Consider the following 57,285-nt stretch of genomic DNA (forward strand, 5'->3'; position numbering starts at 1 on the left):
CGTTTCGGTGAGGCGGTATCTAGGCCCCGCAGACAGAACCCGCAAGGGAAAAAATGAACTTCATGACGTTTTTTTGTCAGACGCCAATAAAATAAGGCCGCCACGCAAACACATGCTCAATCCAAAACCAGACTTATCCCCAGGGCAGAACCCAAAATGGGGATAACCACCCAGAATCAAGCACCACAAATCCAGAATCAAACAGCCGATTCCCAGAGATTCGTCCCCAAAGCGCCAGGAGAAGCGCCCAGGCTCAAGCAACTAGGGACAGAATCGCGGCACATCCCCTCTTCTTCCCTGTGCTCTGCCAGGCGCGATGACACGCGAAGCGCATGGACATTGCCGAAGCAAAAGGCCCGGACGATGTCAGGCATAATCCGACAGGAGCAGAACCTCCCCGCAAACGCCTCATTATATATACAGGGACAACCCGCTGCGTGGCCCGGCTTCGCTGAAGATCCGGGCACAACACAGCGTCGGCCTGTCGTCTGGGCATGGTACCGTGCTTTCCCTGGAAGCCGGACAGGGGCGATCGCTTTGGGCGGACGCTGCGCAACACTCACATCTCTGCTCCAGCGCCCGTTGTCCAAACTGCCTCAGAAAGCAAAACTCAAAAAGGGGAGCTTGTTCAGCCAGGATTGAGCGTGGGGGGTACGCGACACACTGCCCATTGAGGGGCCCGCAAGCCATAGACTGCTTAGACAGCATCGCAACCGATCAGAAGGCGCAGCTCTCAGCTTAGATCAGTCGGAGATCTGCCTAGCGAAACGGAAGCGAAAATGCGGTCCACTGCTGAATGCGACTGTGTTGCAAGCTCTTTGCAGCCCCGGCGCCACGTCGCGGCGACACCACTGCAACGCTGCGGCCTGTCATCAGAGCCGTAGGGGAGCCTCTGTTGACCCTGCTGATTGGCTTCTTCTCTGTCACATCTGCGCTCAGGTTTTCTATTCGAAGCGCCGACTGCAGCTCACCTTCTGCAGCAACAACGCCACTGACTGACAGCTATTGGTTGTCCTGCCTGACAATCTCAGTGATCAGGACATCGCTGGCCACATCATCCAGGACCTGCCTGGCCTGCTCAACCAGGGCCCGGCGTAGCGGTAGCAAGTTCGTAGAGTCGGTAAAGGACCCACGGAACCCACCCGAGTTCGCGTGGTCGAACAGGACGCGCAGGAATGCATCCTGCAGCCTTGGCTCGCGCGCCCTTACAATGTCTGATTTGCCTGTCGGGACCTCGATACTGAGCGAGGTGGCCACAACAGATACAATTCTGCCGCCCTCCAGTACTGGAATCACGAACTGATTGCTCAGGGCTACGTACTCAACCTGTGTCAGGTCCGGCTCAGCGGCTTTCGGCCTGGCTTCTTCTTCCATCGCGTCGGATGTCTGAGGTCGCAGGTAGAAGCCCGCCCCACCGCCCGCGGCGAGCCCGGCGATCATTAACAGAATAGGGATCAGAAGTTTTTTCATCGTCAGAACGGCAATACTATATCGGTGATCTGTTGGCCGTAACGTGGCTGCTGCACATCCGAGATCTGCCCTCTGCCGCCGTAGGAAATTCGTGCTCCTGCGATTTTGTCATATGTAATCTCATTTTGCCGCGAGATGTCTGTCGGCCTGACATATCCGGTGACGATCAACTCACGCAGTTCATTATTAACCCGCACCTCTTACTGCCCTTCGATGCGCAGCACGCCGTTTGCCAGTTGCTCGACCACGGTGGCAGCGATGCGCAGGGTCAATTGCTCGGATCGCGTGACGTCTCCACTGCCCGAGAAGGTAGAGGATGAGCTGGTATCGACCGCGCTTGCCATGTCTGCGCCATCAGGAAGATTTCGATCGATACGTTGTGGGATCCCGAAAAACTGGGGAATTCCCATGCTTTGTGATCCGCTGCGAGAGCGCCCGCTGGAATTTGTGATCTGTGCGCTGTCGTCTATTTCGATAACGACGGTTAAAATGTCACCCCGCTGCGCGGCGCGACGGTCGCCCAGAAGCGATTCCGAACCTGCATTCCAGAGCGATGAATCGTAGGGCAACCCGGAAGGATCTGCATTTCTGGGCATCGGTGTCGAATAGATCGCGTGATGCTGATAGCTGCCCTCCAAAGGGCTGAAGTCCGGCGCCTTTCCAACCTGTGACAGACCGCTGCAGGCAGACAGTGCAAATCCCGATAATATACAGACGCTGCGCTTCATGGCATTCCTCCGACCTGGATCAGCCCATCGCCCCCGATGCGGCCGGTAACCGTTGTTTTCGAGCCCAGATTCATCACGCGGATCATCTCTCCAGCGCTGCCCCGGGCCAGTGCCCTGCCCTCGGCCCGGATCACCAGGCCACCCGCGCGATATTCCAGGGCAACGATAGCGTTTCGCTCGACCAATGCTGGCGGGCCGATATCGACAGGCCGAACCGGACGGCCTGCATAAATTGCAACCCGGGTCTCAAGGCCAACTGCCTGGCTGGCATCGGCAAGGGCATCGGGGATCCTTCCATCAATCACCGTCAGATCCCCAGGCGCGATCAGCGTTTGTGCGGGCAGGTGCCGGGCTGCTACAACACTGTCAGCAAATGCAGCATCGGCAGAGAGCAACAGGAAAAGAAGCTTCCACATCAGCGCAGCTGCGTCGTTGCGCCGAGCATCTGATCGGCGGCAGTGATGACTTTCGCATTCAGTTCATACCCGCGCTGCGCTTTGATGAGTTCGGTGATTTCACGCACGGCGTCTACAGAACTTTCCTCAAGATAGCCCTGCCTAAGCGTGCCCAGCCCGTCGGTGCCAGGATCGTTGACAATCGGCGGCCCGGACGCGGCAGTTTCAAGAAAGAGGTTCGAGCCAATCGCCTCGAGGCCCTTTTCGTTGGTGAAGTCAGTCAGGGTAAACTGGCCCAGAAGTTCCGGCTGAACGCGATCCGAAAAATAGGCCCAGACCTCGCCCTCAGGATTGATCGCAATCGAGCGCGCCTCGGGCGGTATGGTGACGCCAGGCACCACCGGGTAGCCATCAGATGTGACAATCAGACCATCGGCCGAACGCTTCAGGGCACCGTCCCGCGTATAGGCAGACATGCCGGCGGGAAGTTCGACCTCAAGATAGCCATTGCCGTCGATGGCAACGTCGAGATCGCCATTGGTCATCGAAAGCGATCCTTGCTGCAGCACCACCGATACCGATGATGGCCGCACGCCCAGACCTACCTGAACGCCGGTGGGCAACATCGTTCCGTCGCTGGCGGAAACCGTGCCTGGCCGACTATATTGCTGATAGTGAAGGTCGGCAAAATCGGCCCTCCTGGCGTTGTAGCCATTTGTCGACATATTCGCGAGGTTGTTCGAGACGACATCGACCTTTATCTGCTGCGCAGTCATGCCAGTAGCCGCGATGTGAAGTGCTTTCATGCTATGACCTATTGACCAAGGGTCTGAATGACGTTGCGGACGCGGTTGTCCTCTGCGTCGAGAAATTTCTGACCGAGTTCATAGGTGCGCTGCACCTCTATCATCCGGGCGATCTCGACAACCGGGTTAACGTTGCTCTCTTCAAGAAATCCCTGCATGATCCGGCCGGTCTCAGCCGGCTCGACCATGCCCCCGTCAAACAGGGTGCCCGAGCGGTGGCGCAGTGACAGCGGGTCAACCGGCTGCCACAGACCGACCTGACCGACCGCCGCACCATCGGCGGAAATCGTGCCATCCTCACCGATTGCGACCGCAGCCCCGGGGGGCACAAAGACCGGCGCCCCGCCTGCATCAAGAAGCTGATAGCCCTCTGGCGTAACCAGCTCTCCCTCGGCTGATGGGGTGAAATTGCCGGCCCGGGTCAGCCTTTCACCCTCTGGCGTCATGACCAAGAAGAAGCCATCGCCCTGAATGGCCAGGTCAAACGCCCCCCCGGTCATGGAGATTCCCGCCTGTGTGAGATCGGCGATCCTGGCATTGCCATGACTGAGCGAGAGCGACGGCTCCTGGTTCAGCCGGGTCACATGTTCCGCGAATACCAGCCCTTCACGCCGGAATCCGGTCGTTGAGATATTGGCCACATTGTTCGCAACGATCTGCATTTCGCGCATCAGGCCAGATTGACGGCTGAGTGCGACATAACCTGCTGAATCCATGTCAGCCCCCCTCGATCAGAGGAATGATGTAATCCCCGTAAAGCGATGTAAGGGCACCTGTCATGAAGCCCATCGAAAGCCAGAAGGCACAAAGCATTGCCGCCAGTTTTGGCACAAAGGTCAGCGTCATTTCCTGAACGGATGTCAGGGCCTGAAAGAGACCGATCACCACCCCCGTCACCAGAGCAACGATCAGGATTGGCGCCGAGATCTTCACCCCGACCCAAAGGGCATGCCGCAATGCATCAAAAAAGGCGGCATCGGTCATACAGGCATCCTCAGGATCTCCTGATAGGCCTCGACAACCTTGTCGCGCACGGTGGCAACCGTTTCGACCGCCAGCTGCGACGATGAAAGCGCCTCGACAAGTGCGTGCGGACTTGCCTCTCCCGCCATGGCCTGACGCGAGGTGATTTCGTGGCGCATCAGCGTATCGGTGAATTCACCCACAACGCTGGAAAAATTCAGACCGCTGCCGGCGCCCGGCGCTGCGGCCGTTCTGGCCTGCGCGTAATTGGCTGCGGCAAAGGATGTATTCAAATCCATTCTGGAATCTCCTAGCGGCGTAGAACTTCAAACAGGCTTTGCATCATCTGCCGTGCCTGATCGAAGAGTCTGACATTTGCGTCATAGCTGCGTTGCGCCTCACGGGCGTCTGCAATTTCGATCATCAGATCGACGTTCGAACCTTTGTAATAACCAGCCTCATTGGCCATCGGGTGGCCCGGACTGTATATTTCCGGCAATTCCTGCTGATCGAGCCGGACCTTGCCAGAGCGCACGGTGGCACCATCCATGACCTGCTCAAAGCTGATCAGTTTGCGCCGGTATCCAGGCGTATCCGCATTTGCGATATTCTCGGACACATAGCGGATCCGGTTGGCCTGCGCCTCCATCCCCGAGGCAGAGGCCGCAAGCGAGTTGCCAAGATCATTCATATAACCTGGCCTCAGCTGTTTCTGCCGAGTGATGCGCGGATCACCCCGGATGTCGCCCGATAGATCGCCAGCGCCATCTCATGATCCTGCCGGGCAGAGGCGGATTTGACCATTTCCATCTCAATCGAGACATCATTGCCGTTCGGCGCCTCTGCCCCGCCAGACATACGCATCTCTGGCAGCGCGGCCCCGGGGGCTGCGCCCAGATGCTTTGCCCTGGTGGCGCGCATAGTGCTGTCGCTGCCATAGCTTTCAGAAAAGGATTCCAAATCCCTGGCGCGATAGCCCGGCGTATCGGCATTGGCGACATTGCGGGCAATCACATCCATACGTGCCCCAGAATAAGCCGCCAAATTCTGCGACATCCTGGTCAATTCCAGTTTTGCGAACATTGGGATTCTCCCTTGTGGTTCGGCATTCCGTCATCTGCTTCACCAAGGTTTAAGGGTGATTCCTTTAGAAACCGTAATTGGGTGACAAAGGATCGGCAGATGACATTAGAATTTGAATCACTTCTCGCAGAACTGGCGACGATCGGGGCGGTGCGCGAAATGGGCCGGATCGCCGAAATCTCGTCAGGGTCCATGGTTGTCAAAGGGTTGCATGGCGCGACACCGGGGGATCGTGTGCTGATCGACGACGAAACCATGGGCGGCGAGATTGTCAGCATATCAGAGACCGGGGCCACAATCCTGCCAGAGGGCGACACGGATGGAATCGCCGTCGGAACGCGGGTTTCGCTGCTGGGCAAGATCAACCTTGCACCGGATGTGTCCTGGCTGGGCCGCATCGTTGATCCGCTTGGGCGGCCGCTGGATGCCCGGCCGCTGCTTTGCGGGCCAAAGCGGCGGCCTTTGACCGCAAGCCCGCCTGACCCGGCGCATCGGCGCGGCTTTGGGGCACGGCTTTCAACCGGGGTGGCGGTATTTGACACGCTGCTGCCGCTGGTTCGGGGGCAGCGGGTCGGGCTGTTTGCGGGCTCTGGCGTGGGGAAATCCTCGCTGCTGGCGCGGCTGGCGCGGGGCGTGCAGGCGGATGTCGTCGTGATCGCCCTGGTGGGCGAACGCGGGCGCGAATTGCGCGAATTCACCGATAAAGTGCTGGGGCCCGAGGGGATGGCGCGCTCTGTCGTTGTCACCGCGACCTCGGATCAGTCGCCGCTGATGCGGCGGCGGTGCCTGCTGTCGGCGATGACCGTGGCCGAGCATTTCCGGGATCAGGGCAAGCATGTGCTGCTTCTGATCGACTCGGTCACCCGCTTTGCCGAGGCGCATCGTGAGGTTGCACTGGCCGCAGGTGAGGCCGCATCGCTGCGCGGCTACCCGCCCTCAACCTCACATGCGCTGATGTCGCTTTGCGAGCGGGCGGGGCCTGGCGCAGACGGGGTTGGCGATATTACCGCGATCTTTTCGGTGCTGGTCGCGGGCTCGGATATGGAAGAGCCCATCGCCGACATCATTCGCGGCACCATCGACGGCCACGTCGTCCTTAGCCGCACCATCGCCGAGCGGGGGCGCTATCCGGCGGTTGATCTTTTGCGCTCGGTCTCGCGCAGCCTGCCCGGTGCCGCGACCGAGGACGAGAATGAGGTCATCACCGATGCCCGCAAGCTGCTTTCAACCTACGACCAGACCGAGATGATGATCCATGCCGGGCTATATGTCTCTGGCAGCGACCCGCTGATCGACCGCGCCATCCGCATCTGGCCAAAACTGGATGCGTTCCTCGCCGAGATGTCCCCATCCGGCGAGGTGCGCGGCAGTTTTGAGCGGCTTCGCCTGATCCTGCGCGGGTGATTTCAGCGGCCCAAATGAAAAGGGCGGGGACCATGCCCCGCCCTTTCCGATCAGTGTATTGCGGCCTCACTGGGGCGCGGCCGGTTTGAGGCGACCAGGCGATCCTCAATCTGCAGCCCCTCATCGGTTGCCGAGACATGAACCACAGCCCCATCCAGGATCTCGCCACCCAGAAGCATCTCTGCCAGCGGATCCTGCAGCTGACGCTGGATCACCCGTTTCAGCGGACGGGCCCCGAAAACCGGATCATAGCCCTCTTCGGCAAGCCATTCCTTCGCCTTGTCATCCAGTTCCAGCGTGATCTTGCGATCTGCCAGACGTTTTTCCAGCCGCTTCAGCTGGATGCCGACAATGCCAGACATATCGGCGCGGCCCAGGCGGTCAAAGATGATCATCTCATCCAGACGGTTCAGGAATTCGGGGCGGAAATGGGCCCGCACCGCCTCCATCACTTCGGCTTTTGCACCCGAGGTATCCGCGCCATCCGGCAGCTCTGACAAAGCCCGCGCGCCGAGGTTCGAGGTCAGGATGATCAGCGTCTGCTTGAAATCAACCACACGCCCCTGGCCATCGGTCAGCCGCCCGTCATCAAGCACCTGCAACAGCACGTTGAACACATCCGGATGGGCCTTTTCGACCTCATCGAACAGCACAACCTGATAGGGCCTGCGCCGGACAGCCTCGGTCAGAACGCCGCCCTCATCATAACCGACATAGCCCGGAGGGGCACCGATCAGCCGCGCCACGGAATGTTTCTCCATGAATTCCGACATATCGATGCGCACCATCGCCGAGTCGTCATCAAAGAGGTATTCCGCCAGCGCCTTGGTCAGCTCGGTTTTGCCAACCCCGGTCGGGCCAAGGAAGAGGAACGAGCCCAGCGGCTTATTCTCATCCGACAGCCCGGCCCGCGCCCGGCGCACGGCCTTCGAGACAGCTTCCACCGCCTGACGCTGGCCGATGACCCGCTTGCCCAGCTCATCCTCCATCTTCAGCAGCTTTTCCTTCTCGCCCTCAAGCATTTTCGTGGTCGGGATGCCCGTCCAGCGCTCAACCACCTCGGCGATCTGCTCGGGCCGCACCGATTCAGAGACCAAAGCCTCCCCCTCACGGCCCTCGGCCTCACCCAGCTGCTTTTCCAGCTCTGGGATGGTGCCATATTGCAGCTCACCGGCGCGGCCGAAATTGCTTTCGCGCTTGGCCTGGTCCAGTTCGGCACGGGCGCGGTCAAGCTGTTCCTTGAGGTCACGCGCCTTGTTCAGATTGTCGCGCTCTGCCTGCCATTTCGCAGTCAGCTCGGCCGAGTGGTCTTTCAGATTGGCCAGCTCCAGTTCCAGCTTTTCCAGCCGGTCTTTCGAGGCCGCATCATCCTCTTTCTTCAGCGCCTCGGATTCGATGGTCAGCTGCAGGATCTGGCGATCCAGCGCGTCGAGCTCCTCGGGTTTGCTGTCCACCTCCATCCGCAGACGGCTGGCGGCCTCATCGACGAGGTCAATCGCCTTATCGGGCAGGAAACGGTCGGTGATATAGCGTTGTGACAGCTGCGCAGCCGCAACCAGGGCCGAATCCGAGATCTTCACCCCGTGATGCAGCTCATATTTCTCTTTGATACCGCGCAGGATCGAGATTGTGTCCTCGACCGTCGGCTCAGAGACCATCACCGGCTGGAAACGCCGCGCCAAGGCTGCGTCTTTCTCGATATATTTGCGATATTCGTCCAGCGTGGTCGCGCCGACGCAATGCAGCTCGCCCCGGGCAAGCGCGGGCTTGATCAGGTTTGCAGCGTCCATCGCGCCATCGGTTTTCCCGGCGCCAACCAGCACATGCAGCTCGTCGATGAAGAGGATGATCTCTCCGGCGGCAGATTCGATCTCTTTCAGGATGGCTTTCAGCCGTTCCTCAAATTCACCGCGATATTTCGCACCCGCAATCAGCGCACCCATATCCAGCGACATCAGCTTTTTGTTGCGCAGCGATTCGGGCACATCGCCATCGACGATGCGCAGGGCCAGCCCTTCGGCAATGGCGGTTTTACCGACGCCAGGCTCGCCGATCAGCACGGGGTTGTTTTTGGTGCGGCGCGACAGAACCTGCATGGCGCGGCGAATTTCTTCATCGCGGCCGATGATAGGGTCGATCTTGCCATCCCGCGCAGCCTCGGTCAGGTCGCGGGCATATTTGCTTAACGCTTCCATCGTATCCTCGGCCGAGGCGCTGTCAGCCGTGCGGCCCTTACGGATGTCATTGATCGCAGCGTTCAGCCCCTGGGCCGTCACCGCGCCTGCGGTCAGCGCATCTTTGGCCCGGGTATTGACCAGGGCAAGCGCGGTCAGCATCCGCTCGACCGGAACAAAGCTGTCGCCTGCCTTTTTGGCAACCGCTTCGGCCTCATCCAGGACGCGGACAAGCTGGGGGTCGATATAGGTCTGGCCGTCCCCGCCCGAGACTTTGGGCAGTTTCTCAATCGCGGCATTCACCGCCTCATTGACACGCTCAGGGCTGCCCCCGGCACGGCGGATCAGGTTCGCGGCAAGCCCCTGGTCATCATCCATCAGGGCTTTCAGCAGATGGTCGGGCAGCACGCGCTGGTGCTCTTCGCGCATGGCAATGGTCTGGGCCGACTGGATAAAACCGCGCGACCGCTCCGTGAACTTTTCAATGTTCATCGGTCTCTCCTTTTCATAAGCGCCATTCCCTGCGGTCGCCCTGAAAAGGCACGCCCGCCTATGGCCTTCGCCAGATAATCTGGGGCGGCACGGGGCTGGGTTCAAGCCATTCGCCGGGGCGATCTGCGAAATTTTTCCGATCAATCGGCCCCGAGAGAGATCCCGCGAGAAATCCCACCAGGGGGCCGATTTCCGCCGACATGAACAGGCCTCTTCGGCGGGTTTCTCCCCTCATGCGTGCAGGGGCGGCCACGGCGCTTGTTCCTGGGGCTTTGGCATGGGCACAGTCGCCCGCAAAAAGGACAAGAACATGAGCGAGCGACTCGAAGCGATTTTACCACAGGTGCCTGTTGAGGGGATCGTCATCCATATCGGCAAGGCCGGAATCGGCATGGGCGATCTGGCCGAGGCACGCCTGTTGCCCGATGGGCGGGTGGGAATCTTCGCCGTAATCCGCCAGCGGGTGCTGGGCATTTTTCCGACCCGTCGCATGGGTTATATTGGCCATCTGGGCCCTGTGGCCGAGCGGATCCTTTCGCCCGCGCTGATCGAGGGGCTTTTGTTGCGGCTGCGCATCGTCGTCCTGACGCCCGAGCATCTGGCAACCAATGGCCCGCCAGAGATCCACGTCTCGGTCTGGGCTGATCCGCAGCGCCTGGCCCCCTGGCTGGATCTGGGGGCGCTTTATGTGCCGCCGCTGGCCGATGACCAGGATCGGGACCAGGTCAGCCTGACCACCGCCTGAACGGGGTTACAACTCATAGCGGATATAGGCGAAAGCATGTCCATCCGGGGCCCAGGACGGCACGTTGATCGTGCCCTGACCGCCGATAAATTCGCGTAAAATGCGCCGCTCCTGCCCCTCAGGGTCGGAAATCATCAGCCGCACCGGCAGATCGGCCGGGTGCCCCTGGGTTCCCGGCGGATAGGACAGCCAGCACAGCCAGCGCCCGCAAGGCGAGGGGTGCGGGAACCAGTTCACCCTGTCATCGCAGAACAGCTGGCGCTGATTGCCGCCATCGGCATCCATCACCCAGATCTGCGCATGGCCTGATCGGTCACTGTTCCAATAAATTCGCCCGCCATCATGGCTGAAATCCGGGCCATCATTATGGCCTGCGGCTTCGGTCAGGCGATGCTCTGCGCCACCAGACAAGGCACGGCAAAATATATCAACCTGGCGATCTGAGCCCCGCACCGCCGGATACACCATGGTCAGACCATCAGGCGACAGCCCGTGCCACCAGCTCGGCGCGGCTGACGATATTTCCTCAGGATGCGCATCGGGCGCGATCCCGGCCTCGGGGATTGCATAGATCCGGGCGCCCTGCCCCTGATAATGGCTGCCAAACAAAATGCGACCGTCGCCTGTCAGACCATGATCATTGTTGCAGCGCCCCGCCAGCCCGGTGCTGACCCTGGTCAGCCCGCGCCCATCCTGTGGCACCCGCCACAGATGCCCGCCGGAATTAACCAGAAACCCGACGCCCGGCCACCAGTTTGGCGCCTCGATCCGCTCTTGCCCGACACGCCCCTGATGGCGCAGCACCGTGGTCACCGCACCATCCGGCGTGATGGTCTCAAGGATCGAGATCACTCACGCGCTTTCGGGGTCAGCAGTTTTTTCGGGCGCAGCGCCTCGGCCGCTTTGAAGAGGCCAAAGGTCTGGTTGACGTAATTCACCGCACCGCCGATCTGGTCGATATAGGTGTCCAGCTCTGCCGTGCGCTCGGCCGCCAGCACCTGAACCGTGCGCGAAGGATCCATTCCCTCAAATTGCACATAAAAAAGCGGCTCGCCCCGGCGCAGAATGATATCTTTCTGCGGCTCATGCCATTCAAAGGCCCACATCAGCGGGCGCGGCCAGACCGAAATCGGGAACCGCCCGCCGAAAATCGTGCCCGGCAGCGGGTCGGGGCGATAATGCATGAAGGGCGAAAGCTGGGTCAGATAGACCAGCTCATCGGCGATAAAGCAGTAGGGCAGCGAAAGCTGGATCGTCGGGCGGTCGGGATAGCGCCACTCGGCCTCATTCACCAGGGTCAGCAGCTCATTAAGCTTATTGCCCCGCACCGGGCTGGCGGTGCCCAGCCGATTGATCAGCACGGGCCGCCCGTCTTTGTCGCGACCAAAGCCGATCTGCAGATCAAAGGGGCATTTCACCATGAAATACCGACTTTCCAGCTGGATCACGCCAGGGCAGCGCGCCGCGCTTTTCGCATGGGTTTTGTTTTGCTGGCGAAAGATCACCCGCTCAGGCGGGTCGTAAAGCACCGCATTCTTGTCTTTCGTCAGGAACCAGCCCACCTGGATCGGGCCAGAGCCGGGCCCCTCTTCGGGGCGCTCGACCGTAATCGTGATTTCCATAAAACTGCCTTCGCGTATTTTCCTCAAAGTCGCGCCATTAACCCTGTCTGTCAATGAAACCGCTCCGGGTGAACAAGCGCTTAACAGGGCCTGCCTTTCTCTTGTCAAACCGCGCCTGCCATGACACTTGAGGCGAAACCGCCCTTTCAGCCCGGAGTGCCCCCGATGGATGACCGCCTTATCGTCGCTATGGATGTGCCGAATGTGGTCGCGGGTCTGGCGCTGGCCGACCGCCTGGGCGATGCCGCCAGCTTCTATAAAGTGGGGCTTGGCATGCTGACGGGCGGCGGCATGGCGCTGGCGCTTGAGCTGAAGAATGAGCGCGACAAGCGGGTTTTCCTGGACCTGAAACTTTTCGACATCGGTCAGACGGTTGAGAATGCGGTCAGGGGGATCGCCGGGATGGGCCTTGATTTCCTGACCGTGCATGGCGATCCGCAGGTGGTGCGGGCGGCGGCAGAGGGGAAATCGGGCACCGATCTGAAGATCCTGGCGGTGACCGTGCTGACCTCGCTGGACCGCGCCGATCTTGACGCCAATATGATCCGCCCCGGCGATATTCACGAAATCACCGTCGAGCGGGCACAGCGCGCGCTGGCTGCGGGTGCGGATGGCGTCATCGCCTCGCCGCAAGAGGCCGCGCAGATCCGCGCCCTGCCCGAGGCGGCGGGCAAGCTGATCGTCACCCCCGGCGTGCGCCCGGCAGGGGCCGCGAGCGGTGATCAGAAACGCATCGCCACGCCCGCGGCCGCAATCCGCGACGGCGCCGATCACATCGTGGTTGGCCGCCCGATCTGGGCCAGCGCCGATCCGGCGGCCGCGGCCCGCGCCGTCATCGCCGAGCTGCAAGGGCTCTGAGCCCCCAGGGCGGCCGATCTGGCCCGCATAGCCGCGCAAATTTTCGCAGGCGCTGCCGCATAAACCCATTCTAAACGCTCTGCGGTGCAGACTCGGCCCGATATTCAGGCAGAGGCTGCAGGGAATGGACTCGATTCACCGCTTTATCTGGCATGAGGCCGGCACAGGACGTGAGGACTGGCTGGTCCTCAGCGCTATTGCCGCAGCCATCGCCACAATTCTGGGCGTCTGGATCAGCGCGGGCGGGGCGCAGCAGGTCACCAACTCTCTTCAGAGCGTCATTTCCGATGCGGTGAACGATATCGGCAGCGAGGTGGCTGTCGATCCCGAAGCCCATCCCTGACGGCAGGAGAGATTATGAAGCTTAAAATCCTCATGCTTACCCTGCTTGGTGTGCTGCTTTCGGTGGTGGCCGGGTTCGGCACTTTTCAGTATTCCCGCGCTCTTGAGGCCGAGCTGGCGGTTGCAAGGGTCAGTCTGCGTGCCTTTGGCGAAACGGTCCTTGTTCCGGTTCCGGCCCGCGATCTTACGCCGGGCAGCGTGCTGACCGCCGCCGATTTTCAGCAGGTGAAAATGCCGGGCAGCTATCTGCCCGACAATATATTGCAGGATTTGCCTGACGACGAGGCTGGTTTCATCGCTCTTGCCGCCCTGCGTCAGGGGGCGCTGGTGATGCGTGGCGACATTGCCACCGCTACGGGCGGTACGGACTACGGCTTCATCCTGTCGGGCGACGCCCGCGCCATCGCAATCAAAGCACAAAATCTGCAGGATTTTATCGAAAAGCTGAAACCCGGCGATCCGGTTGACCTTTTATGGACCCGCAACACCGGGGGCGGCACGACTGAGACGAGGATGATCGGCTCGGCACTGCGCATCCTTTCTTTGCCGATCACCAGCGGCGATGGCCCGCTGGCCGATAAGCTGATGCTGGAAGGTGCGGCCCAGGACGCGATGCGGGTGGTTGAAGCCTCGGCCTCTGGCCAGTTCAGCATTCTGCCCGCGACCCGAAAGCTCAGCCTGGAAGAAGAGCAGATCGTGATCGGCCCGGGCGATCTTGCCCGCCTGCCTTTGGTCCTGCGCGACAGCCCCTCTGACGGTCCGATCGCGGCAGCGGGCCGCCCGCGCTGCCAGACCGCGATTGTGCGCGGCGGTGCCAGATCCCAGCTGGAGGTGCCATGCTGACCGATGACCCACCAGGACAGGGTGATACCCCGGCCGCGCCTGACGCACCCATGCGGATTTGCGCCATATGCGACGGCTTTGACGCGCTGATGCGTATGTCTGCATGGCTGGTAACGCTTCCGGCGAATGCAATTCGAACAGATCTTGGCCTGTCCGAAGCGATGGCGCATTTCTCTCAGCTGAATGAGCGATATGACCAGCTCATTCTGGCGCCAGACACGGCAAAATCGGCCTCGCCAAAACTGGTGACGGGGGTGTTGCAGGCGGCGGTCGCCCGCAGTGATACGATTACGGTCCTGTTGCCTCCTGGGGCGCGGCTTTCACTGCCGCAGCTTCCGGGGCTGCAGATCCAGTATGGCCCACCATTCGCCCATCCCCGGGCAGCCTCACCCCTGGAGGCCGCACCCGACCAGCCAGGAGTGGCAACCGAGAACGCCGATGGGACAGCCCCACCCAATACAGGTTCTGTGGCCCGCCTTTTTGCCCGCATCAGGAAGCAAACGCCGGGGGCTGCCGCCATGGCTTCCAGGCCAGCGAAAGCGATCAGCCTGCCGAACACGCCTTGCCGTGTCCTGGCAATCCAACCCGTAGCAGGCGGGGTCGGGGCCAGCACTCTGGCCGTAAACCTCGCCACTGAGCTGGCGCTTCTGCCCGACGCCCCTGAAGTCTGCCTGATCGATCTGAACCTTCAGTTCGGCAGTATTGGCACTTACCTTGATCTACCGACAAACTCGCGGGTTACAGACGCCTATCGCCAGCTCTCAACCCTTGATCACGATTCTTTCCAGTCCTGCCTGATCAAAGCAAACGAGCATCTGCGCGTTTTCCCCGCCCCGGCTGAGATCCTGCCCATCGATGGCATATCCGAACACGATCTGCGGCGCATTCTTTCGCATGCCCGCAGCAGCGCCGATCTGATCCTGATCGACCTGCCCCATATCATCACCGACTGGAGCGGGGCCGCCTGGACAGAGGCAGAGCTGATTTTCACGATCAGCCGCAATGATGTGCGTTCTGCGCAGAACATGTCCCGATTGCTGGCCTTGCTGCGCGCCGAACGCCTGGCAGAGGGGCGGATGTTTCACCTGCTGAACCAGGTTCCCGCACGGCCGGACCCCGAATGGCTTGCGGCGCGTTCGGGCTTTGAAAAAGGGCTCGGCACGCCGTTTTTCAGACAGTTCAGCGATGGCGGGCTGGCCATCGTCAATGCCTGCAACTCTGGTATCCCGCTGCGTCGCGCCGCGCCTGGCAATCCTCTGACCGCAGATCTTCTCGGCCTTGTTGAGCTGCTGCAAAGCCGCATTCAGATCCGCCGCACTGCGACCGAAGCGGGGGCCCTGTGATGTTCGATAAATTCCGTCAGAGCAAACTGTCTGATTTTTCGCCCGCAGCTGAGGCCGCATTGCCCGCCCTGCTGCCCGCCCATCCCGAAGAGCCCCCCTCATCAGAGGTTACAACCGCGCGCCAGCGCCGCCGCAAACTGGCCGATATCCGCCAGCAGGCCCACCATCAACTGCTTGAAATCCTGAACCTCTCCGCCCTCTTTCAGGCAAGCGAGGCCGAGATCAAGGCCGAGATTGCAGCCGTGCTTAAGACGGTGATCCCGTCCCAAAGCGTCGCCGTCAGCGGGGCGGAGCGCGATGGCCTGGTCGAAGAGCTGTACTATGAGGTGATGGGGCTGGGGCCGCTTGAGATCCTCATCAATGATGAGACCGTCTCTGACATTCTGATCAATGGCCCTGACCAGGTGTTCGTCGAACAGGGCGGCTTGCTCGAGCTGACCGACGTACATTTCCAGGATGAGGCCCATCTTCGAAGGATCCTGCAGAAAATCGTTGGAATGGCGGGAAGAAGGCTTGATGAATCAACCCCTTATGTCGATTCGCGTCTGCCTGACGGCTCTCGCCTGAACGCCGTTATTGCCCCTATCGCCCTGGATGGCACGCTGGTTTCGATCCGCAAGTTTCGCAAAGACAAGCTTAGCCTTGATCAGCTGACCTTTCTCGGCGCCATGAGCGACAGGATGGCAATCTATCTGCGCGCCGCCGTCGCCTGCCGGCTGAACATTGTCATCTCGGGCGGAACCGGCTCTGGCAAGACCACCCTGATGAACGCGCTTTCGGCCTTTATCGGCAAACGCGAGCGGATCATCACGGTCGAGGACACCGCAGAACTGCAGCTGCAGCAGTCCCACGTCGGACGCATGGAAAGCCGCCCCGCAAATATTGAGGGCAAGGGGGCCATCACGCAGCGCGACTGCCTGCGCAACGCGCTGCGCATGCGCCCGGACCGGATCATCGTCGGTGAGACGCGGGGCGATGAGGTGATTGACATGCTTCAGGCAATGAACACCGGCCATGACGGATCAATGACCACGATCCACGCCAATTCGGCCCGGGATGCCACCAGCAGGCTGGAAAATATGGTCGCAATGTCCGGCATTGAGATCCCGCTTGGGGCGCTGCGCCGCCAGGTGGCCAGTGCCGTGAACCTGATCGTGCAGGTCAACCGTCTTCAGGATGGCAGCCGTAAGGTGACGTCGATCACCGAAGTCACCGGATGCGAGGGTGAAATCCTGACCATGCAAGAGCTGTTTTTCTACGAACACACCGGCATCACCCCCGATGGCAGGGTTGAGGGACAGTTTGGCGGAACCGGCGTCCGATCAGCCTGGTCAGACAGGTTCCGCCGCTGGGGCATCAACCTGCCACCTGACCTGTTCGGGGGCTGACCATGGCACTTTCTGTCGTCTTTGGCCTGATTGTCACCCTGGGCTTCACCTTTGTTCTTGCAGCGATTTTTCTGATGTCGCGCGTTGCCGCGCAAAACCGCGTCGACCTGATCGTGCGGCGCTTTACAGGCGAGATTCGCCCGGAAAGTGGCTCGCCTGACGAAGAAGAGGCTATCGCCCTGCGCCGTGACGCGGCAGGCCGGGGATGGCTTGGCCTGCTGCCCGTTCCGGGCTCTGATGACGGGATCGTGCCGCGCAGGGTAACCGTGGTCCTCTTTCTCGGCATCACGACCACAACCACGCTTATGCTGCATCTGCTGGCGAGCCTGGGCGTCGCCACGGGAATAGCCTGCGGCCTGATTCTTTCGCTGATTGGCTGGATCATCCAGGCCCGCCGGTTGCGCCGCCGCCGGGCCGCCGCCATCGAAGAAGCTCTGCCCGAAGCGATGGATCTGATCGTGCGCTCTCTCAAAATCGGCCTGCCGGTCGGAACAGCCGTGCAGGCGGCCGGACGCGAGCTGATCGGCCCCATCGCCGAAGAGTTTTCAGACACTTCGGCCAGAATCAGCTACGGCCAGGAGCCCGTTGGCGCATTGCGCGACATGGCAAACCGCACCGGCAGCCAGGGCCTCAGCTTTTTCGCGGCGGCCGTCGCCATTCAGTCCACCACCGGCGGCAACCTCGCCGAGATCCTCGAACGTCTCGCCAATATCGAGCGCGGACGCCAACAACTGCGCCGCAAAGTCCGCTCGATTACCTCAGAGGCAAAATGGTCGGGGCGCTTCCTGTCCTTTTTTCCCCTTGGCGCAACAGCAATGCTGCTTTCTGTAAACCCCAGCTATTTCTCGGAAATCTCAGGCCAGCCATTCTTCATCCCAATGCTGGGCGCAGTAGGAGGATTGTTGGCCCTAAACATCCTGTTCATGCATTGGCTGGTAAAAGTCGAATGAGCACATTCGACCTTGGCCCAGCGGGAAGGTGATTTTGACAGCTTCTCTTTTTTTCCTCGGCAGCTTCATCCTCGGCGGCTCACTCTTTGGTATGGCGATGCTCCTGGTCAGTCGCGCTCCGGACAGAGTTTTTGAGCGAAAGATCAGGTCCGAACCAGGCGAGCCAACCTCGGGCGACACCGTCGAACTGCGGCGACAGCTGGCCCAGGCCGGTTTTACCCATCCGGATGCGCCGCGCATCTTTCAGCGTATTCGCCTCGGCTTGTTGCTGATAATGGTCGGGCTGGCGGCGATCGCAATCAGCCTTCCGGCCCTTCTCGGAGAGCGCGGGGCCGAAGAAAAGGGCATCGTTCTCGTTGCAGCCTTCCTGGTGGGCTATTTCCTGCCCACAATGGCCGTTGACCGCAGGCGAAAGGCCTGGATGAAGCGCATTTCAATTGCCTTGCCAGATGCACTCGACTTCATGCTGGTCTGTGTCGAGGCTGGTCAAACCACCGATCTCGCGCTTCTTCGCGTGGCGGAAGAAATCAGGCCGGTCCACCCGGACCTTTCGGCCCAGCTCACCACCCTGAATGAGGCTCTGACCGCCGGCGCCGAGCGCCATGATGCCTGGCACCGCCTGGCAACAGAGACCGAAAATGACGATTTGCGCCAACTGGCAACAATTGTCGTGCAGTCGGGACATCTGGGAACGCCTATCGCGCAAACACTGCGGGTGTTCAGCGCCGATCTGCGTGACCGGCGCGTGCGTCAGATCGAAGAACGCGCCAATGTTCTGCCGACAAAAATGACCCTTGGAACGATGATTTTCACGGTGCCGCCGCTGCTGATCCTGCTGCTTGCGCCGTCCTTCTATCGTCTGATCATGACCAACTGAGGCCGATATCCATGGCCCCTGCCTCTGTAAAAGAAGCAAACCACTATGACTGAACAGGCCTTATCCTCGCAGGCATGGCGTGCGGTCACGCTGTTTTGCCTGACCCTTCTGCCCGCCGCAGCACAAATTCTGTCGGCGATCCCACCTATGCCCGTGTTTGCCATGATCAGCGCAACCGTTTCCGCAGCGATCCTGACAGCAACACTGACGATTTTGCTGCCCTCAGACGATATTCCGGTCCGGATGCTTCGCATTCTGGCCTCTGTAATTTCCATGGTTTTACTGCCGGGTTTCGGCATCACCGAAAGCCTGATCCAGACAGTCTATTCAGCTGAACACCCCTCGCCCTTCATGCTTGCATTTTGCTGGATCGCAGGTGCGATTCTGGCCTGGCTGTCCAGCGCCGTACGGCAGGTGCTCAGCTGGCAGTCCAGCGAAACCTCGACCGCGCTGATAAGACCTGTCCATTTGCTCTTCTCGTTGGCGGTTCTGACCATCGGATTCTGGCTGATCGCAACTGCCAATACGACCGAAAGCATGACGCCATTTTCACTGCAGGTCATCGTTCTTGCAGCTGGTCTGGCTTTTTTCTCGCTGTCCGTTACGCTCATTTTCAATCTTGGGATCACAATCGCGGGTGATCGCAAGGAAATGGCACCGGCAGACCTGACCCCATTGATAATAACAATTGGCGCAGTCTCAGGCTATTCACTGGCAGGGCGGCTATCGGAGACGCCAGGCGCATCAAACGCTGTCCTGACCGTGATTCTGGTCCTTTCGCTGATGTCAGTTTTTCTGGCCCGTCGCTTTGCCGCGCTGCTGCTGTCAGGCGCGCTGCTGCTTCTGTCTGCGCCGTCATTGTGCCAACAGCTCTTTGTCGATCCCCTGGGTGATCCGGGCCTGATCGCATTGCTGATTTCGCTGCCTGTCAGCATCATGCGCACCAGTCGGCGCAGCGGCGGTAATCTGGTGCGTCGTGCCGGGGATCCCCCCGCTGCGGTTTTGGCAAATTATCATAAAAACTCAACAAGCTGGCTTATCCAGCTGGATCTCGAAAAGCATACAGTGCACTTCCCCCACGGTTCGGTTTTCTCTGCCGAGCGTGGGCCGCCCGTAGGCTTTAACCGTGTTTTTCAAGAGAATGGTGCCAGTGGTTTGCTTGATCTGCTGCGAGAGCTGCATAAAGCCCCCCATGAGGCAACCACGCCGGTACGCATTCAGCTGCAGATGAAGCCGGTCAGCGAAATCAGGCGGCAGGTCAACGGCGGTCAGCTGTTCGAGGCCCATATCCTGGCCAAGAACCCGCCATTTGCCTGGCTGGCGCTCTTTAGCCTTTCGCATGAGAAAGAGCTCGCCTTACGCGCAGAAAAGGCTGAAAAGCTGCTGTCCGACGCCATTTTGCGTGAAGAACGGCTACTGTCATTCGCCGCGCATGAATTGCGAACCCCTGTCGCCATTCTCTCTATGCTGGCAGATGAGCTGCGGGGCGGCGCGCTTTGGGCTGACATACGTGAGGGCTTTGACCAAACCCTAGAGCGTATTACCGCCATCCTTGGGGATTTGCGGGCCGATAGCGGCAGCAGCTCTGTCCCCGCGCATAACCAGAACTTCACTCCTGCAGACCTGATTTCCCAGCTGATTGAGGTCTTTTCTCCTGTAGCAACCACATACGGCATCACCCTTGAGACAAGCCACGCCGATCAGGCCCAACTGCAGATGCGGGGGGATTTTGGTCGGGTGTTCATCGCATTGTCCAAGCTGCTTCACAACGCCATCACCCATTCAAAGGCCAGCGTCGTCAGACTCAGCGTGATCGTCAGCCGCAGCAGCAGCACCGCAACATCGCTTAGCTGGCAGGTATCAGACAATGGAACAGGCATTCCTGAACATGAGCGGGCCCGCATCTTCGAACCATTCGAGGCCGGTCCGGCCGATGCGGGCATTGGCGGGCGAAACGGACATGCGGGGCTGGGCCTTTATACCGCGCGAAAAGCGATCCGGTTGCTCGGGGGCGAGCTGACACTTCTCGACAGCAATCAGGGCAGTCATTTTGTCCTGACCCACCCTGCCCGGGATGCCGAAAATATATCCCCCACAGATGCCACCGAGGCCATCGCGGCAGGAAACCCCGCCCTCTGGTTCAATCGCAAGGTACTGTTAATAGAAGACAATCGCATGGTGGCCGAGATCACCCGCACCCGCCTGAGCCGGATCTTTCACAGCGTCGACTGGGCTGAAACCGGACCGGCGGGCCTGGAGATGTGGCGCCAGGGTCAGTATGATCTGGTTCTCATTGATCAGCTTTTGCCTGGCCTGACAGGATGCGAAGTGGTGCGCGCGATCCGTGAAGCTGACAGTTCTCTGCCCATTATTGGCATCACCGCCTCGACGCTTGGCACCGAATGTCGTGATCTTGAGGCGGCAGGCGTAACAATCGCGCTGGAAAAACCGCTCAGCTATGCGCAGATCCGAAACCTCGCAGAAGAGTGGTTTTCGCCTCCCTCTGCCCTTCAGGAAAATGCTGACAGCAAGATGTGAAAGCCCGCTTTGTAATGGCCTTATCGCATCACCTTCAGAGATGCGTCCCGACAGGGGGCAGGCACCCAGGATTTTGGCGAAACCACTCCGGGGTCGCTATGCGACAACCGCAATCGCGCTATAGGGAAGGAATCGTCCATCAGACCAAAAGCAGATGCTGCCCGTATCGCTGTCGGACATCACAGGATCTACCGCCCAACAGACAGGATGAGCACCGGCATCGGGCATCACCGCAGATGGCAGCTGGCTCAGCTCCAATAGGCGGCAGCGGTGATCCCGGCTTTGGTAAGTCCATGTGCCAGCAATGCCTTGCGGGCATCGGGGGCATCGGTGGCTCCGGCGGCAAAAAACACAGCATGCTCTGCGGCAGACTGAGATGCAATTTCAGGTATTTTCAACATATTAATTGCAGAACCAGGGGTGCCACCCTGTTCTCGGAAGACCCAGGTCAGTTGCACGCCGCCCGGGTGTTTCAGCGGCTGGATATCCTGCGCAGTTGGCACCACCAGAATCGCCTGCCCCCGGACGGTATCAGGCAATTCCTCCAGCAGACGGGCGATTATCGGCAGCGCGGTTTCATCGCCAACAAAGCCCTGCCAGGCAGCCCCGCTCCGGCCTCCGGTTCCTGAGGGACCGACCAGCACAATTTCAGCGCCCGGCTGAACGGTACGGCACCATTCGGTCACCCGCCCGCCCTCATGAATGAAAACATCGAAGGAAAGCCGTGCACCGTCTGGCGTGATCTGCAGCAGGCGGGTCGTATAGACCGGGCGATGCCAGGCCGCCAGGCCCCCGGGCCATTGGGTCACGCCATTGCTGTCGGTCATCGGCCAGGGCGCATCTTTGGGGCCCAGAAGCAGGCGGAAATGAAAACCACCCACAGCGAAACGCGCCAGCTCGGCACCCCCGACCTCAACCCGGTAATAGGAAGGCGAGATCTGGCGCACCGAGACCACCCGCGCCAGCGCATGGCTGTCAGGGCGACCGGGACTGCGATGGCCCTCCCATTCGGGGGGCAGACCAGCCGCCGTCATCTCTTCGCTGAGATAATCGCGCAAAAGCTGCAAATGCAGGCTGTCGATGGCGGTGACCCGGATGCGGGCGGCCGCTCCCTAGGGGGTGACATGCAGATCACCGCCGACCATAGGCACCAGCAAGCCGTCGGGGCGGGCGATGACCTCAAAGCCGACCTCTGCGGCGCGATGCCCAAAGGCGTCCAGCGCCAGCTCGGGCGCAACCGGCAACAGAGCGGTGATCTGCAGATCTTTGGTTGCGGTCATAGGGTCGTCTCCGGCGGAGTGCGGGTGAATGCGCCGCGCGGCACCATCATCGGGCGGCCGCAGACCGGATCCGGCATCACCAGGCTGTCGGGGCCGAATATTTCACGGATATTCTCCTCTGTCAGCACCTGTTCCGGGCAGCCGCTGGCATGAATGCGCCCCGCCTCTACCCCCACCACCTGGTGCAGCCAGGTTCAACTCATGCAACACCATCACCACTGTCGTGCCGCGTTGCCGGCTCAGCCGGGCCAGCAGCTTCGGCACCCCGGCCTGCTGCGCCAACGCCATGGCGACCCAGATCCGCTGACGCTGCCCACCCGAAAGTGCTGCGATACCGCTTTCTGCCAGGGGGCGGTTCCGGTCATATACAGCGCCCCAAAGGGCCCTGATGCGGATGCCGCCCGCGAGAAACCAGACCCGACACGGTGATCCCTTCGGGTGCAAGCGGGCTTTGCGGCAAAAACTCCAGGCGGCGGCGGGCGGCTCCAGCAAAGCAGCTACCAGCGCGATTGCCAGGCTTTCAGATGCGGATGCGAAACGCCATGCGCGACGCTGAAAAACTGCATGACGCGCGGGCCGGGCAAGCCGTAATAGCCGAGGGCGCCGCACATAGCCTCATCGGGGGCCAACGCACCGCGGTGGCGACCCGGATTCCTGCGGTATTGCAGGTCATTGAATGCAGAAATCCCATCGCGGGTGGGCTACTTCCCGGGCGCAAAAGGAACTGGATCTTGCCTTACGTGCACGACAGCCTGCGCGGCGAGATTGTACAACGAATGGGCAGATCGGGCATGATGCCTGGCCAGCGGCCAAAATGGCGCAGGCACCCTGGGTCGGGTTGTGAAAAGCGCCTGCCCACCTGTGGTGCGAAAGGGGGGATCCGGCGGCCTGCGCCAGGCCCGCCCCCTGGGCGACGCGGGCAGATCGTGCTCTTTCGTCACGGATTGCACGGAAAATTGCACTGCCCCAGGGCGATATCCGGTCTGTCATTTCCGCTGATCCGGCCTAAACTGCGCCTCAGGATGCCGCCCCGACATACCGCCCGGGCCCGCCCTCAAAAAGGAGCATTCCCATGACCCTTCGCCGCTTTGGCCGCACCGATATTCAGATCGAACCGCTTGTGCTTGGCACCAATACCGCAGGCTGGACCGCCGATGAGGCGACCTCGTTTCGCATCTTTGACGCCTTTGTCGATCAGGGCTTTACCGCGCTGGATACCGCCGATGTCTATTCGCGCTGGGTGCCCGGCAATGACAGCGAAAGCGAGCGGATCATCGGCCGCTGGCTGAAGGCACGCGGCAACCGTGACCGGGTGCATGTGTTTACCAAGGTTGGCTCGGATATGGGGCAGGGCAAGACCGATCTCTCTGCCGCCTGGATCGCAAAAGCGGTCGAGGATTCGCTGACCCGGCTGCAGACCGATTACATCGACCTTTACCAAAGCCACTGGCCCGATCCGACCGTTTCCCAGGATGAGACGCTTGAGGCCTATGACCGGCTGATCAAGGCGGGCAAGGTGCGCTGGATCGGGGCTTCGAATTACGATGCTGCGTTGCTGGGCGAGGCGCTTCAGCTTTCGGCCAGCAGGGGCCTGCCGCGCTATGAAACGCTGCAGAACGAATACAACCTCTATACCCGCAGCGCCTATGAGGGCGCGGTGCAGGATATTGTTGTGGAACAGGGCCTTAGCCTGATCCCCTATTTCTCACTGGCGGCGGGCTTCCTGACCGGAAAATACCGCAGCACCGCCGATCTGGCCAAAGGGGCCCGGGGCGAGGGGATTGCGAAATATCTCGACGCGCGTGGCAATGCCGTGCTCGCGGCGCTGGATGGGGTGGCTGAAAACACCGGCGCAAGCCTGGCCGAGATCTCGCTGGCCTGGGTCAGTGCGCAGCCCGGGGTGATCGGGCCGCTGGCCTCGGCCACCTCGGTCGCGCAGCTTGAAAGCCTGGCGCGCGGGGCGCGGCTGCAATTGTCAGCGGCAGATCTGGCGGCCTTGACTGCCGCAGGGTCTGTGGCCGCAGGTTAAGCTTTATCGGTGTCGCCGGAGGCCTGGTGACGCAGGAAATCAAGGATTTCGGGCAGGCGCCGATCCCGGTCGGCGCCGATTTCCGCGACGCTGCGCGGATCAGCCGCTGCCATCCCCTCAACCAGCGCCGACCGCGTCTGCGCGTCAAAGCGCGGCTGGCCAAGGCTGTCCCACCAGCGTTCAAATTCGGGGGCGAGGGCGTCGAAAAACCCCTCGAACCCGCGCGGCCCGCCTGAGACATGGAACACCGCCGAGGGCCCCATGATGCACCAGCGCGGGGCCAGCCCTTTCGTGACTGCCGCCTCGATATCGCCAAGGCTCGCCACCCCTTCGCGGGCCAGGTGAACCGCCTCACGCCAGAGGGCGGCCTGCAGGCGGTTGACCAGATGGCCGGGCATCGGCTTGTTCAGGGTCAGAACCTGTTTGCCCATCGCCTCATAGAAAGCCCGCGCGCGGGTCAGCGTGGCGGGGCTGGTTTGCGCGCCGCCCGACAGCTCGACCACGGGCATCAGCCAGGGCGGGTTGCAGGGATGCGCGATAAAGACCCGGCCCGGATCTTCCAGCCCCGCCGCCAGATCATCGGGCGAAAGCCCCGAGGATGACGAGGCGATCAGCGTATCCGCCCCCAGATGCGGCAAAACCGCCTGCAAAGCCGCCTGTTTCAAAGCCAGCCGCTCTGGCAGGCATTCCTGCAAAAGGTCAGGCGCGGGGCCAGCGGGCGCGGCCAGGATCTGCGGCGGGGTCCAGCCATCGGGCAGGCCAACTGCCGCCCCGACACGTTCCAGCGTCGCATCGATACGCGCCTTTGTGGCATCCGTATCGGGGTCGATCACCAGCACCTGATGCCCGGCCTGCACAAAGGCCGCCGCCCAGCCCGCGCCGATCAGCCCGCCGCCCAAGATCCATACATTCGCCATGTCGGCCCCCTTGCCAGAATTGGATTTCAGGCCTGCCGCCTGAGGGTTTCAGATCAGGTATCGCCCGGGCGCTGGCTGCGCAGCTTTGGGGCCTGCCGCGATGATGTCGGCGGCCATCTGTCACCCTTCGCCGCCCCGGATCAAGGTGTTTATGCCCCCCCTCCCCAAGCCAGCGAAAGAGCGACTGCAGGCAAACATGTTTATCGCGGCCCGCTTTGGGAAAAGCGTTTTCCAAACCGCAGCCTCGGCAGCGGGGCTGATCTTTTCTGCGCCAAATCTGCCGGAAACCAGCCCTCAACCGCGCAAAGCCCGCCCGCCGCAACTGAATTTACGCTGATTCGCCAGGCATTTCCGGGGTCGGACGATGATAATCTTCTCTGCCAGGCACCCTGCGCAGCACAGGCCTGCCGCAGCGGCACGCCTATTTGGAAAACCTTTTCAAAACAACAAGATGATTGAATTTCATCGCATTAACCACTGGGATGGGCGCAATCAGAATATCCTATTACCGGAGCAAATTACCCATGAGCAGTTCAGGAATTTTCACCCGCAGCCTGCGTGCCCTGACCGCCGCGGCGGTGATCGGTGCGGCAGCGATCCCCGGCATTGCCTCGGCTGGTGACACGCTGGATGCGATCAAAGAGCGCGGCGTGATCAAGGTCGGCGTCGGCACCACGCCTGGCTTTTTCTCGCCCGACAGTGACGGCAAATGGCAGGGCTTCTTCATCGACTATGGCCGCGCCCTTTCGATCGCGGTCTTTGGCGAGGACGGCAAGGTCGAGTTCACCAATTCCTCGCCGCAGCAACGCCTGCCCGCGCTGCAGGCCGGCGAATTTGACATCCTGCTTTCGGGCGTCACCGTCACCATCAACCGCGCCTTCAACCTGGGCTTCCATTTCGGGCCGACGGTTTTCTATGACGGCCAGGGGATCCTGGTGCGCAAGGATATCGGCGTGACCACCGCAGCCGAGCTGGACGGCGCCACCATCGGCGTGCAGTCGGGCACCACGGGCGAGCTGAACATCGCCGATTTCTTCCGCAAGACCGGCCATAATTTCACCCCGGTCACCATTGAGGACACCTCGGAATTCATCGCGGCGCTGGAATCGGGTCGGGTCGATGCGATCACCCAGGACAGCTCTGACCTGGTGGGCAAGCTGCAGCAGCTGAAAGAGCCGGACAATTATATCCTTCTGCCAGAGCGCCTGTCGAAAGAGCCGCTGGCGCCTGCGATCCGGGCGGGTGATGATCAATGGCTCGAGATCGTCAACTGGACGGTTTACGCCACGATCCAGGCCGAGGAATGGGGCATCACCTCGGCCAATGTCGATGAGTTCCTGAAATCCGAAGACCCGGCGATCCAGCGTTTCCTGGGCGTCGATCCGTCTTTGGCCGAGGCCATCGGTTTCCAGCCTGACTGGGCCTATAAGATCATCAGGACCGTCGGCAATTACGGCGAGATCTATGAGCGCAACCTTTCCCCCCTGGGCTGGAAGCGTGGCTATAACGACATCTGGACCAATGGCGGTCTGCTTTACTCGCCGCCCTTCCGCTGATCGGGACGCGCGATGAAACTCTCCCGTCATACGGCCGGACGGGGTGCCATATCTGGCCAGCGCAGGGGGATCTCTGCGCTGGTTTCCTGGTGGGACCCGCGGCCATTTACCCAGTTGTTTGTGATTGCGCTGATCCTGGCCGCGCTTTGGCTTTTGGGGCAGAATATCCTGGCGGCGCTGGCCCGGGCGGGGATCTCGCCCGGCTTTGCCTTTTTGGGGCGGGCCGCGAATTTTCAGATCGGTGAGGCGGTGATCCCCTTCTCGGCGGGCGATACCTATCTGCGGGCGATTGGCGTCGGGCTGATCAATACGCTGCGGGTGGCGCTGGCGGGCTGCGTGCTGGCGGCGCTTTTGGGCACGGCACTGGGCGTGCTGGGGCTGATGGGCAATCCGCTGCTGACGCGGCTGGTGCGTATCTACGTCGAGGTGATCCGCAACACCCCGCTTTTGCTGCAGCTTTTCTTCTGGATCGCGCTGGCCCGCAATCTGCCGGGGCCAAAGCAGGCGCCGCATCTGGGCGGCGTCTGGCTTAGCAATCGCGGGATTTTCGTGCCTGCGCCGGTGGCCGAAAACGGCTGGGCGCTGCCTCTGGCACTGACTGCGCTGGTCTTTCTGGCGGCCTTTGCGCTGCGCCGTTTTGGCGGGCTGCGCTATGTCTGGACAGGCGCATTTGTGGCCAGTGCCGGCATTCTCTGGGCCAGCGGGATCAGCCTTGATATCCCCAGCCTGCAGGGCTTCAACATCCGCGGCGGCCTGTCGCTTTCGCCGGAATTTGCCGCGCTTTTGCTGGCGCTGGTGGTGAAATTCTCAGCCGCGATTGCCGAGATCGTGCGGGCGGGCATCCTTTCCGTCCCCGAAGGCCAGCGCGAGGCCGCCCGCGCCATGGGCCTTTCCGAATGGCACATCATGCGGCTGGTGGTGCTGCCCCAGGCGCTGCGGGTGATCGTGCCGCTGACCACCTCGGTCTTTCTGGATCTGGCCAAGGATTCCAGCCTGGCAGTGGCGATCGGCTACCCGGATCTGGTCTCGATCCTGAACACCACCGCCAATACCACCGGCCAGGCGATAGAGGCGGTGCTGATCATGGCGGGCAGCTTCGTGATCCTGAACCTCTCGGTGGCCTTCCTGATGAACCGTTACAATGCGCGGGTCGCCCTGCGCGGAGAGCACAGAAGATGAGCGTGATTTTTCCCCAGTATAGCAGCCGTATGCTGCTGGCCCCGCTGGTTCCGCTGTTGCGGAGCCTGTTTGGCGGGGCGCTGAACACGGTGCTGACGCTGCTGGCGGTGCTGATGCTGGCGCTGATCCTGCCGCCTTTGCTGCATTGGGCGGTCACTGATGCGGTTTTCAGCGGCACCCAGGAAGAATGCCGCCAGGCCGCAGGGGCCTGCTGGGCTTTCGTACAGGCCAAGGCGCGGTTTATCCTGTTCGCCTTCTACCCGTCCGAGGCGCTCTGGCGTCCCATTCTGGTGATCGCGCTTTTGCTGGGTATGATGGTCGCATCGGCGCTGCCCAGGTTCTGGGGTATGCGGCTGATCCTTGGCTGGCCGCTGATGCTGGCGCTGGCCTGGTGGCTGATGGCGGGCGGATGGGGGCTGGCGAAAGTGTCGCTGAACAGCTGGGGCGGTCTGCCTGTCACCCTGCTGGTCTGGTCAACCTGCATGATCTTCGCCTTTCCGGCGGCGGTTTTGCTGGCGCTGGCGCGGCAGTCGCGGATGGCGGGGCTGCGCCTGCTTGCCGTCGCCTATATCGAGGTGATGCGGGCCATTCCGATGGTGGCGATCCTCTATTTCGCAATGCTGATCCTGCCGATGGCGCTGCCGCAGGGGGTGATCCTGGACAAGCTGATCCGCGCCACGATCCTGATCGCGCTGTTCTGGACCGCCTATCTGGCCGAGGTGGTGCGCGGCGGGCTGCAGACCATTGGCCCGGGCCAGGCCGAGGCCGCGCAGTCGCTGGGCCTTGGCTATTGGCGGCTGATCCAGCTGGTGGTGCTGCCTCAGGCGCTGCGCCGGGTGATCCCGGGGCTGGTCAATCTGGGGATCGGCTTTTTGCTGGCAACCTCGCTGCTGGCGGTGATCGGGGCGTTTGATCTTTTGAACACCGCCCGCGCCTCGACCACCGATCAGCAATGGCTGGGCTTTTACAATGAGGCCTATATCTTCGCTGCCGTGATCTATTTCCTGCTGTGTTTCGCGGGCTCGCGCTACAGCCTCTGGCTGGAGGCGCGTCTGCAAAGGGGCTGAGACCCCCTCGCAGCGCCTGTGCGGCAGATCAAAGCCCTGGAAAGGCGCTGCCGATCCGGGACTCGATCCGCAGGTTGGGGGCTTTGGCCCCGTCTGCCAGCGCGGCGATCAGGCGGGCGGGGTGATCGCCCGCATCCCCCGCGCTATCGGTCCGCATCGGGTGCACCGCGCCTGCATCCATCAGCATCATCAGCGCCTGTTCGGCAATTCCGGCCTGGCCGTCCAACGCCTGGGCCAGATCCATAAAGCCCGCCTCGCCTTTGGACAAAAGCGCCAGCAGCGGCCTGAAAATCGCGCCGTCACCATCAACCGGCCCGATGGCCGAGCGGAAGGTGACAGGGCCCGGCGCGGGCAGACCCGGCAGCGCCAGATAGCGGCGGCTTTGTGCGGCGATCATGCGTTCCTCGGCCGTCATCAGGCGGGGGCCGCGCTGATAGATGTCGTAGCGGATATGCTGATTGCGGGCGGTATCGCGCAGCACCTCACGCAGGGCGGCGTCAGGTTCGGCTGCGATCAGGGGCTGGGTGCGGGCGGGCAGCGAGACGCTGTCGTAATTCTCCATCGCCCGGGCCGCACCGATATAGCTTAGGCCCAGGGCCGCATGGGCGGCGATCATCTCATGGGCGCTGAAGGCGCTGACGCCCGCGCCCAGATATTCATGCGCGACCAGCGCGGGATCTTCGTCTTTCAGACGGTCCAGCACGGCGCTGGCATGGGGATATTGCGCGAAGAACCCGGCCCCCGCCGCCGCCATGTCGCGCAGAATGCGGATGCGGTCCGCCACGCTGCGATCCGGCCCGCCAAGCGCCGCCAGCATGCTTTGCAGCGCAAGGAAAAGGCCCGCGCCGGGCTGGCTGATATATTGAACCATCAGCGCCCCGCCGGGGGCCAGACGGCTGGCCGCAAAATGGCGCAGCGCGGCCTGGATATCAGGCGAGACCCAGGAATAGATCCCGTGCTGGATGATGAAATCAAACTGCGACGGCAGCCCGGCCAAAGCATTTGCGTCGCGGATATCGGCCTGCAGGAAATGCGCGTTTTCCAGCCCGGCGGCCCGGGCCATCCGCTCTGCCCGGTCGATATGGTCCGGGTCAAAATCAATGCCCCAGAACTGCATGCCCGGATTGGTGGCCGCCAGGATCAGCGTGTCGAGGCCCTGGCCGCAGCCGATCTCACACCAGCTGGTGCCCGTGACAGCAGGCGCAACCACGCCCCGCGCATTCAGGATGGCGGCGAGCCATGTCGGCGCGGCCTCGCGGTGAAAGCGGGCGGGATAGGCGGTCAGCGGGAAGCCTGCGCTATAACCATTCGACATCGAAGTCTCATCTGTAAAAGGGTGGGCCTGCGGCGCAATCGAGGGGAACTCTGGCCGCAGGCCCGTTCCATGGTGCCCCGGAAAAGGGCACCATGAAGGCGGTATCAAACGACCTCAGAACGATTTGTTCAGCGAGACATAGAAGGCACGTCCCGGCTCGTTGAAGGTATTTGCCCCCGCGGCCGAGCGGAACAGCTGCTTGTCGAACAGGTTGGTCACCCCGCCCGAGATCCGCGTCGTGTCGTTCAGGTCATAGACCACGCCGAGGTTGGCGATGGTGTAAGACTCGCGCGGCTCGGTGCTGTTGGGCGTGCCGCCGGTGGTGGCCGTGATCGTCGCCGCTTTGATCTTGCCGTAATGGGTGGCAGAGGTGGTCACGGTCAGCTGTTCGGTCGCATACCAGTTCACCGAGGCGTTGATCGTGTAATCGGGGATCAGGCTGAGCGGCTGGCCGTTCTGCTTGTTCTTCGATTCCGTCATATGGGTGAAGTTCGCGTTGAAATCGAACTGCTCACCGATCGGGAAGGCGATATTGCCCTCGATCCCGGCCACGACGGCCTCTGGCGTGTTTTCCCATTGCAGCAGGTGGCCCGCGCCCGTGGTCGGGTTGGCCGCATTGGTGATCGGGGTCAGACCCGTTGCGATACGGTTCTTATAGTCGTTGTGGAAATAGGTGAAGCTGCCGGTCAGGCCGTTCGCCCCTTCATAGGCAAAGCCGATTTCCTTGTTGACGCTGGTTTCAGCCTTCAGATCGGGGTTGCCGACCACATAGCAACCGACGCCACCATTGGCCGGATAGTTGATCGGACAGCCGATGCCCATCGTGTAATAGACATAGTCCTCATCCATCTGGAACAGGTTCGGTGCCTTGAAGGCCCGCGCCACGCCGAATTTCATCGTCCATTCGTTGTTGATGACCCAGGTGCCGTTCAGGCTGGGGCTGAAATTCGAGCCAAAGGTCGAGGCCTGGTCAAGACGCACACCCGGCGTCAGGGTCAGGCTTTCGGTCCAGTAGATATTGGCCTCGGCATAAAGCGACAGCATCGACTGTTTCGAGATCGGATTACGGTCGGCCGGATCGGTCGGCGTGCCGGGGATCACAACGCCGGGCAAAGTGGCCTGGCGCAGGGTGGCAAGATCGTCTTTCTTCTCGCGGCGATATTCAGCGCCCAGCGTCAGCGAGGTCTCTTTGCCGCCGATCGACACCGGGATCACCCATTCGGTCTTGGCGTTGAAGTTGTCGAGGGTGATGGTCGATTTCTCATCCGAGTTGATCGAGCCCTCGGGTCCACCGGCCAGCGCCTCAAGGTTGCGGGTGTTTTTGGTGGTTTCCAGCTGCACATAGCTGAAGGATTTGCCGAAATCATATTCGCCGCGATGGGTAACGCCAAAGACGCTGCGGGTCATACGGTTGGTTTCGGCGCCGCTTGCGGCCAGATCACCGACGATGGTGGTCGGGGCAATGCTGTTCTGGGTGTCGCCGGCGAAGATATTGCCCTGGCGGCCATAGCTGTATTCAAAGTCGATGTCGTGGCCGTCAGCCGCATGCCAGGTCAGAAGCGCACCGAAATCACGGTTCGTCACGCCCTCGCGGCCCGCAGGAACCGCAGCACCCGGCGCAACGGCGTCTTCGTTGATGGTCAGGCTGTCGGCCTCGGTCTTGTTGTAATTGCCCGTCAGACGGAAGCTGAGGCGCTCGCCCAGCGGGCCTGCAGTCATGAAGTTGACGCGGCCCGTCGAACCTTCGTCACCGCTTTGCGGCCAGCCGTAATGCAGGCCGATGCTGGTGATCTGGGTGTCGGGGCGTTTGGTGATGATATTGACCACGCCACCCGCCGAACCCGAGCCGTAACGCGCCGCCGCCGGGCCACGCAGAACCTCGATCCGTTCGACCAGTTCCGGGGCGACCCAGTTGCTGTCCCCGCGCGAGTCGCGCTCGCCCGAGCGGCCCATCCGGACCGAGTTCCTGGACAGAACCGGCTTGCCGTCGATCAGGATCAGGGTGTTTTCCGGGCCCATGCCGCGGATGTCGATCTGGCGCTGGTTGCCGCGCTGCCCCGAGGCAGAGGTGCCGGTCAGGTTGACGCCGGGCATCTTGCGGATGATCTCTGACAGGTCATTGCTGACCGGGGTGCGCGCCAGGTCGTCGCCGGTGATGTTTGAAGAGCCAAGCGACTGCTTGATCTGCTCTTCGGCGGACAGAACGATGGTTCCAAGGTTGCCTTCCTCGCTGTCCTCTTCGGCAGTCTGGGCAAGGGCGGGCAGCGAGAAAAAGCCTGCAACAAGGAAAAGCCCGAGCGCGGTGCCCGAGACCAATGCGGATTTCGACGTCAGCATAGACGTTCCTCCGGAGATATTAGGGATTTTTGGCTGGCTTGACGCGGGCTGCTGCGGCCCTTCAACCATCCCGTGCGCAGGGGCGGGATCGGATTTGTGTAACAACTTGTCGCAATGCCGTGAGGGGGCCTGTTGCCGGGGCAAAATCCTATAGACTGTGGCGGCGCGACAACTGAATCGGCGGCCGCCATCCCAGACCACAGGTCGAGGCCCATAGCCTGCCCGCCGAATAGCGCCACATATTCCGTTTCAGGTTCCGAAGTTATGCCCGCTCAGGCACCAGACCCGCAGATTCTTATCACCGACGATGCCCGCGACATCCGCGAGCCGCTGGCTTTGTTCCTGCGCAGGCAGGGCTTTCGCACCCGGCTGGCCGCCTCGGCTGCCGAGGCCCGCAGGGTGCTGGACGAGACAACCATTCACCTGGTCTTGCTTGACATCATGATGCCCGGCGAGGACGGGCTGTCGCTTTGCCGCGCGCTGTCAGCGGCGAAGGGCCCGCCGGTGATCCTGCTGACCGCGATGCTGGACGGCGATGACATCGTCGCGGGGCTGAATGCCGGGGCGGATGATTACGTCACCAAGCCCTTCAATCCCGACGAACTGCTGGCACGGATCGCCGCCGTCCTGCGCCGCGTGCCCCCGGTCGAGCTGCGCGAGGGTGCGGCGCGGCGGCGCTTTGCCGGGATCATCCATGATGCCGACCGCCAGACCGTGACGCTGCCCGATGGCCAGGAGGCAGAGCTGACCGCTGGCGAAAGCCGCCTGCTGACCGGCTTTCTCGACAATCCGAACGCGATCCTGTCGCGGCTGCGGCTGCTGGATATCGTGCGCAACCGCGAGCCGGGCGCCTATGACCGCAGCATCGACAATATGATCAGCCGCCTGCGCCGCAAGATCGGTGATGCCAGCCGCAATCCGCCGCTGATCCTGACGGAATGGGGTCATGGCTACCGGCTGGCCGTCAGCACCGTCGAAGATTGCGCCTGAACATGGGCACAGGCAAAGGACTGGCCGAACGCTTGCTGCCAGACAGGCTTTGGGCGCGGTTTGCGCTTTTGCTGCTGGTGGCGCTGGTCTGCGCCAATCTGATCGCAGCCCTCTTGCTGGCCCGCGAGGGCACCGCGCTTGACCGCACCGTCCGGATCGAGCGCGATATGGGCCGCCTGGTTGCCCTGGTCGAAACGCTGGAGGCCGTCGATGCGCCGACAGGGCGCGCCGTGCTGGAGCGGACCGGCACCGGCTATACCCGTTTCAGCCTGGACCCCCAGCCCCTGATCGCAGGCGATGCTCCTATGCTGGGCGACCTGGTCCGGACGATCCAGCGGCAGCTGCCAGGCCATAAGGTGCGGGTGGTGCCCAGCACATCCCCTGCGCAGGGGCACAACGCCATGCCGCTGATGGTGCTGTCGGTGCAGCTGGAGGCCGGGGATTTCAGCGGGCAATGGCTGAACACGCTGGTCTATCCGCTGACCGCCTCAACAGCCTGGAGCTGGAAGGCCGGCTTCTTCATCCCGCTTGCCGTGTCGCTGCTTGGTTCTTTGCTGGTGGGGATCTGGTTCACACGGCGCATGACCGCGCCCTTGCGCGCGATTGCCGATGCGGCCGGGGCGGCGGGGCGCGGCAATCGCCTGGCGCGCCTGCCAGAGACCGGGGCGCTTGAGCTGCGCAATGTCGCCAGCGCCTTCAATGAGATGCAGCAGAAGATCGCGGATTTCGACAGTGCCCGTCAGCAAATGCTGGCCGCGATCGGCCATGATCTGCGCACGCCGCTGACCGGGCTGCGGCTGCGGGCCTCGCTGACCAGTGATGCCGAGATGCGCCCTGATATGATCCGTATCATCGACGAGATGGCGGTGATGTCACAGGATCTGGTGACCTATTCGCGCAGCTCTGACAGCAGCGAGGCGCCGCAATCGGTGGATCTGCAGGCGCTTCTTATGCAGCTGAGTGACGAGCTGGGCGCAAAGATGGCCGCGCCCACCGCGCCCCTGATGCTGACCCTGCGCCCGGTTGCGATCCGCCGCGCCATCGGCAATCTGATCGGCAATGCGATCCGCTATGCCGGGGCGGCAGAGGTTGCCCTGGCCGAGCACCCCGATACGGTCGCCATCCTGGTGCGGGACCGTGGCCCGGGCCTGCCCGAGGATATGCTGAACCAGGTCAAACAGCCCTTCACCCGTGGCGACAGCAGCCGCAGCGCCGAGACAGGCGGCGCGGGCCTGGGCCTTGCCATCGTCGAGAAAATCGCCCGCGACCATGGCGGCACCCTGACCCTGCGCAACCGCAGAGGCGGCGGGCTGGAGGCAGAGCTGATCCTGCCGAAATGCCCGCTGCAGGCGGCAGGGCATCAGGTCGGGTGAATATGCCCCCACTGCGGCAGGCAACAGACCCGGCAGCGCTGTGACCTGACAGCGCTGTGACCGGCGGCCAGATCCGGATGCGGCTGCGCCATGGGCGGGCACAGGTGGATTGCACAGGCGGGACGCACAGGCGCGGGCCACAGAAGGCGGACCACAGACGGGCGCTCAGAACCGTGAGGTCAGGCCCAGCCAGATCCGGCGGCCCTCGGGCGTCTCGCCTGCCCAGACGCGATCTGACAGGTTATAGATCATGAAAGAGCCGGTGACCTGGTCGTTCATCTCCCAGTTCAGGCCGATATCCAGCATGGCATGCGCCGGGGCGGCGGTGCCGCTGCTGCGGGCCTTGCTGCGCCAGCGCCCCTCGGCCCAAAGGGTCAGGGCACCGATGGGCCGTTCCAGCGAGATGGTCAGGGCGTGGTGCGGCAGGCTGTTGAAAGGCTGGCCCTGATTGCGCCCGCGGGTGATCTTTGAATCAGACAGCGTGTAATTCGCGCTGAGCATGGTTTCCCCCAGCGGCAGATCCAGGGTCAGCTCCAGCCCGCTGAGCTTTGCGCTGTCTTCGTTCACATAGCGGGTGACGGCGACCCAGTGATTGCCATCCAGCAGGCAGGCGGGGGCCGCACCTGCGGGCGTGCGGCACAGATCGGTGCGGCTGATCCGGTCGTGAAAGCGGCTGTGATAGAGCGTCGCGCCCAGTTGCGGCCCCTGCCCGCTGTCCCAGATCAGGCCGATCTCGTAATTGGTGCTGCGCTCTGGTCGCAGGGCGCTGTTGCCCAGATCACGCGACTGACCATTGCCGCCCGAGGGCTCTGCCACCGCATCATCGGCCTGTTTCAGCGCCGGCACCCGATAGCCATTGCCGATACCGCCTTTCAGCGTCAGCTGCGGCGTCAGATGCCAGACCAGATGGGCGCGGGGCGTCAGGGCGTAGCCGTATTTCTCATTGTGATCGGCACGCAGACCCAGCGTCAGAACCGCGTTTTGGCCCAGCGCCATGTCCCCCTCAAGAAACAGCGACTGATGCCAGCGCCGCAGCACCGGATTTGCGGTGCCAAGCAGGCGGTCGGGGTCGTGGCGGGTGCGCTCGGTGCGGTATTCATAGCCCAAAGTCAGGCTGCCAGAGGCGGTTTGCAGCGTGCTGCGGCTGTTCAGCACCACCGCATCATGGCCGCTTTCATTGCCGGTGCGGAAATCTGTCCGCTCCAGCTGGACAAAGCTGGCGGTGGTCAGGCCTTCGCGCCAGGTGATGCGATGGGTCAGCGCCGCACGGGTGTCGCGCACCCTGGTCGAGACCGGGTTAAGCGCGCTGCGGGCGCTGCGGCTGAAGCTTAGCTGGCTTTGCTGCAGATCCAGCGAAAAGCTCTGGCGCTGATCCGGCGCATAGGTCAGGCGGGCCCCATAGACCTGCCGCCGCGCCTGACCCGATCCGCGCTGCTGATAGCCCGAGCGGGCCAGATCATCCTCGGCATGGCGGTTGTCGGCCCCATAAAGCGCCAGCGCCAGACGATCCGTCACCAGCGGGCCGCCCAGATAATAGCGCAGCCCCCTGCCCGCCCCCTGCCCCGCCTGCAGGCCCGGGGCAAATTCGGTGGTGATCTCGCCGCCCCAGGTCTGGGGGATGTCGCGGGTGATCACATTGATCACGCCCCCCGCCGCCGCCGAGCCGTAAAGCGAGGACATCGGGCCACGGATGACCTCGATGCGCTGCAAGGCGGTGACGGGGGGCAGAAAGCCGATTTTGCTATTGCTGCCCTGGCCATTGTAAACCGCCTCTTCCGAGGCGCTGAGCGGGCGGCCATCGACCAGGAACATCAGGTAAGACTGGCCCATGCCCCGGATCGAAAGCGCGGGCAGCCCCTCACGCCCCGGGGCCGAAACCGACAGGCCAGGCAGACCGCGCAGCAGATCGGCAAAGCTGGTGGCGCGTCTGCCGCGCAGATCGGCCGCCTGGATCACCGTCATCGTGGCCGGGGCATCAGTCAGCTGCTGCGGCTGCCCCGTCGCGCTGAGAACGATGGTGCCAAGGCTGGCCGCATCCGCGGGGGTCCGTGCGCCGGGTTCTTTCACGGGCAGCGTAACGGCAAGCCTGCCCTCGGTCGTATAGCCATAGCGCCCGCCGCTGCCCGCCAGCGCCACGTCAAGCGCCGCCTCAAGCGACATCGCGCCGCGCAGGGCCGGGCTGGTCAGCCCTGCGGTTTGCCCCTCGATCACCACGGAAAGCCCGGCATTCTCGGCAATGCGGGTCAGGGCACGCGACAGGGGCAAGGGCGGCTGGCTGAAGTGCAACAGGGGCGAGCCTGCCCGTTCCACCGCTTCCCTCCCTGACAGCTCTGCTATCGTTCCAACGCCTGACGGCTCTGCCGTCATTCCATCCAGCGACGGCTCTGCCGTCAGGGGCGCGGGCAACAGGCCAAGCAAGACCAGCGCAGCCACGCCCAGACCATACCGCAGTTTCACGGCACCAGGCGTGCGGGTCAGATGGGGCGGCAAAGCGGCAGGCATCATTGGTTAAGGGCGGCCCTGACAAAACTGCCCTGACGAAAACGCAGGGCGAACCATATCTCCACGCAGGAAGTGGCGGCTCACTGAACCGCCCTGCGTGAAAATAAGTGATTATTTTTTGCTGGCCCGCCGGGCTGGCTTTTCAGAAGTCTGGCTATGCAGAAATCTGGCGGATCAGAGGGCGGTCAGCGCAACAGGCTGCCACCGGGAAGGGGCAGGATCTGAAAGCCCATCGCCTCGGCCATGGCCTGCAGCTCATCCTGGGCCGTATCCAGACGGATACTGCCAGAAATCCGGCGCTCTGCCAGCGCCTCACTGGTGAAAAGAACGGCCCCCGCGCCGTGGCGCGACAGCACCCCGGCCACTTCGCGCAGGGGGGCATCGTAAAAGACGTAACGGCCCTCGCGCCAGGCCAGCGCTTCGGGGCTTTCCAGCCCCAGGATCTGGGCGGGCCGACCGGGCACCAGCCGCAGCTGCTGGCCGGGCTGCATAATGACCGGCGGATGGCCGGGGGCGGTGACCTCGACGCTGCCCTCTTCCAGCGTCACCTCAAGGCAGGTGCCGCAATCGCGCACCCCAAAGCGGGTGCCGAGGGCGCGGATCTCGGTCTCGCCCAGACGCACGGTGAAGGGGCGGCCATCCTTTGTCACATCAAACCAGGCCGCGCCCGCCAGCACGGTGACCTGGCGGCTGACAGTATCGGCCACGAAATCCAGCGCCGAGCCACCGTCCAACAGCGCCCGGCTGCCATCCGACAGCGCGAAATCCAGCAATTCGCCCGGCGCAGTCGTGTGATCGGCGCTGAGCGAGCGGCGCAGATCGGGGCGCACCATATCCAGCCAGACCGCCCCCAAAAGCGAGGCGGCCAGCGCCACACCGCCAGGCCACAGCAGCGACCAGCGACGCGAATTGCGGGGCCGACGGGCGGGGCGTGGTGCCGCCTCGGCCTGGATGTCAAATTCCTCAGCCAGTTCAGCTGCCAGATCCGGCCCGACCAGCGCGGCAATATCCCAGGCATTGCTGGCCCTGGCAAAGGCGCGGGCATTGGCCTGATCGCCATGCCAGGCCTGAAAGGCGGCGCTGTCTTTTTCTGCGGGATCCGCGGTGATGCGGATCAGCCAGTCCGCCGCCTCTTCGGTTGCGGCAGGGTCATGGCTGGCCCCGGGGCCGGGGCTTGCTGGCGGCACTGATGCGGTCATTCGCTGCGCTGATCCTCCAGGGCCCTTGCGCAATGGGCCACGGCCTTCGCCATATGCTTTGCCACATTGCGTTCAGACATGCCACAGCGGCTGGCGATTTGCTGAAAGGTCAGCCCCTCGGCCCGGTTCATCAGAAACAGGCGCCGCGTGGTCTCGGGCAGATCACGGATCGCCTGTTTGACCGCGTCCTGCGACTGGCGGGCCGAAAGCGTCTCAAAAGCCGGATCGCGCGGCGCGTCGGCCTCAGGCAGGGTATTGGCATAGGCCTGCCGCACCCTCTCGCGTCGCAGATGATCGACCGAGATATTGCGGGCAGAGCGGTTCAGAAAGGCCGCCGGATTGCCGGAGATTGCCGCAGTCCGCTCCCAAAAGCGCAGGAACAGGTCATGGACCAGGTCGCGCGCAATCGAGGGATTGCCGGTGCGTCGCGCAATCTGCCGCTCAAGGCGGTCTTTTTCCTCGCTGTAAAGCTGTCCGATTTTATCGGTATCGGTTGAGGACATTGCGCAGGGCCAGACGGTCAGGGGCAAGAGAAACAGGCTGGCGTAGGGGCAGATTTCCGCCCCCGGCTGCCTGACCCATAAGAGGCGCAGCGCCCGCTTGTCCAGTCAAAGCGGGGCAATCCCGCAGACTGCCCGAATGGCTGTTGCATAAACCCGACAAAAAAACCTGGACGATTGGTTCAGTGGCAGCCCCCCCAATGCGTGAAGCCCCCGTAACAGGCGATTTTCGCATTGGACCGAGAGGGGATCTACGGATGACGAAACATGCAACCACGCGGCCGACGGCACGGGCAGAGCTGCTGACGCGCCTGCCGGTCTGGACGCTGGCCCTGGCGCTGACCTTGCCGCAGCTGGCAGGTCAGGCCCAGGCGCAGACCACTGAGGAAGAAGAAGAAAAAAGCCTCGGCACCATCGTCCTGACCGCAACCGGCCAGGCCCAGGCCCTGCCCGACGCGCCCGCAACGATCACCGTGATCAATGGCGATGATATCGCCTCGAAACCCTATGCGACCATTGCCGATGTGCTGCGCAATGTGCCGGGCGTGATCGTCTCTTCGCCCTCGGCACGTTCAGGGGCTGAGACCATCTCGATCCGTGGCCTTGGCGAAAGCTATGTGCTGACGCTGGTCAACGGCAAGCCGATCGGCAACTCGCAGGAGGCCACCTATAACGGCTTTGGCTCTGGCCTGGCGATGTCCTACCTGCCGCCGCCCTCGGCCATCGAGCGGATCGAGGTGATCCGTGGCCCGATGTCCTCGCTTTATGGTACGGCGGCCTCGGGCGGGGTGATCAACGTGATCACCAAGCCGGTGGCGGATGTCTGGTCGGGCTCGATGACGCTGGGCCACAGCAGCTATAACCGTCCGGGCATGGGCAATTCGCATGAGGGCCGCTTCTACCTGAGCGGGCCGATCATCGCCAATAAGCTGGGGCTTGCGTTCTTCGGCTCGCTGCATGACCGCTCGAAGCCCGCGATCGCCGTGTCCAGCCGTGGCAATATCACCTATCAGTCGCAGGACACCGACCGCAAAACCCTGGGCGCAAAGCTGACCTGGGCGATTGACGATACCCAGGGCCTGGATTTCGAGGTCGTCTCCAGCAGCAGCGATACCGTGAACCAGACCGTCGGCGGCACGCCCGGTGGCGTCTCGGTTGACCGGATGAACTATGCGCTTGGTCACAAGATCACCTGGGGCGATGGCTATGAGACCAACAGCTTCGTCACCTATGAAGATGTCGATTTCGAGAATGGCAACAACGTCTCGGGCTATTCGCTGATCAATCTGAACAGCAAGACCAATCTCAGCCTTGGCCGCCACGATCTGACCCTGGGCTTTGATTACCGCGACGAGACCACCAAACACTCGCCCAACCGCGTCAATGTCGATCCGAAGATGACCCGCTGGAACTGGGCGCTGTTTGGGGAAGACAATTTCCACCTGACCGACGATCTGACGATCACCTTCGGCCTGCGCTATGACGAGAACGAGCGTTACGGCAACCATATCACGCCGCGTCTTTATGCGGTCTGGCATGCCTCGGACGCGCTGACGATCAAGGGCGGTGTCTCGGGTGGCTATAAGACGCCGACGCTGAAACAGGCTGACAGCAATATCTTTGAGCCCTCGGGCGGTGATGGCCGCGCCCGCGATCAGGGCAACAGCAACCTGAAACCCGAGGAAAGCACCAACTTCGAGATCGGCGCGATCTGGGAATCGGAAAGCGGTGTCCAGGTCGGGCTGACCGCCTATCACACCCGCTTCAAGAACAAGATCGCCACCCAGCAGATCTGTGCCCATGATACGCCGGTTCCCGGTCTGCCGACCAATTGCGGCATGAACAATCCCACCGATCCGATCAAATGGATCAACCAATATGTGAACCGCGACGCGGCCGAGCTGAACGGCGTCGAGGCCACCGTTGACTGGACGCTGGGCGATGTCGATTTCGCCTTCAACTATACCTATGCCGACAGCAAGGTGACCAAAGGCAATGCCGTGGGTTCGCGCTTCAACAACAGCCCGCTGCATGTCGCCAACCTGGGCATCGACTGGCAGGCAACCGATGCGCTGTCGGTCTGGGGCAATGCGCAATATCGCAGCTCGACCTATGATTCCGGCGCAGGCCAGATCAAGGAACATGCGCTCTTCGACATCGGCCTCGACTATAACTTCAACGACAATGTCATGGGTTCGGTCGCGGTCTATAATGTCGACAACAAGGTCTTTGGCACCACCGGCTATAATGATGGCCGCCGCTTCTTTGTGGGCCTGACCTCAACCTTCTGATCCCGTCAATACCGGGGGCCAGCCGCCGCGCTGGCCCCTTCCCCATTTTTGCAGGAGCCGTCATGGCCATTCTCTCACGTTCCGCCTTTGCCTTTGCCCTGTTGCTGGGCAGCACCTCACTGGTCGCCGCCGATGCCGTCTTTGACGCGCCCGCAGCCTTTACGGGCCAGGTCAGCGCCTCTGGCCCGAACCGCAGCGCCATCTATCCCGGCGGCGAGGTCGTGGTGACCGGCGCGGGCTTTGCCCCCGGCCAGATCGTCACCCTCAGCCGTGGCGGCGATCTGATCTCGCCCGAGGGGCTGTCGGCTGACGCCGAGGGCGCCTTCACCTTCCCGCTGGTGCTGCCCCCTGATGCGGTGATCGGCCAGCACCCGATCGTGGTTGAGGCCGAGGGCCCCGACAGCGCCGCGGTCATCGACCTGAAAATCTCGCCCCGCATCCCGCTTTCGGGGGCAGAGCATTACGATATGGCCTCGGTGAAAACCGCACCGGGCGTCTATCAGGTTGCCTTCAGCGCCAAAAATGGCACCGTTTTCACCGCCTCGGCCACCGGGCGCGGTGACAAGGGCACCTCATCGCTGGTCAAGTTCGACGCAAAAACCCTGGAGAAACTGGCCGAGGCCGCGCCCTATTTCGACGCTGAAAACGGGCTTTACGGCGCCTTTGGCATCGCCGTTGACGATGAGAATGGCACCGTCTGGGTCACGAATACCCGCACCTCCTCGGTGGCGATCTACAGCCAGGATGATCTGTCGCTGGTCAAGCAATTCCCCGCAGGCTCGGTTGAAAAGCCGCGTGATGTGGTGATCGACACGGCCCGTGGCCGCGCCTGGATCTCGACCCACCGCACCCGGATCGAGGAATTCGATCTGAAAAGCCTGGAAAAGCTGGAAGGCTTTGAAGTGAAATCCGCCGAGCGCGGCGGCCAGTTCGGCACCATGAGCCTGGCGCTCGACGCGGATAAGGGCCAGCTTTACACCGTTTCGCTGCGCACGCCCGAAGTGGCGCGGATCGATCTGGCCAGCCGTGAGACAACGATCATCCCGCTGCCCGGCGCGAAAACCGCCTCGGGCGTGGCAATCGACCCGGAAACCGGGCGGATCTTCATCGCCTCGCAGGGCAGCGATGATGTGATCGCGCTGGACGCAGAGGGCAAGGTGCTCTTTGACACGCCGGTCGGGGCGCAGACGCTGAACCTGGTGTTCGACAAGGCATCGGGCCAGCTTTTTGCGGCAAACCGGGCCTCTGACACCATCACCGTGGTCGATGCGAGCAGCGGCGAGATCACCGCCAATCTTGATGGCGGGTCTTTCCCGAACCACCTGGCAATCAGCCCCGAGGGTGTGGTTTTCGCCGTGAACAAAGCCCGCGGCGAGGATGATGCCAAAGGCGATCACCTGACCCGCATCACGGCAAAACACTGACCATTGCGGCGCAGGTGTCTGTTCCCACGCCTGCGCCGTAACCAGCTGCCGTGATCTGTCCAGGGCGCGCGCGCACACGAGTTCCGGCCCGCCGCCGGATGCGCCCTGGGCAGAGCCCGCCCCCCTCAACCGTTCTGCGGATCCCCTATGCCAGCACATGCCCGCCCCGCCCTATCGCCGCCCGCCAAAGCCGCGCCCGCCCGCGCCGATGATCAGGGGCTGCGCTATCGCCTGATGGTTGCCTCGCGCAGTGCGGCGGCGATTTTGGGCGGCTATCTTCTGGCCAATCTTTTCGTGCTGGCCTTTCGCCGCCTTGTGCCGATCGAGCCGCGCGATGCCAGCCAGCTGGCGCTGATGCTGTCCTTTATCGTCTTTGCGATTGCCGCGATCTGGGCCTTTGCGGCGCGTGACGCCTGGCGGGCCTGGGCGGGGATTTTGCTGCCCGCCGCGATTTTCGCGCTGATCTGGTGGCTGATGCCAGAGACGACAATCGCGGGGGCACGCCCATGAAAAACGGATTTCGCCAGTCGATGGCCTGGCTGCATACCTGGACCGGGCTGCTGCTGGGCTGGCTGCTTTTTGCGATCTTTCTGACCGGGACGCTGGCCTATTTCCGCAGCGAGATCACCTATTGGATGAAGCCGGAGCTGCATGTCTCGCAGCCAGCAGGCGACCCGGTTCCCCTGGCCCTGAGCCGCCTGGCCCAGCTGGCACCCGCCGCCCCGTCCTGGTCGATCACCCTGCCCGATCAGCGCAATCCCAGCCTTTCGGTCTCCTGGAGCAATCCGGGCGAGGCCCCTGGCCGGCGCGGCGGCCCCTCGGCCATTCTGGATCAGACCAGCGGCCAGATCCTGCACCCGCGCCAGACAGCGGGCGGCGATTTCCTCTATCGTTTTCACTTTGAGCTTTATGGCCTGCCGCGTGCGCTGGCCCGCTGGATCGTCGGCATCGCCACGATGGCGATGTTTGTCGCCATCATCTCAGGCGTGATCACCCATAAGAAAATCTTCAAGGAGTTCTTCACCTTCCGCCCCGGCAAAGGCCAGCGCTCCTGGCTGGACATGCACAATATGACGGCGGTGCTGGCGCTTCCCTATCATATCATGATCACCTTCTCGGGCCTGGTGCTGTTTGTTTCCACCCTGATGCCCCTGGTGATCGAGCGCGGGCCGCAGCGTCCGCCACAGCCCGCCGCTGAGGTGGCCGAGGCCCCTCCCCCACGCCCGCTGCCGCAGCTGACCGCAATCGCGCCGCTGATGGCGCAGGCCGAAACCGCCTGGGGCGGCATGCCCGTTGGCCGGATCCAGATCGAAAAACTCGATACCGATACGCCTGAAATCCTGCTGGTGCCACAGCGCCAGTCGGTGGTGACGGTGCAAAGCGGCTCTGGCGCGAATGGATCGGAGCGGATGCGCTTTGACGCGCTGACGGGCCGGCAGATCGAGGCTACCGGGGTGCCAGAGGCCTCGGTCGTGGCGCAGGTGAATATGGCGCTTGGGGCGCTGCACCGGGCGCGGTTTTCCGATACCGGGCTGCGCTGGCTGTTCTTTGCAGCCGGGCTGGCGGGGACGCTGATGATCGGCACCGGCATGGTGCTATGGGTGTCGAAACGGGCGATGAAACATGCGAAATCGGGCGTCCAGCCCTTCGGGTTGCGGCTGGTTGACCGGCTGAATGTCGGCGGTATCGCCGGGCTTTGCCTGGCCTCGGCCGGGTATTTCTGGGCCAATCGGCTGATCCCGGCGGCGGCAGAGAACCGCGCCGGGCTTGAAATCGCCGCCTTCCTGCTGATCTGGGCCGCCGCCGCGATCCACCCCTTCCTGCGCGGCACGGAGAAGTCCTGGAGCGAGCAGCTGGCGCTGACCGCTGTTCTTGCGCTGCTGCTGCCGGTTCTGAATATGGCCACCGGGCCCTCGGGGCTGCCGCAGGCGCTGATGGCGGGGAATATGGTGCTGGCCTCGGTTGACCTTATGGCGCTGATCTGCGGCGCAGTGGCCGCGATTGCCGCCTGGAAAGCGCGGCCCGGCCAGCAGAAAAAGCCCAAAGCCAATCGCCGCCCGCCCGCCGCCAAACCCGCGCCCGCAGCTGCGGTGGCCCAGACAGGCGTGCCCCAAACAGGCGTGCCCCAAACAGGAGTAGCCGGAGAATGACCATGCTGCCCTGGGCATCCCTGATCCTGTCTTACGCGGGGTTTACGGCACTGGCGCTGGCCATGCCGCGCCATCATGAAGAGCTTTGGGGCGGTAAACCGGGGCCGCTGGCCCGCCGCCTGTGGCAGGCGGGCGGGGCGCTGGCTTTGCTGGCCTCGCTGATCCTTGCGCTGGCGACATGGCCGAATGCGCCCGTCGCCGTATCGGCCTGGGCCGGGCTTTTGACGCTGGCGGCCTTTGCGCTGGCCATGGTGCTGACCAGGCGCAATCTGGGCGGTCACCGGGCGCTGGTTCTGGCCCCCCCTGCGCTGGCGCTTGGCTGCGGTTTCTTGGCTGCGGTTTTCTGACCGGCTGAGGGCAAAAGACCGGATTTGTCGCATTCCCCTGCCCGCAGATGCAGGCAGTGCTTGTGGCGCGGGGGGCTGATCCGCTAACGGATAGCAATGGCAGGTGGCTTCGCCGCAGGAATTGCGCTGCATCGCAGCACGGTTTCAGATGCCGGGCGGGTTGCCTCTTGCAACTGCGGCATGCTCGGTATACATCTGCATACAATTAGCTTGCTGCCGCTCGCCAGACGTATTTCAGGCCCGGTTGCAGCTGGAACCAGCCCCTTAGACGATAGGGATCGCCATGAGCCTGTATGCTGATTATCTGACCGAGATCGAAACCCGCAAAACCGCCAACCTGCACCCCAAGCCCATCGATGATGGCGCTCTGGTCGCAGAGCTGATCACCCATATCGAGGACGCGGCCAGCCCGCATCACGATGAGGCGGTGAAGTTTTTCGTCTATAACACGCTGCCCGGCACCACCAGCGCAGCTGGCGTCAAGGCGAAGTTCCTCAAGCGGATCATCCTGGGCGAGGCCAAAGTGGCCGAAATCACCCCGGCTTTCGCCTTTGAGCTGCTTTCGCATATGAAGGGCGGCCCCTCGGTTGAGGTTCTGCTGGATCTGGCGCTTGGCGCGGATGCTGCGATTGCGGTCCAGGCCGGTGAGGTTCTGAAAACCCAGGTTTTCCTTTACGACGCCGATATGTTCCGCCTGCGCGACGCCTATAAAGACGGCAATACCGTGGCGACCGATATCCTGCAAAGCTATGCCCAGGCCGAGTTCTTCACCAAGCTGCCCGCCGTTGAGGATGAGATCAAAGTCGTGACCTTCATCGCCGCCGAAGGCGATATCTCGACCGACCTCTTGTCGCCCGGCAACCAGGCGCATTCGCGCTCTGACCGCGAGCTGCATGGCCAATGCATGATCACCCCTGCGGCGCAGCAGGAAATCGTCGCGCTGCAAAAGGCGCATCCCGATGCCCGCGTGATGATGATCGCCGAAAAAGGCACCATGGGCGTTGGCTCCAGCCGGATGTCGGGGGTGAACAACGTCGCGCTCTGGACCGGGAAACAGGCCAGCCCCTATGTGCCCTTCGTGAACTTTGCGCCGATCGTCGCGGGCACCAACGGCATTTCGCCGATCTTTGCGACCACGGTCGATGTGACCGGCGGCATCGGCATCAACCTGAAAAACTGGGTCCGCCAGCTGGGCGAGGACGGCAAGCCCGTTCTCAACAACGAAGGCAACCCGGTTCTGGAACAGAAATACTCGGTCGAGACCGGCACCGTCCTGAAGATCGACGTGAAAAACAAGAAACTGACAGATGAGGCCGGCAATGAGCTGGTCGATGTCGCCAGCTCTTTCACGCCGCAAAAGATGGAGTTCATGAAGGCGGGCTCGTCCTACGCCATCGTGTTCGGCAAAAAGCTGCAGACATTCGCGGCCCAGGTGCTGGGGATTGAGGCCCCGGTGGTTTTCGCGCCGAACAAAGAGATCAGCATTGAAGGCCAGGGCCTGACCGCGGTTGAGAAGATCTTCAACCGCAATGCGGTCGGCGTCAGCCCCGGCAAGGTGCTGCATGCCGGGTCTGACGTGCGGGTGCTGGTGAATATCGTCGGCTCCCAGGACACCACGGGCCTGATGACCGCGCAGGAGCTGGAGGCGATGGCCGCCACGGTGATCTCGCCGCTGGTCGATGGCGCCTATCAGTCGGGCTGCCACACGGCATCCGTTTGGGATAAAAAGGCCCAGGCCAATATCCCCAAGCTTATGTCTTTCATGAATAATTTCGGCGTCATCACCGCGCGTGACCCGAAAGGCGTCTATCACGCGATGACCGACGTGATCCATAAGGTGCTGAACGATATCACCGTGGATGACTGGGCGATCATCATCGGCGGCGACAGCCATACCCGCATGTCGAAAGGCGTGGCCTTCGGCGCAGACTCGGGCACCGTGGCGCTGGCGCTGGCGACGGGCGAGGCGACCATGCCGATCCCGCAATCGGTCAAGGTCACCTTCCGGGGCAAGATGCGCCCCTGGATGGACTTCCGCGATGTGGTTCACGCGACCCAGGCACAGATGCTGGCGCAACATGGCGACAACGTCTTCCAGGGCCGCATCATCGAGGTGCATATCGGCACGCTGCTGGCCGACCAGGCCTTCACCTTCACCGACTGGACGGCCGAGATGAAGGCCAAGGCCTCGATCTGTATCAGCCAGGACGACACGCTGATCGAAAGCCTTGAGATCGCCAAGCACCGCATCCAGATCATGATCGACAAGGGCATGGACAATGCGAACCAGGTTCTGAAAGGCCTGATCGCCAAGGCCGATGCGCGCATCTTCGAGATCCGCTCGGGCGAAAAGCCTGCACTGGCCCCCGACGCCAATGCGAAATACTTCGCCGAGGTGGTTGTGGATCTGGACCAGATCGACGAGCCGATGATCGCCGACCCGGATGTGAACAACGCCGATGTCTCGCGCCGCTATACCCATGACACCATCCGCCCGGTTTCCTATTACGGCGGCACGAAGAAGGTGGATCTGGGCTTTGTCGGTTCCTGCATGGTGCATAAGGGCGATATGAAGATCGTCGCCCAGATGCTGAAAAACGTCGAGAAAGCAAAGGGTAAGGTTGAGTTCAAGGCGCCTCTGGTTGTCGCCGCGCCGACCTATAACATCATCGACGAGCTGAAAGAAGAAGGCGACTGGGAGATCCTGCAGCGCTACTCCGGTTTTGAGTTCGACGATATCTTCCCGAAATCCCAGGCCCGCACCGAGTATGAGAATATCCTCTATCTCGAGCGCCCTGGCTGTAACCTCTGCATGGGCAACCAGGAGAAAGCGGCGAAGGGGGATACCGTTCTGGCCACCTCGACCCGTCTCTTCCAGGGCCGCGTGGTTGAAGATACCGCCGAGAAGAAAGGCGAGTCGCTGCTGGCCTCGACCCCGGTCGTGGTGCTTTCGGCGATCCTTGGCCGCACCCCCTCGACCGAGGAATACAAGGCCGCCGTTGAAGGCATCGACCTGACCAAATTCGCCCCGCCGGCCGAAAAGCCGCTGGATCCGAAATCGGTTCATTTCTGAGACCCAACGCCCCGCCCGTCGCTATAGGCGGGCAGGGCAATGAAAGCTGTCTGGCGGCCCGATGCTTCGGTATCGGGCCGTTTCTTTTGCCCGTCATGCGTTGCCTGTCGCGCGTTGCCTGCCGCGCCAGCCTGGGCAGGCCCGATGCCCTAAAACGCACAAACGGCAGGCGACGGCCACCACGGATCAGGGCAGGGCGGAAAATAATTCCGGACCCGCGCCACCGATTACGGCCCGGTCGGCGAAAAATTATCCCTCTGGTTGCCGACAGGGCTTTCTTCTTTCTCAGCCCCCTTTCGCAGAACGGATGCCACGCGACCAGGCCACCGCAGAGAATGCTTTGCCAAAACACCATTGAGGCCCCCGCCGGATAGGGGCTGAAATTCACGGGGCGAAGAACAATCGCGCCGCTCTGGCCCCTGTTTTTGGAATGGCCTGGCGGGCAGCAGCTGATCTATCTCGACATATCCGGTCGGGTTTCAGGAATTCCGCATGTCGCAGCTTCATATCGCAGGCCTTTCAGGCAATATCACTTCACCCTCGAAAACGCGCGCCCTGGTTGGCACCGCGCTGGATCTGGCGACGACGCAGCTGAATGCCCGCACCAGCCTGTTCGAGGTCGCCGATTTCGGCCCTGATCTCGGGCGGGCGCGGCGGATCTCTGATCTGGACGAAGCCGGGCAGCGGGCGGTTGAAAACCTTCTGAACGCCGATGCGCTGATCGTGGCGACGCCGATTTACAAAGGCTCTTATCCGGGCCTTTTCAAACATCTGATCGACCTGATCGACCCGGCCGCGCTGGTGCGCAAGCCGGTGCTGATCGCCGCAACCGGCGGCGGTGAGAAACACGCGCTGGCGGTCGAGCATCAGCTGCGCCCGCTGTTTGCCTTCTTCGAGGCCCGCGTGCTTTCGACCGCTGTCCATGTCTCTGACCGCGATTTCACCGATGGGCAGCTGACGTCCGAGCCTGCGCTTTCGCGTCTGACGCGGGCAATCGACGAATTTGCGACCATCTTCCCCCAGGCGGTGCGGGTCCGGGCGGCGGCTGAATAGGCCGCCTGCGATCCCCAGCGCCCCCAGACATCCAAAGGTATCCCAAATGACAGGCTTTGTGCAAAACGGCCTTTCGCGCCGCAAACTTCTGAAGACCGGCGCGGCCTCAGTGGGGCTTGGCGCGGTTGGCCTGGTGGCCGGGCAAAGCTCGTTCTACGCGAAAGCGGGCAATCTGACCAAAATCAAGCTGGAATGGACCGAGGTCGCGGCCTGCCATGCGCCCATCGGCTTTGCGCTGGAAAAGGGCATTTTTACCAAACACGGCCTTGATGTAGAGCTGTTCTATCAGGGCGCCAGCGGCCAGACGCTGATCCAGGCCCTGGCCACCCGCAAAGCCGAGGCCGGACCGGGGCTGCTTTATGACTGGCTGAAACCGATCGAGCAGGGCTTTGACGTCAGGCTTTTCGCAGGCTCGCATGGGGGCTGCCAAAGCATTCTGACGCCCCAGGACAGCGGTATCAAAACGCTGACCGACCTGAAGGGCAAAAGCATTGCAACCTTTGATGTGATGTCGCCCTCACGCGTGGCCTTTTCGGTTGCGCTGAAAAAGGCGGGGCTTGACCCCGAGCAGGATGTCACCTGGAAGGTCTACCCCTTCGATCTGGTCGCCCAGGCTGTGCTGCGCGGCGAGGCCGATGCCCTGGCGCATATGGATCCCTGGGCCTACGGCTGGGAAAAAGAGCACAAATTCCACCGCGTTGCCGATACCCAGACCGACAGTTTCCAGGACCGCGTCTGCTGCGTTCTGGGCGTGAATGGCGATTATTATGAGGCCAATCAGGATGCGCTGAAGCGCGTCGCCGCCGCCAATCTGGAAGTGCATCAATATACCGCCGCCCATCCCGAAGAGGTCGCGCAGTGGTATTTCGACACCCTGCGCCCCGGCATGTCGGTTGAAACCCTGGCCGAGGTTCTGGCCTCTTTCACCTATCACGAACATTGGTTCGGCGACAAACTGCGCGATGAGGTAAAGCGCGGCTATGAAGATCTGAAGCTGACCGGCGTTGCCGATGCCTCGACCGATCCCGAAGAGATCGCGGCCCGCATCACCATCGACATCTTCGCCTGAGCCATATCATGAGCGATATCTCTGAAAGAGGGCAGGGGCATTACGCCTCTGCCGATGTCGTGCCGTTTCAGATCTGGCGCGGCGGGCTATGGGCGGCGCTTAGCTGGGGGTCGGCCTCGGCTGTGACCTGGTTCCTGCCCGATGTGATCCAATGGGGCGCAACCGGGGGATTTGCGATCCTTACCGGGGTGATCGCACTGGTTTTCCTGGCGCTGGCCTTCCTGGTCACCCCGGCCCGCAACCCGGGGCTGGTGCATTACGGGCCCTGGTTTATCGTGCTGGGCCTGTGGCTTTTGATCTGGGAGGTGGTGACGGCCAAGCTGGGCTGGCTGCCAAAGCCCTTCTTCTCGCCGCCCCAGGGCCTGCTGCATGTCTATCTTTCCGACTGGGACCGCCTGCTTCTGTGCATCGCCTATACCGGGCGGCTTTGGGGCCTTGGGTTTTTCTTCGGCATCTCTGTGGGCTTTCTGGCCGGGATCGGCCTTGGCTGGTCAAAGCGCTTCGCCTATTGGGGGATGCCGTTTCTGAAGCTGATCGGCCCGGTTCCGGCCAGCGCCTGGATCCCCTGCGCCTTCTTTGTCTTTCCCACCACCTTCCAGGCCTCAGTCTTTCTGGTGGCGCTGGCCTCTGGCATTCCGGTGGCGATCCTGACGGCCTCGGGCATCTCGCAGGTCAGCCGTTCCTATTACGACGTGGCGCGGACCCTGGGGGCCGGAAACCGCTGGCAGGTGACGAAAATCGCCATCCCCGCCGCGCTGCCCAATGTCTTTGTGGGGCTGTTCATGGGGCTTTACTACAGCTTTGCGGTGCTGGTGGTGGCCGAGATGCTGGGCGCGAAATTCGGCCTCGGCTGGTATCTGCAATTCAACACCGCCTATTCGGCCTATGCCAATGTCTATGCGGGGCTTTTGATCATGGCGCTGTTGTGCGCGGGCCTGGTCAGGCTGCTTTTCGTGATCCGCGACAGGCTCTTGGGCTGGCAAAAGGGGATCGTCTGATGTCTGCCGTAACCCCGCTTGGGCTGAAATTCGACCATATCTCGCATGGTTATGACATCGGCGGCAGCCTGCTGCCGGTGCTGGAAAACGTCAGCCTCAACATCGCGCCGGGCGAGTTTGTGGCGCTGCTTGGCCCCTCGGGCTGTGGGAAATCAACGCTTTTGCGGCTGGCCGCCGGGCTTGAGACGCCCGGAAAGGGCCAGGTCCTGGCGGATACGCAGCCGATTACCGCGCCCGGGCCAGACCGGATCCTTGTGTTCCAGGAGGCGACGCTTTTCCCCTGGCGCACGGTGCGCGGCAATGTTCAGGCCGGCCCCGAGGCCCGGGGTGAGCTGACAGGCAAAACCGACCGCGTTGATGAGGCCCTGCGCCTTGTCGGGCTGGAAAACTTCGGCGAGGCCTGGCCGCATCAGCTGTCAGGCGGCATGGCGCAAAGGGCGGCGATTGCCCGGGCGCTGGTCAATGACCCGCGGCTTTTGCTGCTGGATGAGCCGCTGGGAAAGCTGGACAGTCTGACCCGGCTGAACCTGCAAAAAGATCTGATCCGGCTGTGGCAGGATCGCGGCTTTACCGCCATTCTGGTCACCCATGACGTGGAAGAGGCGCTTTTGCTGGCGGATCGGGTGATCCTTTTCTCGCCCCGCCCGGCGCAGATCGTCGAAGAGCTGCTGGTCGACCGCCCGCATCCTCGCCGTCGCGATGACCCCGCGCTGATCGCGCTGCGGGGCAGGTTGCTTGCGCGGCTGGGGGTGCTGGAAGATGTCTGAACGCCGCCAAACCCGCATCCGTCCCCAGATCCGCCCCCAAATCCGTCCGGGCCATCTGCTCTGGGCGGGCGCGGCGCTGACGGGGCTGGCGCTGGCCTGGTGGCTGGTGATCTTCGGCAATATCGTGTCCGAGGGCTATGGCAGCTATGCCCAGGCCGGGCGCTGCCTTTGGGGCCGGCCGGGCTATATCTGCCAGCTGATGCTGTCTTTATGCACGATCGACTATTGGCTGATCCCCAAATCCTATCGGCCAGAGCTGTTCCAGGCCGGGGCCGCGCTGCTGGCCCTGGGTGGCGCTTTTGCGCTTTTCGCCCCCAAAGCACGCGACAGCCGCCTGCCATAGGTTGGCAACCCCTGGGCACAGCCCCCGGGCACAGGATGACAGACTGCACGCCCGTTCCCCGCTATACTGCGCCCCAATACGATCACCGATTCCCATAGCAGACCAAGGAAAGTCATGACCTATATCCCCGCCGCCGACCGCTATGCCGACAATCGCGGCCATTACCGCTATACCGGGCGCAGCGGGCTGCAGCTGCCGGCGCTTTCCCTGGGGCTGTGGCACAATTTCGGCGACACCACGCCCCTGCAAACGCAGCGCGAGATCGTCTTCACCGCCTTTGACAATGGCATCACCCATTTCGACCTGGCCAATAATTACGGCCCGCCCTATGGCTCGGCCGAGGTGAATTTCGGCCGCATCCTGCGCGAGGATCTGGCCGCCTACCGCGATGAGCTGATCATCTCCAGCAAGGCGGGCTGGGATATGTGGCCGGGCCCCTATGGCCAGGGCGGCGGCTCGCGCAAATATGTGCTGGCGAGCCTGGATCAAAGCCTGCAGCGGCTGGGCCTCGACTATGTCGACATCTTCTATTCGCACCGTTTCGACCCCCATACCCCGCTGGAAGAAACCGCCGATGCCCTGGCGACCGCAGTGAAACAGGGCAAGGCGCTTTATGTCGGCGTCTCTTCCTATTCGGCGGCGAAGACCCGCGAAATCACCGCCCTTTTGCGCGAGCGTCAGGTGCCGCTTTTGATCAACCAGCCGTCCTACAACCTCTTCAACCGCTGGATCGAGAAAGACCTGCTGGACACCGTCGAAGAGACCGGAACCGGGATCATCGCCTTTACCGCGCTGGCCCAGGGGCTGTTGACCGGGAAATACCTGAACGGCATCCCCCAGGATGCGCGGGTCAACCGGGCGGGCGGCGGCTCGCTTCAGGCCGCGCACCTCAGCGAGGAGAACATCTCCCGCGCCCGCGCACTGAACAATATCGCAAATCGGCGCGGGCAAAGCCTTGCGCAGATGGCGCTGGCCTGGGTTCTGCGCGATCCGCGGGTGACCTCGACGCTGATCGGGGCCTCTTCGGCGGCGCAGGTGAAAGAGAATGTCGCCGCGCTGGAGATGCTGGAGTTCACCAAAGACGAGCTGACCGAGATCGACCGCTATGCCGTCGAAGGCGGGGTCAATCTTTGGGAAAAGCCCTCGCATGATCAGGCGATCTGAGGGGATTTAGCCCCATCCGGTCGGCGGGGAAAATCTTCACCGTGCCCCGGCTCTGCACAGCATAAACCGCTTGCAGAGCCGGGTGTGAAAAGAAGCCCGCCAGCTTGTTCCATGCCCCGATTGCTGCGATTTTAGCTGCAACGCAACCCACAAACAGTCGTTTGAAATCAACATCCTGACGTGACCGGCGCGGCCTTTGGCCCGCAGGCATGGGTGGGCTGTTGACTGCGATCTGCTGCAAAAGGAACAGCCATGGGAACCCTGCCCGAAACCCCGATCGACTATAGCCTGCATCCGCGCGTCAACTCGGATGATCCGGTGCCGCCGCGCCCGCGCCCCGAACGCCCGGCGCATATCCTGAAAGATGACGCAGACGCAATCCGCGCCGCCCGCGAGCTGGCAGCCGAGCTGGCCAAAGACGCCGCGCTGCGCGACCGCGAAGGGCTGTTGCCGCTGCGCGAGCTGGATCTTTATTCGCAAAGCGGCATCTGGTCGATCAATGTGCCAAAGGAATTCGGCGGCCCGGGCCTGTCCTATGCGACGCTGGCAAAGGCGGTCAGCATTGTGGCCTCGGGCGATCCGGCGGTGGCGCAGATCGCGCAGAACCATCTGGCGATCCTTGGCCTGATTGCGATTGACGCAACCGAGGCGGAAAAGCGCGAGATCTTTGGCTGGGCGCTGCAGGGGCTGCGCTTTGGCAATGCCTTTTCCGAGTTTGGCGGCAAAACGGTGGTGGATTTCAAGACCCGCGTTACGTTTGAAGGCGATGAGGCGGTGGTCAATGGCGAGAAATTCTACACCACCGGGGCGCTGCTGTCGCATCTGGTGCCGATTGTCTCGGTCGGGGATGACGGCGCCTATCTGGTCTTTGCCGACCGCGAGACGCCCGGCCTGACCATCACCAACAACTGGTCCAGCTTTGGTCAGCGCACGACGGCCTCGGGCTCGGTTCGGGCGGTGAATGTGCGGGTGCCGAAGGCGCGGGCGGTGAAGCTGCAGGATGTGACGGCGGTGCCGACCGTGCAGGGGCCAATCTCGCAGATCATCCAGGCGGCGATTGACGCCGGGATTGCGCGCAACGCCATTGATGAGACGATCCGCTTTGTCACCACACAAAGCCGCCCTTGGGTCGACAGTGGCAAGGAAACGGCGGGCGAAGATCCCTATACCATCGCGGCAATCGGCGATCTGAAGATCCGCCTGCATGCTGCCGAGGCGCTTTTGGACATCGCCGGGCGGGCCATCGATCTGGGCCTCAGCGATCCGACGCTGGAAAATGTCTCAGAGGCCACGATCAAAACCGCCGAGGCCAAGGTGCTGACCACCCAGATCGCCATTGAGGCGACAAACAAACTGTTCGAGCTGAGCGGCACGCGCTCGACCCTGGCGCAGCACGCGCTGGACCGGCACTGGCGGAATGCCCGCACCCATACGCTGCATGATCCGGTGCGCTGGAAATTCTACCATGTCGGCAATTACTATCTGAACGGGGTAAACCCGCCGCGCCACGCCTGGAACTGAGGGCAGGCTGATCTGATCCGGCCCGCAGCCCGGATCAGATCATGCCTCGGGGTGGCTGACTTACTTGCCGTAATAGTCGCGGAACCAGGCCACGAACCTGTCGACGCCATCGCGGAAATCGGTCTGCGGCTTATAGCCGGTCAGGCTTTGCAACAGATCGGCATTGGCCCAGGTGGCGGGGACATCGCCCTTCTGCATCTCCATGAAATTGCGGATCGCGGGCTTGCCGACACTGGCCTCGATCGCATCCACGAAATCCAGCAGCCGCACCTTGTCGGAATTGCCGATATTGACCACCCGCCAGGGCGCAACGGGCGAGAGGCTGTCCCCCTCTGGCACCTGCTTGTCCTGGGGCCGCACCGGAACCGCGTCGATCAGCAGGCGGATGCCGCGCACCAGGTCTTCGACATAGGTGAAGTCCCGATACATCTCGCCGTGGTTGTAGATATCGACCGGGCGGTCCTCAAGAATCGCATCGACGAATTTATAAAGCGCCATATCCGGGCGGCCCCAGGGGCCGTAGACGGTGAAAAAGCGGAACATCGTCGTGGGCAGGTTCCACAGGTGGGCATAGGAATGGCCCATGCTCTCAGTCGCCTTTTTGGTGGCGGCGTAGATGGTCAGCTGGGTATCGGCCTTCTCTGTCTCAACGAAGGGCATTTCCTCATTCGCGCCGTATACGGATGAGGTTGAGGCCATCAGCAGATGCTTTACCTGATGACGGCGGGCGGCCTCCATCACGTTGAAAGTGCCGACGATATTGGCGTCGATATAGGCGCGGGGATTTTCCAGGCTATAGCGCACGCCCGCCTGGGCAGCGAGGTGGACGATCACATCGGGGCGGAACTCATCCGCCACCTGATCGAAAAGCACCTGATCCTCAAGCATGCCCTCGGTGGCCGAGAAATTTCCGTTTTGCAAAAGCATGGCATGGCGGCGCTGTTTCAGGCGCACGTCATAGTAATCGGTCATGCCGTCATAGCCGTGGACGCGGTAGCCCTCGGCCAGCAAAAGCTGCGCCAGGTGAAAGCCGATGAAACCAGCCGTGCCGGTGATCAGGACGCGTTGCAAATGAGGGGCCTCCGAAATGGGTCAGACAGCAGATCGCTGAAATATCGCTTATCTCTGACGCAGTCCCCCGATGCGGGCAAGAGGCGAAGAGCCGCCCCCGCCCATGGCGCGCAGTTCAGGCGGCAGAGACCGACCAGCCGAAAGGCGCAAGCCCGGCCAGGGGCGCGTCGGTCAGATTGGCCTGGAACAGGCGCTCACCCAGCTGCAGGCGGGCAAGACCGCCAGCGATCTGCGCCAGTCGCACCGGCTGCCCGGCCCCGGCGGCCAGCTCACGCAAGAGGCCGGTGATCGGCCAGGCACCATCCCCCAATCCGCGCGGGCCAAACAGCGCCGCAGGTGTCCAGACCGCAGGCCCGAAGGGGGCCAGCGCGGTTGCCAGCCCAAGCGCCCAGGCCGCGCCAAAGGCCGCGCGGTGGCGCGGATCGTCATCGGCCATCGCCACGCGCCCGCCGTCAGGGTTCGGGATCGTGCGCGAGCCATAGGGGTTTTGCCGCATCGCAATGGTCGAGGGGCCGATCCGATATTCAGCCGCCCCGACAATCGCGCGGGCCGAGCGGGCGATATGGGGCACGGCCTCAAGCATCTCGATCACCGCCAGATCATCGGCAGCATGGACGATGGGGCAGATGCCGTGACTGATGAAATCCAGACCGGCGGGCGGGCGTTTTCGGTTCAGTTCCGGGAAGAAGCTGGCCATGCCACCGCCGCGAATATGGTCGGGGAAGGCGCGGGCGGCGGCCTGGTGGATC

At 62.5% G+C, this 57,285-nt stretch carries 50 protein-coding genes and 1 pseudogene (1 of these 51 only partly in view); 29 read left to right on the plus strand and 22 right to left on the minus strand.

All coding sequences use genetic code 11. From position 1 onward, the window contains the following. Positions 1–1,002: 1,002 nt before the first annotated feature. The 9 genes and pseudogenes from HOY34_RS17280 to HOY34_RS17320 form a co-directional block, all read right to left on the minus strand. Positions 1,003–1,470 (minus strand): flagellar basal body-associated FliL family protein, encoded by a 468-nt coding sequence (locus HOY34_RS17280; RefSeq protein WP_172365144.1) that lies wholly within the window; start codon positions 1,468–1,470, stop codon positions 1,003–1,005. Positions 1,471–1,472: 2 nt separating this feature from the next. Further along, a pseudogene (gene flgH / locus HOY34_RS17285) lies at positions 1,473–2,198 on the minus strand (flagellar basal body L-ring protein FlgH). Further along, positions 2,195–2,614: a flagellar basal body P-ring formation chaperone FlgA gene (flgA, locus tag HOY34_RS17290; RefSeq protein ID WP_172365146.1), complete on the minus strand. Its 420-nt coding sequence runs from the start codon at positions 2,612–2,614 to the stop codon at positions 2,195–2,197. The pseudogene flgH and the gene flgA overlap by 4 nt, the downstream one beginning before the upstream one ends. Beyond that, positions 2,614–3,399 (minus strand): flagellar basal-body rod protein FlgG, encoded by a 786-nt coding sequence (flgG, locus tag HOY34_RS17295; RefSeq protein WP_172365148.1) that lies wholly within the window; start codon positions 3,397–3,399, stop codon positions 2,614–2,616. Before flgG ends, flgA begins: the two co-directional genes overlap by 1 nt. 8 nt (positions 3,400–3,407) lie before the next feature. Beyond that, entirely contained in the window at positions 3,408–4,115 is a 708-nt protein-coding gene (locus tag HOY34_RS17300) for a flagellar hook-basal body complex protein (RefSeq protein ID WP_172365150.1), read from the minus strand. A 1-nt stretch (position 4,116) separates the two neighbouring features. Further along, positions 4,117–4,383, minus strand: a complete 267-nt coding sequence (locus HOY34_RS17305) for a flagellar biosynthetic protein FliQ (RefSeq protein ID WP_172365152.1) — start codon at positions 4,381–4,383, stop codon at positions 4,117–4,119. Next, a complete protein-coding gene (fliE, locus tag HOY34_RS17310; protein ID WP_172365154.1) occupies positions 4,380–4,661 on the minus strand; it encodes a flagellar hook-basal body complex protein FliE in 282 nt (93 codons plus the stop codon). Before fliE ends, HOY34_RS17305 begins: the two co-directional genes overlap by 4 nt. Positions 4,662–4,672: 11 nt before the next feature. Continuing rightward, entirely contained in the window at positions 4,673–5,053 is a 381-nt protein-coding gene (gene flgC / locus HOY34_RS17315) for a flagellar basal body rod protein FlgC (RefSeq protein ID WP_172365156.1), read from the minus strand. 11 nt (positions 5,054–5,064) lie between these two features. Continuing rightward, entirely contained in the window at positions 5,065–5,445 is a 381-nt protein-coding gene (locus HOY34_RS17320) for a FlgB family protein (RefSeq protein WP_172365158.1), read from the minus strand. 99 nt (positions 5,446–5,544) lie between these two features. On the opposite strand from HOY34_RS17320, the gene HOY34_RS17325 reads away from it, so the two are divergent. Next, positions 5,545–6,849 carry a FliI/YscN family ATPase gene (locus HOY34_RS17325; RefSeq protein WP_172365160.1) on the plus strand — a complete coding sequence of 435 codons (1,305 nt, stop codon included), beginning with the start codon at positions 5,545–5,547 and terminating at the stop codon, positions 6,847–6,849. A gap of 50 nt (positions 6,850–6,899) precedes the next feature. Here HOY34_RS17325 and clpB read toward each other — a convergent pair whose 3' ends face one another. After that, on the minus strand, positions 6,900–9,515 hold the full coding sequence (gene clpB, locus HOY34_RS17330; RefSeq protein WP_172365162.1) for an ATP-dependent chaperone ClpB: 2,616 nt from the start codon (positions 9,513–9,515) through the stop codon (positions 6,900–6,902). Between the two features lie 310 nt (positions 9,516–9,825). On the opposite strand from clpB, the gene HOY34_RS17335 reads away from it, so the two are divergent. Continuing rightward, a complete protein-coding gene (locus HOY34_RS17335; protein ID WP_172365164.1) occupies positions 9,826–10,260 on the plus strand; it encodes a hypothetical protein in 435 nt (144 codons plus the stop codon). 6 nt (positions 10,261–10,266) lie between these two features. Here HOY34_RS17335 and HOY34_RS17340 read toward each other — a convergent pair whose 3' ends face one another. Further along, entirely contained in the window at positions 10,267–11,112 is an 846-nt protein-coding gene (locus HOY34_RS17340) for a TolB family protein (RefSeq protein WP_172365166.1), read from the minus strand. Next, positions 11,109–11,882 carry a hypothetical protein gene (locus tag HOY34_RS17345; protein WP_172365168.1) on the minus strand — a complete coding sequence of 258 codons (774 nt, stop codon included), beginning with the start codon at positions 11,880–11,882 and terminating at the stop codon, positions 11,109–11,111. The genes HOY34_RS17340 and HOY34_RS17345 overlap by 4 nt, the downstream gene beginning before the upstream one ends. Before the next feature lie 165 nt (positions 11,883–12,047). Here HOY34_RS17345 and pyrF point away from each other — a divergent pair, with 165 nt between their 5' ends. The 8 genes from pyrF to HOY34_RS17385 all read left to right on the plus strand — a co-directional run bounded on the left by pyrF (position 12,048) and on the right by HOY34_RS17385 (position 21,021). After that, complete coding sequence (gene pyrF / locus HOY34_RS17350) at positions 12,048–12,740, plus strand: orotidine-5'-phosphate decarboxylase (RefSeq protein WP_172365170.1); 693 nt, start codon at positions 12,048–12,050, stop codon at positions 12,738–12,740. 124 nt (positions 12,741–12,864) lie between these two features. Then, positions 12,865–13,083, plus strand: coding sequence for a hypothetical protein (locus tag HOY34_RS17355; protein ID WP_172365172.1), 219 nt, complete (start codon positions 12,865–12,867; stop codon positions 13,081–13,083). Positions 13,084–13,097: 14 nt separating this feature from the next. Then, positions 13,098–13,925: a CpaB family protein gene (locus HOY34_RS17360; protein WP_172365174.1), complete on the plus strand. Its 828-nt coding sequence runs from the start codon at positions 13,098–13,100 to the stop codon at positions 13,923–13,925. Positions 13,926–14,443: 518 nt separating this feature from the next. Beyond that, positions 14,444–15,268: a CpaE/TadZ family protein gene (locus HOY34_RS17365; RefSeq protein ID WP_172365175.1), complete on the plus strand. Its 825-nt coding sequence runs from the start codon at positions 14,444–14,446 to the stop codon at positions 15,266–15,268. Continuing rightward, complete coding sequence (locus HOY34_RS17370; RefSeq protein WP_172365177.1) at positions 15,268–16,656, plus strand: TadA family conjugal transfer-associated ATPase; 1,389 nt, start codon at positions 15,268–15,270, stop codon at positions 16,654–16,656. The genes HOY34_RS17365 and HOY34_RS17370 overlap by 1 nt, the downstream gene beginning before the upstream one ends. A gap of 2 nt (positions 16,657–16,658) precedes the next feature. Continuing rightward, positions 16,659–17,606 (plus strand): type II secretion system F family protein, encoded by a 948-nt coding sequence (locus HOY34_RS17375; protein ID WP_172365179.1) that lies wholly within the window; start codon positions 16,659–16,661, stop codon positions 17,604–17,606. Positions 17,607–17,640: 34 nt separating this feature from the next. Beyond that, the gene (locus HOY34_RS17380; protein WP_172365181.1) at positions 17,641–18,483 is read left to right on the plus strand and encodes a type II secretion system F family protein; all 843 of its coding nucleotides are present in this window, start codon (positions 17,641–17,643) and stop codon (positions 18,481–18,483) included. A gap of 45 nt (positions 18,484–18,528) precedes the next feature. Then, positions 18,529–21,021: an ATP-binding response regulator gene (locus HOY34_RS17385; RefSeq protein WP_172365183.1), complete on the plus strand. Its 2,493-nt coding sequence runs from the start codon at positions 18,529–18,531 to the stop codon at positions 21,019–21,021. A gap of 248 nt (positions 21,022–21,269) precedes the next feature. On the opposite strand, the gene HOY34_RS17390 is transcribed toward HOY34_RS17385, so the two are convergent. After that, on the minus strand, positions 21,270–22,088 hold the full coding sequence (locus tag HOY34_RS17390; protein WP_172365185.1) for a siderophore-interacting protein: 819 nt from the start codon (positions 22,086–22,088) through the stop codon (positions 21,270–21,272). A 45-nt stretch (positions 22,089–22,133) separates the two neighbouring features. After that, on the minus strand, positions 22,134–22,301 hold the full coding sequence (locus HOY34_RS17395; protein WP_172365187.1) for a hypothetical protein: 168 nt from the start codon (positions 22,299–22,301) through the stop codon (positions 22,134–22,136). Between the two features lie 1,072 nt (positions 22,302–23,373). On the opposite strand from HOY34_RS17395, the gene HOY34_RS17400 reads away from it, so the two are divergent. Further along, entirely contained in the window at positions 23,374–24,330 is a 957-nt protein-coding gene (locus HOY34_RS17400) for an aldo/keto reductase (protein ID WP_172365189.1), read from the plus strand. On the opposite strand, the gene HOY34_RS17405 is transcribed toward HOY34_RS17400, so the two are convergent. Next, positions 24,327–25,247: a 3-hydroxyacyl-CoA dehydrogenase family protein gene (locus tag HOY34_RS17405; protein ID WP_172365191.1), complete on the minus strand. Its 921-nt coding sequence runs from the start codon at positions 25,245–25,247 to the stop codon at positions 24,327–24,329. The two genes, HOY34_RS17400 and HOY34_RS17405, sit on opposite strands and share 4 nt — an antisense overlap. Positions 25,248–25,771: 524 nt before the next feature. Between HOY34_RS17405 and HOY34_RS17410 the strand changes: the two genes are divergently transcribed. From HOY34_RS17410 to HOY34_RS17420, 3 genes are read left to right on the plus strand one after another with little or no spacing between them, the layout of a single operon-like run. Beyond that, positions 25,772–26,803: an amino acid ABC transporter substrate-binding protein gene (locus HOY34_RS17410; protein WP_172365193.1), complete on the plus strand. Its 1,032-nt coding sequence runs from the start codon at positions 25,772–25,774 to the stop codon at positions 26,801–26,803. Positions 26,804–26,815: 12 nt separating this feature from the next. Next, positions 26,816–27,982, plus strand: a complete 1,167-nt coding sequence (locus tag HOY34_RS17415) for an amino acid ABC transporter permease (RefSeq protein WP_172365195.1) — start codon at positions 26,816–26,818, stop codon at positions 27,980–27,982. Next, positions 27,979–29,049 carry an amino acid ABC transporter permease gene (locus tag HOY34_RS17420; protein WP_172365197.1) on the plus strand — a complete coding sequence of 357 codons (1,071 nt, stop codon included), beginning with the start codon at positions 27,979–27,981 and terminating at the stop codon, positions 29,047–29,049. The genes HOY34_RS17415 and HOY34_RS17420 overlap by 4 nt, the downstream gene beginning before the upstream one ends. A gap of 28 nt (positions 29,050–29,077) precedes the next feature. On the opposite strand, the gene HOY34_RS17425 is transcribed toward HOY34_RS17420, so the two are convergent. After that, the gene (locus HOY34_RS17425; protein WP_172365199.1) at positions 29,078–30,364 is read right to left on the minus strand and encodes a class I SAM-dependent methyltransferase; all 1,287 of its coding nucleotides are present in this window, start codon (positions 30,362–30,364) and stop codon (positions 29,078–29,080) included. Positions 30,365–30,478: 114 nt separating this feature from the next. Next, positions 30,479–32,701, minus strand: a complete 2,223-nt coding sequence (locus HOY34_RS17430) for a FepA family TonB-dependent siderophore receptor (RefSeq protein WP_172365201.1) — start codon at positions 32,699–32,701, stop codon at positions 30,479–30,481. Between the two features lie 264 nt (positions 32,702–32,965). Here HOY34_RS17430 and HOY34_RS17435 point away from each other — a divergent pair, with 264 nt between their 5' ends. Continuing rightward, positions 32,966–33,691, plus strand: a complete 726-nt coding sequence (locus HOY34_RS17435) for a response regulator transcription factor (protein ID WP_172365203.1) — start codon at positions 32,966–32,968, stop codon at positions 33,689–33,691. Between the two features lie 2 nt (positions 33,692–33,693). Further along, positions 33,694–35,064, plus strand: a complete 1,371-nt coding sequence (locus HOY34_RS17440) for an ATP-binding protein (RefSeq protein ID WP_172365205.1) — start codon at positions 33,694–33,696, stop codon at positions 35,062–35,064. A 165-nt stretch (positions 35,065–35,229) separates the two neighbouring features. On the opposite strand, the gene HOY34_RS17445 is transcribed toward HOY34_RS17440, so the two are convergent. The 3 genes from HOY34_RS17445 to HOY34_RS17455 form a co-directional block, all read right to left on the minus strand. Next, positions 35,230–37,569, minus strand: a complete 2,340-nt coding sequence (locus tag HOY34_RS17445; protein ID WP_172365207.1) for a TonB-dependent receptor — start codon at positions 37,567–37,569, stop codon at positions 35,230–35,232. 182 nt (positions 37,570–37,751) lie between these two features. Then, the gene (locus tag HOY34_RS17450) at positions 37,752–38,765 is read right to left on the minus strand and encodes a FecR family protein (RefSeq protein WP_172365209.1); all 1,014 of its coding nucleotides are present in this window, start codon (positions 38,763–38,765) and stop codon (positions 37,752–37,754) included. Beyond that, positions 38,762–39,268, minus strand: coding sequence for an RNA polymerase sigma factor (locus HOY34_RS17455; RefSeq protein ID WP_172365211.1), 507 nt, complete (start codon positions 39,266–39,268; stop codon positions 38,762–38,764). The genes HOY34_RS17450 and HOY34_RS17455 overlap by 4 nt, the downstream gene beginning before the upstream one ends. Positions 39,269–39,522: 254 nt before the next feature. On the opposite strand from HOY34_RS17455, the gene HOY34_RS17460 reads away from it, so the two are divergent. From HOY34_RS17460 to HOY34_RS17520, 13 genes are all read left to right on the plus strand, one after another. Further along, complete coding sequence (locus HOY34_RS17460) at positions 39,523–41,556, plus strand: TonB-dependent receptor domain-containing protein (protein WP_172365213.1); 2,034 nt, start codon at positions 39,523–39,525, stop codon at positions 41,554–41,556. A gap of 62 nt (positions 41,557–41,618) precedes the next feature. Further along, on the plus strand, positions 41,619–42,980 hold the full coding sequence (locus HOY34_RS17465) for a hypothetical protein (protein ID WP_172365215.1): 1,362 nt from the start codon (positions 41,619–41,621) through the stop codon (positions 42,978–42,980). 147 nt (positions 42,981–43,127) lie between these two features. After that, a complete protein-coding gene (locus HOY34_RS17470) occupies positions 43,128–43,490 on the plus strand; it encodes a DUF3649 domain-containing protein (RefSeq protein ID WP_172365217.1) in 363 nt (120 codons plus the stop codon). Beyond that, a complete protein-coding gene (locus HOY34_RS17475; protein ID WP_172365219.1) occupies positions 43,487–45,130 on the plus strand; it encodes a PepSY-associated TM helix domain-containing protein in 1,644 nt (547 codons plus the stop codon). The genes HOY34_RS17470 and HOY34_RS17475 overlap by 4 nt, the downstream gene beginning before the upstream one ends. Then, complete coding sequence (locus HOY34_RS17480) at positions 45,127–45,477, plus strand: DUF3325 family protein (protein ID WP_216654819.1); 351 nt, start codon at positions 45,127–45,129, stop codon at positions 45,475–45,477. Before HOY34_RS17475 ends, HOY34_RS17480 begins: the two co-directional genes overlap by 4 nt. Before the next feature lie 283 nt (positions 45,478–45,760). Beyond that, positions 45,761–48,550 carry a bifunctional aconitate hydratase 2/2-methylisocitrate dehydratase gene (locus HOY34_RS17485; RefSeq protein ID WP_172365221.1) on the plus strand — a complete coding sequence of 930 codons (2,790 nt, stop codon included), beginning with the start codon at positions 45,761–45,763 and terminating at the stop codon, positions 48,548–48,550. A 492-nt stretch (positions 48,551–49,042) separates the two neighbouring features. Next, positions 49,043–49,603, plus strand: a complete 561-nt coding sequence (locus HOY34_RS17490; RefSeq protein WP_172365223.1) for an NAD(P)H-dependent oxidoreductase — start codon at positions 49,043–49,045, stop codon at positions 49,601–49,603. Between the two features lie 46 nt (positions 49,604–49,649). Beyond that, entirely contained in the window at positions 49,650–50,672 is a 1,023-nt protein-coding gene (locus HOY34_RS17495) for an ABC transporter substrate-binding protein (RefSeq protein ID WP_172365225.1), read from the plus strand. An 8-nt stretch (positions 50,673–50,680) separates the two neighbouring features. Next, the gene (locus HOY34_RS17500; RefSeq protein ID WP_172365227.1) at positions 50,681–51,670 is read left to right on the plus strand and encodes an ABC transporter permease; all 990 of its coding nucleotides are present in this window, start codon (positions 50,681–50,683) and stop codon (positions 51,668–51,670) included. Continuing rightward, positions 51,670–52,437: an ABC transporter ATP-binding protein gene (locus tag HOY34_RS17505; protein WP_172365229.1), complete on the plus strand. Its 768-nt coding sequence runs from the start codon at positions 51,670–51,672 to the stop codon at positions 52,435–52,437. Before HOY34_RS17500 ends, HOY34_RS17505 begins: the two co-directional genes overlap by 1 nt. After that, the gene (locus tag HOY34_RS17510) at positions 52,430–52,780 is read left to right on the plus strand and encodes a hypothetical protein (protein ID WP_172365231.1); all 351 of its coding nucleotides are present in this window, start codon (positions 52,430–52,432) and stop codon (positions 52,778–52,780) included. Before HOY34_RS17505 ends, HOY34_RS17510 begins: the two co-directional genes overlap by 8 nt. A gap of 114 nt (positions 52,781–52,894) precedes the next feature. Next, positions 52,895–53,944: an L-glyceraldehyde 3-phosphate reductase gene (mgrA, locus tag HOY34_RS17515; RefSeq protein WP_172365233.1), complete on the plus strand. Its 1,050-nt coding sequence runs from the start codon at positions 52,895–52,897 to the stop codon at positions 53,942–53,944. 252 nt (positions 53,945–54,196) lie between these two features. Next, on the plus strand, positions 54,197–55,465 hold the full coding sequence (locus HOY34_RS17520) for an SfnB family sulfur acquisition oxidoreductase (RefSeq protein ID WP_172365235.1): 1,269 nt from the start codon (positions 54,197–54,199) through the stop codon (positions 55,463–55,465). A gap of 60 nt (positions 55,466–55,525) precedes the next feature. Here HOY34_RS17520 and HOY34_RS17525 read toward each other — a convergent pair whose 3' ends face one another. Next, positions 55,526–56,536: an SDR family NAD(P)-dependent oxidoreductase gene (locus HOY34_RS17525; RefSeq protein ID WP_172365237.1), complete on the minus strand. Its 1,011-nt coding sequence runs from the start codon at positions 56,534–56,536 to the stop codon at positions 55,526–55,528. Positions 56,537–56,651: 115 nt separating this feature from the next. Further along, positions 56,652–57,285, minus strand: the end of a protein-coding gene (locus tag HOY34_RS17530) for a D-apionate lactonase family protein (RefSeq protein WP_216654820.1). It continues 1,091 nt past the right edge of the window; only the last 634 of its 1,725 coding nucleotides appear in the window; the start codon falls outside the window, past its right edge; the stop codon is at positions 56,652–56,654.

Origin of the sequence: Pseudogemmobacter hezensis, assembly GCF_013155295.1 — a bacterium.
GTDB lineage: Bacteria > Pseudomonadota > Alphaproteobacteria > Rhodobacterales > Rhodobacteraceae > Pseudogemmobacter > Pseudogemmobacter hezensis.

What these genes read in the sequence shown, in the direction of transcription:
- HOY34_RS17360 (WP_172365174.1), top strand. Translation starts at nt 13,098, where the DNA reads ATGAAGCTTAAAATCCTCATGCTTACCCTGCTTGGTGTGCTGCTTTCG.
- flgA (WP_172365146.1), bottom strand. Translation starts at nt 2,614, where the DNA reads ATGTGGAAGCTTCTTTTCCTGTTGCTCTCTGCCGATGCTGCATTTGCT.
- clpB (WP_172365162.1), bottom strand. Translation starts at nt 9,515, where the DNA reads ATGAACATTGAAAAGTTCACGGAGCGGTCGCGCGGTTTTATCCAGTCG.
- HOY34_RS17345 (WP_172365168.1), bottom strand. Translation starts at nt 11,882, where the DNA reads ATGGAAATCACGATTACGGTCGAGCGCCCCGAAGAGGGGCCCGGCTCT.
- mgrA (WP_172365233.1), top strand. Translation starts at nt 52,895, where the DNA reads ATGACCTATATCCCCGCCGCCGACCGCTATGCCGACAATCGCGGCCAT.
- fliE (WP_172365154.1), bottom strand. Translation starts at nt 4,661, where the DNA reads ATGGATTTGAATACATCCTTTGCCGCAGCCAATTACGCGCAGGCCAGA.
- HOY34_RS17335 (WP_172365164.1), top strand. Translation starts at nt 9,826, where the DNA reads ATGAGCGAGCGACTCGAAGCGATTTTACCACAGGTGCCTGTTGAGGGG.
- HOY34_RS17355 (WP_172365172.1), top strand. Translation starts at nt 12,865, where the DNA reads ATGGACTCGATTCACCGCTTTATCTGGCATGAGGCCGGCACAGGACGT.
- HOY34_RS17395 (WP_172365187.1), bottom strand. Translation starts at nt 22,301, where the DNA reads ATGACCGCAACCAAAGATCTGCAGATCACCGCTCTGTTGCCGGTTGCG.
- HOY34_RS17365 (WP_172365175.1), top strand. Translation starts at nt 14,444, where the DNA reads ATGGCTTCCAGGCCAGCGAAAGCGATCAGCCTGCCGAACACGCCTTGC.
- pyrF (WP_172365170.1), top strand. Translation starts at nt 12,048, where the DNA reads ATGGATGACCGCCTTATCGTCGCTATGGATGTGCCGAATGTGGTCGCG.
- HOY34_RS17425 (WP_172365199.1), bottom strand. Translation starts at nt 30,364, where the DNA reads ATGTCGAATGGTTATAGCGCAGGCTTCCCGCTGACCGCCTATCCCGCC.
- HOY34_RS17485 (WP_172365221.1), top strand. Translation starts at nt 45,761, where the DNA reads ATGAGCCTGTATGCTGATTATCTGACCGAGATCGAAACCCGCAAAACC.
- HOY34_RS17415 (WP_172365195.1), top strand. Translation starts at nt 26,816, where the DNA reads ATGAAACTCTCCCGTCATACGGCCGGACGGGGTGCCATATCTGGCCAG.
- HOY34_RS17500 (WP_172365227.1), top strand. Translation starts at nt 50,681, where the DNA reads ATGAGCGATATCTCTGAAAGAGGGCAGGGGCATTACGCCTCTGCCGAT.
- HOY34_RS17455 (WP_172365211.1), bottom strand. Translation starts at nt 39,268, where the DNA reads ATGTCCTCAACCGATACCGATAAAATCGGACAGCTTTACAGCGAGGAA.
- HOY34_RS17370 (WP_172365177.1), top strand. Translation starts at nt 15,268, where the DNA reads ATGTTCGATAAATTCCGTCAGAGCAAACTGTCTGATTTTTCGCCCGCA.
- HOY34_RS17510 (WP_172365231.1), top strand. Translation starts at nt 52,430, where the DNA reads ATGTCTGAACGCCGCCAAACCCGCATCCGTCCCCAGATCCGCCCCCAA.
- flgC (WP_172365156.1), bottom strand. Translation starts at nt 5,053, where the DNA reads ATGAATGATCTTGGCAACTCGCTTGCGGCCTCTGCCTCGGGGATGGAG.
- HOY34_RS17430 (WP_172365201.1), bottom strand. Translation starts at nt 32,701, where the DNA reads ATGCTGACGTCGAAATCCGCATTGGTCTCGGGCACCGCGCTCGGGCTT.
- HOY34_RS17450 (WP_172365209.1), bottom strand. Translation starts at nt 38,765, where the DNA reads ATGACCGCATCAGTGCCGCCAGCAAGCCCCGGCCCCGGGGCCAGCCAT.
- HOY34_RS17300 (WP_172365150.1), bottom strand. Translation starts at nt 4,115, where the DNA reads ATGGATTCAGCAGGTTATGTCGCACTCAGCCGTCAATCTGGCCTGATG.
- HOY34_RS17280 (WP_172365144.1), bottom strand. Translation starts at nt 1,470, where the DNA reads ATGAAAAAACTTCTGATCCCTATTCTGTTAATGATCGCCGGGCTCGCC.
- HOY34_RS17520 (WP_172365235.1), top strand. Translation starts at nt 54,197, where the DNA reads ATGGGAACCCTGCCCGAAACCCCGATCGACTATAGCCTGCATCCGCGC.
- HOY34_RS17480 (WP_216654819.1), top strand. Translation starts at nt 45,127, where the DNA reads ATGACCATGCTGCCCTGGGCATCCCTGATCCTGTCTTACGCGGGGTTT.
- HOY34_RS17305 (WP_172365152.1), bottom strand. Translation starts at nt 4,383, where the DNA reads ATGACCGATGCCGCCTTTTTTGATGCATTGCGGCATGCCCTTTGGGTC.
- HOY34_RS17400 (WP_172365189.1), top strand. Translation starts at nt 23,374, where the DNA reads ATGACCCTTCGCCGCTTTGGCCGCACCGATATTCAGATCGAACCGCTT.
- HOY34_RS17465 (WP_172365215.1), top strand. Translation starts at nt 41,619, where the DNA reads ATGGCCATTCTCTCACGTTCCGCCTTTGCCTTTGCCCTGTTGCTGGGC.
- HOY34_RS17505 (WP_172365229.1), top strand. Translation starts at nt 51,670, where the DNA reads ATGTCTGCCGTAACCCCGCTTGGGCTGAAATTCGACCATATCTCGCAT.
- HOY34_RS17470 (WP_172365217.1), top strand. Translation starts at nt 43,128, where the DNA reads ATGCCAGCACATGCCCGCCCCGCCCTATCGCCGCCCGCCAAAGCCGCG.
- HOY34_RS17475 (WP_172365219.1), top strand. Translation starts at nt 43,487, where the DNA reads ATGAAAAACGGATTTCGCCAGTCGATGGCCTGGCTGCATACCTGGACC.
- HOY34_RS17410 (WP_172365193.1), top strand. Translation starts at nt 25,772, where the DNA reads ATGAGCAGTTCAGGAATTTTCACCCGCAGCCTGCGTGCCCTGACCGCC.
- HOY34_RS17460 (WP_172365213.1), top strand. Translation starts at nt 39,523, where the DNA reads ATGACGAAACATGCAACCACGCGGCCGACGGCACGGGCAGAGCTGCTG.
- HOY34_RS17420 (WP_172365197.1), top strand. Translation starts at nt 27,979, where the DNA reads ATGAGCGTGATTTTTCCCCAGTATAGCAGCCGTATGCTGCTGGCCCCG.
- HOY34_RS17490 (WP_172365223.1), top strand. Translation starts at nt 49,043, where the DNA reads ATGTCGCAGCTTCATATCGCAGGCCTTTCAGGCAATATCACTTCACCC.
- HOY34_RS17320 (WP_172365158.1), bottom strand. Translation starts at nt 5,445, where the DNA reads ATGTTCGCAAAACTGGAATTGACCAGGATGTCGCAGAATTTGGCGGCT.
- HOY34_RS17375 (WP_172365179.1), top strand. Translation starts at nt 16,659, where the DNA reads ATGGCACTTTCTGTCGTCTTTGGCCTGATTGTCACCCTGGGCTTCACC.
- HOY34_RS17325 (WP_172365160.1), top strand. Translation starts at nt 5,545, where the DNA reads ATGACATTAGAATTTGAATCACTTCTCGCAGAACTGGCGACGATCGGG.
- HOY34_RS17495 (WP_172365225.1), top strand. Translation starts at nt 49,650, where the DNA reads ATGACAGGCTTTGTGCAAAACGGCCTTTCGCGCCGCAAACTTCTGAAG.
- HOY34_RS17435 (WP_172365203.1), top strand. Translation starts at nt 32,966, where the DNA reads ATGCCCGCTCAGGCACCAGACCCGCAGATTCTTATCACCGACGATGCC.
- HOY34_RS17445 (WP_172365207.1), bottom strand. Translation starts at nt 37,569, where the DNA reads ATGATGCCTGCCGCTTTGCCGCCCCATCTGACCCGCACGCCTGGTGCC.
- HOY34_RS17385 (WP_172365183.1), top strand. Translation starts at nt 18,529, where the DNA reads ATGACTGAACAGGCCTTATCCTCGCAGGCATGGCGTGCGGTCACGCTG.
- HOY34_RS17405 (WP_172365191.1), bottom strand. Translation starts at nt 25,247, where the DNA reads ATGGCGAATGTATGGATCTTGGGCGGCGGGCTGATCGGCGCGGGCTGG.
- flgG (WP_172365148.1), bottom strand. Translation starts at nt 3,399, where the DNA reads ATGAAAGCACTTCACATCGCGGCTACTGGCATGACTGCGCAGCAGATA.
- HOY34_RS17440 (WP_172365205.1), top strand. Translation starts at nt 33,694, where the DNA reads ATGGGCACAGGCAAAGGACTGGCCGAACGCTTGCTGCCAGACAGGCTT.